This is a genomic window from Streptosporangium sp. NBC_01810 (assembly GCF_035917355.1).
Classification (GTDB): Bacteria; Actinomycetota; Actinomycetes; order Streptosporangiales; family Streptosporangiaceae; genus Streptosporangium.
Genome location: NZ_CP109070.1, coordinates 6111820 through 6168404 on the forward strand (window position 1 = coordinate 6111820; position 56585 = coordinate 6168404).

Here is a 56585-nt window from a genome sequence, read left to right on the forward strand (position 1 = left end):
CGTCGTCAAGTCGGTCACGCCCCTCGAGGACGGGACCTGGAAGTAGTGACAGCGCCGGGAGGTCCGGCCCCGTCATGGTCGGGCCTCCCCCAGCGTCGCGGCACGAGCCAGGTCGGCCACAGCAAGCTCAGCGCGCCGGGGAGACGACGACGGCCGGAAGCGGTATGACCCGGCTCACGTAATGCCCCTCATAACGACGCAACGGAACTTTGAGCAGTTGGAAACATCTGAGGTTGCCATTGAACAGGGAGCGCGCCATGCCCCACATTTCTGTCCTAGGCCCGCTCGCAACGAGGTGGGCGACATGTTGACCATTTGGCATGGTATCTCGACCGGGGCGGTCCTGGCCTTGGTGGCGATCGGGTTCAACATCGTCTACGTCGCGTCGGGGACGCTGAACTTCGCCCAGCCTGAGTTCCTGGTGGCGGGCGCGTTCGTATCGTACCTGACCACCTCGACCCTCAACTGGCCCGTGGTGATGGCGATCCCCATCGGCCTCGCGGTCGGTGCGGTCATCGGAATACTTGAGGAACGGATAGCCATCCGGCCGCTGCGCGCCGGTGGCCACGGTGAGCTGGTCACGACGCTCGGCTGGTCGGTGGTCATGGTCAGCGTCATCCTGCTGATCTGGGGTCCGGACCCACTGGAACTGGAAGGGTTCGGCTCTCGCACCGTCATCGACTTCATCGGTGGCCGGGCCTCGATCAACGAGTTCGTGATCGTGGCGCTCGCCGTCGCGACCGCCATCGGCTTCCACGTCTGGCTGCGAGCCACCCTCGCCGGTCTGGCGAACCTCGCGACGGCAGAGGACAGGGAGGCCGCGACGCTGCGCGGCATCAACGTCAAGCTCCTGTCCACCGTCGCCTTCGCCATGGGCGGAGGGCTGCTCGGGGCGCTGGGCCCCGTCGTCGGCCCGCAGACCTACGCCATCTTCAACCTCGGAGCGCTGCTCGTCATGCACGCCTTCGTTGTCTTGACCATCGGCGGATACGGCAGCAACCTGGGCGTCCTGGTCGGCGCGCTCGCCGTGGGTGTGACGGAGTCCCTGAGCGCCCGGTACCTGGGCGCGTCGTACGCCAACCTGTCCCTGTTCGTCCTGCTGATGGGCGTGCTGCTGCTGCGGCCCCAGGGGCTGTTCGGGATGCGATCGGAGCGAGTGGTATGAGTGTGCTGAAGTCCTCGTTCCAGACCGCCGAGCGGCTACCACTGTGGCTCATCCCGCTCGGTCTGGGCGTGCTGCTGTTGTTCGGCCCGCTGCTGGGGATGAACCAGTCATGGACGCGCCAGTTCATGCTGATCGCGATCTTCACGTTGGTCGTGAGCGGTCTGAACCTGAGCTTCGGCTACGCCGGAGAGCTCTCACTCGGTCAGGTCGCGATCTACGCCGCTGCCGCCTACACCAGCGGCATCATGGCGATCCGAGGGTGGGACCTGGCGCTGGAACTGCTCGCGGGTGTGGTCGTCGCCGCTGTGCTCGGTTTCGTGTCGGGCATACCTGGAGCTCGGCTGGCCGGCTGGGGACTGGCCATGTCGTCGTTCTTCCTGGTGATCATGATTCCGGACGCCGTCAGCCTCTTCAGGGAGTACACCGGCGGCTACTCGGGCCTGGCCGGCATCCCTCCGGCCACCCTGTTCGGAGTCCCGTTGGAACCGGACGCCTTCTACATGGTCGTGATCGCGGTGATGATCTTGTGGCTCGCGGTCATGCGAAACATCGTCAAGTCACGTCACGGCGGAGCCCTTCAGGTGCTGCGCCAGAGCACCGTCCTGGCCTCGTCGCTCGGTATCAACGTCTACCGGACCAAGATGACCGCCTACGTGCTCGGCGCCGTACCTGCGGGGCTCGCGGGCGTGCTGTTCGCCCACGTGGATCTCTACCTCGCGCCCGAGTCCTTCACCTTCCAGCTCTCCATCGCCTTCATCGCGGCCAGTGTCCTTGGCGGGTCGGCCAGCATCTACGGTGCGTTCATCGGCGCCTTCCTGCTGCAGATCGGCCCGATGCAGACGGCCGGGTTCGCCCAGTACGCGCTGGTGGCGTACGGCGCGTTCCTGCTGCTCGGCGGGGTGTTCCTCCCCGGCGGAGCCGCTGGGCTCGCGCGGCAGGTCCTCGGCTTCGCGAAGTCCCGCCTCACCGACCCGGAGCCGACCCGCCGAACAGCCGCCGCCGAAGCGACCATCGACCCCATCCAGGGCAAGGCGCTGGAGGTCGAGGGCGTCGTGAAGGAATTCGGTGGGGTCAAGGCCGTGTCCGGGGTGTCCCTCGCCGCGTTGCCGGGACAGGTCACCGGTCTGATCGGCGGCAACGGATCGGGGAAGACCACGATCTTGAACATCGTCTCCGGCTTCTACCGCGCCGACCACGGCACAGTCTCGCTGGCCGGCAAGGTGATCGGCGCCCAGGCGCCTCACCACGTCGCCCGTCGCGGCGTGGCTCGCACCTTCCAGACACCCGTGATCCCCCGGTCGCTCACCACGCTCGAAGTGCTGGCCACAGCGCGGTACGCCGGCCACTACGCGGGCATAGCGGCCGCGGTCCTCAGACTCCCGCCGTACCGACGGCAGCGGGCGCTCGACCATGAGAAGTCGTTGAACGTCCTGCGGATGCTGGGCATCGAGCACCTGCAGCACGTCGCCGCGGCGTCGTTGCCCCTGGGGAGCCGTCGCATGGTCGAAGTCGCCCGCGCCCTGGTGGCCGAGCCGGCCGTACTGCTCCTGGACGAGCCGGCCTCAGGTCTGGACGAGGGAGAGGTCGAGGACCTTGGCCGCCTGATCCGCCGGGTCGCCGACCTCGGCACGACGGTCCTGCTGGTCGAGCACAACTTCGGGCTGATCTGCGAGGTGTCCGATGTCGTGCACGTGCTGGAGTTCGGTCGCCTGATCGCCTCGGGCACTCCCGACCAGATCCAGCAGAATCCGGTCGTGGTTCGCAGCTACCTGGGCGACGACGTCGAAGCCGTGCTCGAACCGACTGATGCGGCGGCCACCGTTGCTCTCGAAATGGGAGGTCATCATGACTGAGCCCGCGCTGGACCTGAAGGGGATCACCGCCGGCTATGGGGACATCAGGGTCCTGTGGGACGTCTCGCTGTCGGTGTGGGCCGGCGCCTGCACGCTCCTTCTCGGGAGGAACGGCGCCGGCAAGTCGACCGCCCTCCTCACCGCGTCGGGTGTCATCCGGCCCTCATCGGGAGGGGTGCGCTTCCAAGGCGAGGACCTGACCTCGATGCCCGCTCATCGCCGGACCCGGGCTGGTCTGGCCCTCGTGCAGGAGAACAAACGCGTCTTCAAGCGGCGGACCGTCGAGCAGAACCTCGTGCTCGGCGGGTACTCCATGAACAAGAACGACCGCAGACAAGCGATGGAGGAGGCGTACTCCCGGTTCCCGATCCTCGCGGACAAGCGGAAGGCCCTGGCGGGCTCCCTCAGCGGAGGGCAGCAGCAGATGCTGGCCATCGCACAGGCGCTGATGCCCTCCCCGACCGTGCTGATGCTCGACGAGCCGTCGGCAGGACTGGCGCCCTCGATCGTCAAGGAGGTCCTGCACATCGTCGATCGGCTCAAGAGCGAAGGGATCGGGATCCTGCTCGTCGAGCAGCTCGTGGACAAGGCGATGCCGGTGGCCGACCATGTCGTGCTCCTGGATCACGGCCGCGTGACCCTGTCGACGCCGGCCAAGGACATCGAAGATCTTTCGGGACTTCGCGAGGCGTACATGGGACACAGGCGTCCAGAGACCGGCTCGGAGCCGGCCCTGACCGAATGACCGTCTCGGGCCACGCACACACCATCGCCGATTGCCCGACCCGGGCAATCGGCGTCCCCCGCTCGCGTCAGCGCAGGTAGCGGATGTGAACGTCGGCTACGCAGACCGGCCGGTCGCCGCCTTCGACCTCGGCTGTGACGCGGGCCGCGACCTGGAGTCCGCGCGGGACCTCGCTCACCTCGGTGATCGTGGCATGCGTGCGGATCCGGGAACCGGACAGGACGGGGGCGGGGAACCGGACCCGGTCCAGGCCGTAGTTGATGATGCTCGACGCGCCGTCGACCTTGAGCAGTTCGCCCAGGCGGGTGCCGGCCGCGGCCAGCGTGAGGTAGCCATGGGCGATGGTCTGGCCGAACGGGGTGTCCTTCGCGCGGACGGGGTCGAGGTGGATCCACTGGTGGTCCTCGATCGCGTCGGCGAAGGTGTCGATGCGGGACTGATCGACGACCATCCAGTCGCTGTACCCGAGGTCGCGACCGGCGGCGCCGCGCAGCTCGTCGAAGCTGATCGTGACGGTCACGCGATCAGCTCCAGGATCGTCGCGTTGGCCTGCCCGCCGCCTTCGCACATGGTCTGCAGGCCGTAGCGGATGCCGTTGTCGCGCATGTGGTGGACGAGGGTGGTGGCCAGCCGGGCGCCCGACCCGCCCAGCGGGTGCCCCAGCGCGATCGCGCCGCCGTTGGGGTTGAGCAGCTTCTGGTCCGCGCCGATCTCGGCGAGCCAGGCCAGCGTGACGGTGGCGAACGCCTCGTTGACCTCGAACGCGCCGATATCGGCCAGCGCGAGACCGCTGCGCCGCAACGCCTTGTGCGTGGCCGGGATCGGCCCCGTCAGCATGATTCCCGGTTCCGACCCGACCACGACGGCGGTGTGCACCCGCACGATCGGGGTCAGCCCGAGTTCACGCGCCCGCTGCGAGGTCGTGACCAGCAGCGCTGCCGCGCCGTCGCTGATCTGCGAGCTGTTTCCTGCGGTCACTACGCCGTCGGGCCGGAACGCCGGTTTGATCCCGCCGAGCGTCTCGAGCGTGCCCCCGCGGCGGATCCCCTCGTCGGCGTCGACCACCGTGCCGTCAGGAGTCGTGACCGGAATGATCTGGCCGGCGAACAGCCCGCCGTCGGCTGCGGCGGCGGCACGTTCGTGGGACTGCAGCGCGTACGTGTCCACGGCTTCCCGCGTGATCGACCAACGCCGGGCGATCTCCTCCGCGCCCAGCCCCTGGTTCGGGAAGTCCGCCCCGTAGCGGGCGACGTAGCCCAGCCCCAGCGGGGACTGGCCGTCGCTCATGGCCGAACCCATCGGGACCCGCGACATCGACTCCACGCCGCCGGCGACGGCGAGGTCGTAATGCCCGGCGATCACCGAGGCCGCGGCGAAGCTCAGCGCCTGCTGGGATGAGCCGCACTGCCGGTCGACGGTCGTGCCGGGCACCGACTCGGGCCAGCCCGCGCCGAGCACCGCGGTCCGCGCGATGTCGAAGGTCTGCTCGCCGATCTGGCTCACACAGCCCCACACCACGTCATCGACGAGCGCCGGGGCGATCCCCGCGCGGTCGGCCAGGGCGCGGAGCACGGTGGCGGACAGGTCGGCCGGGTGCACGCCGGACAGGCCGCCGTTGCGTTTACCGACGGGCGTACGGACGGCCTCGACGATGACGGCGTCACGCATGAGGGTTTCCTCTCGGGGATTGATGTATGGCGTCGGTCGGCGGGACCGGCGAATCGGGCGTCCTGGCATGCGATCGAAGGACGGCCGCGGTCATGACCCGCGAGCGGCCTGCTGCTGGTCGGCACCCGTCACCGGGGTGCCATTCTGAGCGCGCCGTCCAGCCGCAGCGTCTCGCCGTTGATCATGGGGTTGCCGACGATGAAGGAGACACAGTCGGCGAACTCGACCGGTCGTCCCATCCGGCTGGGGTGCGGCACCTGCGCGGCCAGCGAGCGCTGGGCCTTCTCCGGAAGTCCGAGGAACAGCGGGGTCTCGAACATGCCGGGGGCGATGGAAACGACCCGGATCGCGTGCTCGGCGAGTTCCCGGGCGATTGGCAGCGTCATACCCGCGACGCCGGCTTTCGACGCGCTGTAGGCGGCCTGGCCCACGGTGCCGTCGAAGGCGGCCACCGAGGAGGTGCAGACCACGACGCCGCGGTCGCCGTCGACGGGTTCGTTGCCGATCATGGCCTCGGCGGCGAGCCGGATCACGTTGAAGGTGCCGATCAGGTTGACCGACACCGTTCGGCGGAACCGCTCGAGGTCGGAGGCCTGCCCGGACCGGTCAAGGACCTTGAGCGACTCCGGGACGCCGGCGCAGTTCACCAGGACACGCAGCGGGCCGAGCCCGGTCGCGGCGGCGACCGCCGCGCGCGTGTCGGCCTCGGAGGTGACGTCGGCCGGGGCGAAGACGGCGCCGATCCGCGCCGCGACCGCCTCACCGCCGGAGGCGGGCAGGTCGGCGATGACCACCCGGGCGCCATCGCCCCGCAGGCGTTCTGCGGTGGCCCGGCCGAGACCGGAGGCGCCGCCGGTGACCAGGGCGACGGAATCAGTGATCTTCACATCGACATCCCGCCGTCGACCGGGAGGACGGTCCCGGTGATGTATCCCGCCTGTTCGGAGGCCAGGAAGCCGACCGCGGGCGCGATCTCCGCGGGATCGGCGAAGCGCCCGAGCGGGATCGCGGCGGTGAGCTCGGCGAGCTTGCCCGCCGGAACGCCGGCGACCATCGCGGTGGCGGCGTTGGGGGAGATCGCGTTCACGGTGATGCCGAACCGGGCGACCTCCTTGGCGACGGCCTTGGTGAATCCGATGATCCCGGCCTTGGCGGCCGCGTAGTTGGACTGGCCGATGTTGCCGTGCAGGCCGGTGTAGGAGGTGACGTTGATGATCCGGCCGAAGGCGGCCGCGCGCATGTGCCCCACGACCGCCCGGGTGAGGTGGAAGGTGCCGCCCAGGTGCACGTCCAGGACCTGCTGCCAGTGCGCCGACGACAGCTTCCAGACCACCGCGTCGCGGGTGATGCCGGCGTTGTTCACCGCGATGTCGATGCCGCCGCCCCAGCCCGCGACGTCCTCGACGGCCGCCGCGACCGCGTCCGCGTCCGCCACGTCGACGGCGACCGGAGCGATGGTGTCACCGCGCTCGCCCCAGGCCACCTTGAGCGCGGCGGGGTCGAGGTCGAACGGCGCGACGCGCGCGCCGGCATCCGCGAACAGGGCGGCGATGCCCCGCCCGATGCCCTGGGCCGCGCCGGTGACGATCACGGTACGGCCGGTGAAGTCGAAGGAGATGGTCACGAGCGTCGGGTGTCCTTCCAGGGGATGTCGCGATCGATCCGGGGTTCGCCGGGCAGGCCCAGCACCCTCTCCCCGAGAATGGTGCGCAGCACCTCCGAGGTGCCGCCCTCGATCGAGTTGGCCAGCGAACGCAGATAGGCCTTGCGCACATCGGAACCGCCGTGCACGGCGGTGGTGTCGGGCGTGGTCTCGGTGTAGTCGTCGATCAGCAGGCCGGCGTCCCCGGACAGGTCGACGCACAGCTCGTAGATCGCTTTGTTCAGCTCGGCCATCTGCAGCTTGGCGATCGACCCCTCCGGCCCCGGCTCGCGGCCGATCTGCGCCGCGGCCCGGGCGTTGGTGAGCCGGGCGGCCTCGGCCCGGGTCCACAGCAGCATGAGCCGCTCGGTGGTCGCGGCGTCGACGCGCCCCTCGGCCAGCGCGGTGCGGTAGATCTCGACGGCCTGGGCGATCGGGCCGGCGCCGCGCTCGGCCGTACGGCCGCCGAGCGACACCCGCTCGTTCGCGAGGGTCGTCATCGCGACCCGCCAGCCCTGCCCGACCTCACCGAGCACGTTCGCCACGGGGATCCGCACGTCGGTCAGGTAGACCTCGTTGAACTCGGCCTCGCCGGTCAGCTGGCGCAGCGGGCGGACCTCGACACCGGGTGAGCGCATGTCCAGCAGGAAGTAGGTCAGCCCCTGGTGCTTGGGCACGTCGGGATCGGTGCGGGCCAGCAGGATGCCCCAATCGGAGACGTGCCCGAGCGAGGTCCAGATCTTCTGCCCGTTGACCACGAAGTCGTCACCGTCGCGCACGGCCCGGGTGGCAAGGGCGGCGAGGTCGGAACCCGCGCCCGGCTCGGAGAAAAGCTGGCACCAGATGTGCTCGCCGGAGAAGCAGGGGCGCAGGTGGCGTCGTTTCTGCTCGTCGGTGCCGTGGGCGTGGATCGTGGGCATGGCCATGCCGAGCCCGATGACATTGCGCCCGCTATGGTCCGCGGCTCCGGCCCGGGCGAACCGTTCCTCGACCGCCGGCTGCAGGGACGGGTCGAGTCCCCGCCCGCCGAAACCGGCGGCGAAGTTCACCACCGCGAGCCCGGAGTCGAACCGGGCTTCGCGGAACGCCCGGTCGGCCGCCCGGTCGGCCGGATCGGGAACCGGGTGCGTCCGGAGGAACTCCGAGACGGCCTCCTCCAGCGGCGTGGGTTCGAGAGCCGGTTCAAGGGCGGCGGCTCTCGTGCCAGCCGCTCCGGTGCCGGCGATGTCGACGAGTTCGGCGAGCCGGGCACGGTGGCGGGCAGGAGGGCCGAGCAGCAGCTGGCTGCTCTTGGCCCGCTTGAGATACAGGTGCGCCGAGTGTTCCCAGGTGAATCCGATGCCGCCGTGGATCTGCACGTTGTGCGCCGCGACGCGCTGGTAGGCGTCGGAGGCGATCGCGCGGGCCAGCGCCGCGGCGGCCGGCAGGTTGACCGGGTCGTGCACCGCGGTCCACAGGCCGTGGTAGACCACCGAACGCGCGGACTCCACGTCGATCAGCATGTCCGCGCAGCGGTGCTTGATGGCCTGGAACGAGCCGATCGCCCGGCCGAACTGCACGCGGGTGCCGGCGTAGTCCACCGAGGTCGAGAGCACCCGAGCCGCCCCGCCCAGCTGCTCCGCGGCCAGATACAGGGTGGCGAGGTCGCCGGTGCGGCGGAGCACGCCTTCCGCCCTGCCGAGCAGGCGGGCGGGGACGCGGTGGAACTTAAGCTCAGCGAGCTTGCGGGTGGAATCCAGCGTCGTGAGCGGGGTGCGCCGCAGGCCCGACGCCGTGCCGTCGACGGCGAACAGGCCCACGCCGGCGGCGGTGTCGGCCGCGGCCAGGACGAGATCGGCGGCGGCGCCGTCGATGACGATGCCGGCCGTCCCCGACACCGTCCACCCACCGTCGGTTTCCAGGGCCCTCAACGCACCGCCGCCGGTGCCGGTACCCGGCCAGGCCAGCGTCGCGATCGTGTCGCCCGCGGCGATGCCCGGCAGGTACTCGGCGGCGCCGTCCCCGCCGAACTCGGTCAGCGCGGTCGCGGCCAGGCCCACGGTGGCGAAGAACGGGCCGCAGTAGAGCGCGGCGCCCATCTCCTCGAACACCACCCCGAGTTCGACCGGGCCCGCCCCGCTGCCACCGTGACGTTCGGGGATCGCGATCCCGTGCAGCCCGAGCTCCTCGGCCGCCTTCCGCCAGACCGTGGGATCGACGCCGCTACCGGTCTCCATGAGGCGGCGAACCTCGTCCTCGGGCGACTGCTTGTCCAGGAAGTCGCGGACCACCGCGCGCAAGGCCTCGGCTTCCTCGTCCGGGCTGAAGCTCACCTGTTACCTCCTCATCGCGTCCGGCTGTCGAGCCTGGGCGTTCTACACCGGTCTATCCAGGGGGCGTTACGCCGCCCACCACTCATAACGCGGGCGGTAATATGCCGTGCCGACAGTGATGGCATGCAGCTACATGGACGTCGAGCCCTGGTTACCGGGGCGAGCCGGGGAATCGGCGAAGCCATCGCCCGGCGGCTCGCCGAGGACGGCGCCGAGGTGGTGCTCGTCGCCCGCAGCGAGGGCCCAATCACCGCACTCGCGAAGGAACTGCGGACCTCTGGTGCGCGGGCGGCGGCGATCGCCGCCGACATGGCGGACCGATCGTCGTTGAGCGCGCTGATGGACCGCGTCGAGGACGAGTTCGGTTCCCTGGACATCCTGGTCAACAATGCCGGCGTGCTGCCGACCGCGACCCGGGCCGAGCGCACCGACCAGGACGTCTGGGATCACACCCTCGAGGTCAATCTGTCGGCGCCCTGGTACCTGGCCTGCCGCGCGAAGGGGCTGATGGGTGAGCGCGGCGGTGTGATCGTCAACAACGCCAGCACTGCCGCCTACTATCCTTCGCGCGGGCTGGTCGCCTACAACGTCAGCAAGTCCGCTCTGGTCATGCTCACCCGGGTGCTCGCTCTCGAATGGGCCTCTTCGCAGGTCCGGGTCATCGGCGTGGCGCCGGGCAAGGTCGAGACCGATCTGGTCGGGCCCATCGTTCAATGGGCGCGCAAACGCGATCAGCCGCTCAATCCGCAGGGCCGCCTCGGCACCCCTCGAGAGGTGGCGGATCTCGTCGCGTTCCTGGTGGGAGACCACGCGGCCTACCTCACCGGGGTGACGATCCCCATCGACGGCGGCGAACTGCTGACGGCGGGCTCCGGACTCACGCCTTGACGATCGCGGCGAGCCGGGTGAACTGCTCGATCGCCGCGTCCGCGCCGGGCACCGCCCCGATCGGCTGAAGCACCACGTGGTCGGCCCCGGCGCCGAGGTGTTCCTCGATCCGGGCCCGGATGGCGTCGTCATCGCCCCAGGCGACCAGCGCGTCGACCACGCCGTCACTTCCGTCGTGGTCCAGTTCCTCCGCGGGCATGCCCAGCGAGCGCAGGTTCTCCCGGTAGTTCTCCCTGGCGAGGTAGTGCCCGGTGTGCGTCCGTGCCACCGCCCGGGCGGTCGCCGGGTCGCGTTCCAGCACAACGGCCTGCTCGGGCACCAGGAGCGCGTCCGGGCCGATCGCCGCGCGGGCGCGGCGGGTGTGCTCGACGGGGACGAAATAGCTGTGCACACCGTCGGTTCGCTGCGCGGCGAGCTCGAGCATGCGCGGGCGCAGCGCGGCGAGCACCCGGGTGGGTCCGGGCTCGGGCACCGGGCTGTGCAGGGTGGCCGAGTCCATGGCGTCGAGGTACTCGCGCATCCGGGTGAGTGGCCGGGCGGTGTACTCGTGGCCCCGGCGCCCGACCGCGCCGGCGTGGCTCACTCCCATGCCGAGTACGAACCGGCCAGGGAACGCGTCCGCCAAGGTCCGCCACCCCGCGGCCATCGCGGCGGGATCCCGCGCCCAGATGCTGGCGATCCCGGTACCCACCACGAGCCGGGAGGTCGCGCCGAGCAGGACGGCGGCATGTGAAAGCGCCTCCCGGCTCGCGGCGCCCTCGGCGATCCACAGCGATCCGAAACCGAGGTCTTCCACAGCGCGGGCGACCCGGATCGCCTCGGCGACGGGCAGCCCGTCGAGGCCGAAACTCCAGGCGCCGACCCGGCCGAGGCGATCGGCGGTCAAGCGAGCGACGGATGTCTTCTCAGTGGTCACATCAGCGAGCGTGCTTGCGACGGATTACCGGCAACGTTACGGGCTTGCCGGTTAACGAGGTCGATAACGTCCCCGGGGGCAAGGTGGGCCTCAGCTTTTCCCAGCGCGAGGAGGCGCCATGGTGGACTCGATCGGCCTGATCATCCCGCAGCGAAGCGCGCTGTTTGGCGTCGCCGACCTGCCCGAACTGCTCAGGATGGCTCCGGTGGCCGAGGAGTCCGGCCTGTTCGACACGGTCTGGGTGGGCGACAGCCTCACCTCCAAGGCGCGCGCGGACTCGATCGCGTGCCTCGGAGCGCTCGCCGGGGTGACCAGCCGGATTCGGCTGGCCGTCGGCTGCATGGCGAGCTTCCCCATCCGCGACCCGGCCCTGTTCGCCTACCAGTGGGCCTCACTCGATGAGATCTCGGGCGGCCGGATGTTGCTGGCGGTGTGCAACGGCCTGCAGAAGCGGGGCGGGGCGTCGGAGCTCGAAGGCGCGCATTTCGGCGGAGTGCCCGACAAGCTGCGAGCGGCGCGGCTTGAGGAGAACATCGACCTGGTCCGCCGGCTGTGGACCGGCGACGCGGTGACCTTCCACGGGCGCTTCTCGCAGTACGACGCCATCCGCATCCAGCCCATCCCGGTGCAGCGGCCCTGCCCCATCTGGATCAGCGCGAACCCCCCGGCAGGCCCGGCCGCCGAGCGGGTGATCAAACGGGTGGCCACGAAGGCCGACGGCCTGCTGACGGTTCGCGTGCGGCCGGGCTACATCGCCGACACCAGGGTCCAGCTCGACGAGCAGTTGGTGGCCGCGGGCCGGGACCCGGGCACGTTCCCGGTCGCGGCATACCACAGCGTCAACATCGGACCCGATCGCGAGGCCTGCCTCGACGAGGCACAGCGCTTCTTCGACCAGTACTACGGCGAGGGCATGTTCGACCGTGACGCCGCGGCCGCCATGACGGCGGCGGGCTCACCCGAGCAGTGCGTCGAGCAGCTCCGCGCGGTAATCGCGGAGGGCACTACGCACCTAGCCCTGCGGATCGCGTCGTGGCACCAGCGCGAGCAGCTCGACCTGGTGATCGACAAGGTCCTGCCGGCTCTGGGCGGGTGATCGAGTTGACCGAGATCGATCTCGCGGCGGCCCTGTTGCGGGCGGTGATCGGCGTGACCATGATCGCGCACGGCCACAACCATCTGTTCGGGCCGGGCGGAGTGGCCGGCACGGCGCGCTGGTTCGGCGGGCTTGGCCTGCGGCCGCCCGCGCTGCATGCCTGGACGAGCGGGCTGCTCGAGATGGCCGCCGGGGTCGGCCTGCTGCTCGGCCTGGCGACTCCACTGTGGACTGCCGCCACGGTGGGGGTGGCCACGGTGGCGGGGATCGCGGCCCACCGGCCGAACGGATTCTTCGTGTTCAAGGACGGATACGAATACGTGCTGGTGCTCGCGGTGGCATCGGCCGCGCTCGCCGCGCTCGGTCCCGGCGCGTGGTCGCTCGACCACCTGGTGGGCATCGACTTCGCGGGCGGCTGGCCGGCCCTCGGCGTGCTCGCGGCCGGGGTTTTGGGCGCACTCGGACTACTGGCCGCGTGCTGGCGGCCCTCGGCGTCCGCGGATGGATGAAGGTGGCGGCGTAGCGCGACACGTGCGAGCAGGTCCCCATCCGGTGCTCGGACACCGGATCCGTAGCGTTGGCCATTCGTGACATCCCGGCCGAGCCGGTCGAAGGCGGCGGGCGCGCGGTAACGCGGCCGGTAACCCGCAGCCGGTCACGCTCGCAGCCGAAACACAGACCTGTGGCAATGGCGCGCACATGCGGCGGTTTCGACCGCCCGACCAAAAGGGAGGTAGGAAATGGCACCCGACGGGCTGACCATGACCATCGATGGGACCGCAGTGCGTGGGAGCGCGACCTTCTCGGTCGAGGACCCGGCGACCGGCAAGGTCCTCGCCGTGGCTCCGGATGCCACCTCGGCCCAGCTCGACGACGCCTTCCGGGCGGCCGCCCGTGCGTTGCCGGGGTGGGCCGCCGACGCGGACGGTCGGGAATCCGCCCTGAACGCGGCGGCCGACGCGGTCGTCGCCGCGGCTGACGAGCTGACCGAGCTCGTCACCAGTGAACAGGGCAAGCCGCTCGCCGAGGCGCGGGCGGAGGTGCTCGGCACGGTCGCCGCGTTGCGGCACTTCGCCGGTGTGCGGCTCGAACCGATGGTGTTGCAGGACGGCCCGGAGGCGCGGGTCGTCGTCCGGCGCCGCCCGGTGGGTGTGGTCGCGGCGATCACACCGTGGAACGCGCCGCTGCTGGTCGCCGGCGGGATGAAGATCGCGCCGGCGTTGGCGGCCGGGAACACGGTTGTGCTCAAGCCGTCCCCGTTCACGCCGCTGGCCACGTTGCGCCTCGGTGAGGTGTTGCGCCCGGTGCTGCCCGCAGGTGTGGTCAACGTGCTGAGCGGGGGGGCAACCGACCTGGGCCGGTGGATGACGAGCCACCCGGTGCCACGGCTGATCACCTTCACGGGGTCTCCCCGCACCGGGCGGCTCGTCGCCGAATCGGCGGCACGGGACCTGAAGCGGACCGTGCTGGAACTGGGCGGCAACGACCCGGCCATCGTCCTGGACGATGCCGTCGTGTCCGATGTCGCGGAGGCGCTCTTCTGGGGTGCGTTCGGCAACGCCGGGCAGACCTGTGTGGCGGTCAAGCGGGTATACGTGCCCGAATCGCTGCGCGATGAACTCGTCGCCGCGCTCGCCGCCATCGCGGACACCGTCGTGGTGGGCGACGGCCATGACCCGGCCACCCGGATGGGGCCGCTGACCTACGACGCCCAGCGGTCGATCGTCGGGGAACTGGTGACCGACGCGGTTCGACGCGGCGGGCGGGTGGCCGCCGGCGGCGCGCCCATCGAGGGCCCCGGCTACTTCTACCGGCCGACCATCCTCGATTCGGTCGCCGACGGGTTCCGGATCGTCGACGAGGAGCAGTTCGGCCCCGCCCTGCCGGTCGTCGCCTACCGCGACGTCGAACAGGTGCTGGCCACGGTGAACGCGTCGGAATACGGTCTCGGTAGCTCGGTGTGGAGCGCGGATCCGGCGCGTGGCCGGGTCGTCGCCGATCGGATCGAAGCCGGGACGACGTGGGTCAACACCCACAAGAACGTGCTGTGGCCGGTGCAGCCCATCGCGGGTGTCAAGCAGAGCGGCCTCGGCGCCGAACTGGGCGCCTGGGGCATGGAGAGCTTCACCGAACTGTCCGTCCAGCATGACGTGGGCGGTCCGAGCGCGCGCCCGGTCGGCGTGGTCCCCGTCGCGAAGTGAGCCTGTGCCCGCGGTGCCGGAGAAATCGCGGCACCGCGGGCGCGCCGCGCGCCTCAGAGGCGCAGGGTCTTGAACCCGTCGACGATGGTGACCTGGCCGCTGACCCAGCCGGCCTCGTCGCTGCAGAAGAAGCGCAGCGCGGCGACCAGGTCGGCGGGCTGACCCTCCTTCTTCACCGCCTGTTGGGCCAGCATCGCGGCGCGGGCTTCGGCTGAGACGGTCACCATGGTGGCTTCGGTGTGGATCAGGCCGGGGGCGATCGTGTTGACTGTGATGCCGTGCTTGCCGAGTTCCCGGGCGAATCCTTGTGAGAGGCCGATGAGGGCCAGCTTCGAGACAGAGTACGCGCCGCCGAGTCCCGCATACGCCCCGGTGGAGGTCTGGTTGACGATGCGGCCCCACCCGGCTTCGATCATCAACGGCGCCAACGCCTGCGTCATCAGCAGCGCGCCATCGAGGTTGACCGAGAAGACCTTGCGCCAGTAATCGATGTCGACATCCATTTGAGCGTCCATGCGCATCGAGTGATAGATCGCGGCGTTGTTCACCAAGATGTGCGCCGCACCGAACTCTCTGCGCACCCAGTCACCGAGTTCGGCGGTCGACTCCTTGGCCGCGACATCGACGTGCCTCGCGACCGCCTTGCCGCCCTTGTCGGTGATGAGCTGGACGGTCTCCGCGGCGAGCCGGTCGTCCACATCCGCGATGACCACAGTCGCACCGTCCGACGCCAACGCGGCGGCGTACTCCTGACCGATGCCGCGACCGGCACCTGTGACAACAGCTATTCGTCCGTCGTGTGGCCCTGACATGACTTCTCCTCACCTCGTCGGCTGATCGTGCGAGCATCGGCGGCGTTCCATTACGGTCCGCGTTACCAGTCACGGCCTGGCGGATTACACCCCCGTTAACGGGTTTGATAACGAGTCGGACGAGAGCCTTGCCGCATGTTGGACAAGCTCGTTCTGCTGGACTTCTCCAGCATGGGTCCGGGACCGCGATGCACTCGGCTGCTGGCGGACTACGGTGTGCGGGTGATCAAGGTGCGGCCGCCGGACCGGGGCAACCGGGTCATGGCGGCGCCGTGGTACGCCTACAGCGCGAACCGGGGCATCCCGCAGCTGACCGTCGACCTCAAGCACGACAGCGGTCGCGCGCTCGTCCATCGGCTGCTCGGCACCGCCGACGCGATGGTGGAGAGCTTCCGGCCCGGCGTCGCGGCCCGTCTGGGCATCGGCTACGAAGACGTCCGCCGCACCAACGAGTCCATCGTGTACTGCTCGGTGAGCGGTTACGGCCAGCACGGACCCTATGCGCAATGGCCCGCCCATGACCTCAACTGGCTCGCGCTCGGCGGTTTCCTCGATGCGGGGACGCGTCGCGCCGACGGAGGACCGGCGCTGCCAGGAGGAACGGTCGCCGACGCCGTCGGCGGCTATTCCACCGCCGTGGCCTTGCTCAGCGCTCTGCTGCGCAGGGTGCAGACCGGCGAAGGCGCCCGGCTGGACGTGTCCGTGATGGACAGTGTGCTTCGGGTGATGCAATTCGTCCTCGACGGCCACCTCGCCGGCGAGGAGCATTCGGGGCCGGGCCTGCTGACCGGTGGTTCGGCCTGCTACGACGTGTACCGGACGGCCGATGGCCGATGGCTCAGCGTCGGTGCGATCGAACCCCACTTCTGGGCGGCGCTGTGCCGGGGGCTTGGTCTGGAACACCGGATACCAGATCAGCACCATCCGGGTTCGCAGGAGGAGATCCGCGCTGAGGTGGCCGCGGTGTTCGCCACCCGTACCCGTGCGGAATGGATCACCGAGCTGGGGCCGCACGCCTGCGTCGCCCCGGTCAACTCGCCCGCCGAAGCCCTCGCCGATCCCCACCTGCGCAGCCGCGCGCTCACGATCGAGGTGGAGCACGAAGGCCGCTCGATCCGCCAACTCGCCCCCCGGCTGGCCGTCCCCGATCCCCCGGACCTGAACCAGCAGCCCGTAGGACCGACCAGCACGGCGGACGTCGACGAACTCCTGCGCGGATTCAGCCTGACCGACGAGGAGATCACCGGGCTGCGCGGCAGCGGTGCGTTCGGTTGACCAGCGTTTTCACTGTTGAGCAGAGAGGGTCGACGTGCGACTCGAAACCGTATACGGCGAGGACCGGGCGGAGTGGGGCAAGCCCTTGGCCGGCCTGCGGATCCTGGCCGCCGAGCACATGCTGTCACTGCCGTACGGCACCCAGTTGCTGGCAGTCCTCGGCGCCGAGGTGATCAAGGTGGAACCGCCGGCCGGCGAAGGTGGCCGTGCGGCGCGCCCGATCGTGCCCGAACCTGGCGGCACCACGGTCGGCGGCACCTTCGCCCGGAGCAACCTCAACAAGTCGAGCATCGTGCTCGACCTCAAGAATCCCGAGGGCCGCGCGCTCTTTCTGCGCCTGGCCGGGGAGGTCGACGTCGTCGCCGAGAACATGCGGCCCGGCGTGATGGACCGGCTCGGGCTCGGGTACGCCGACGTCGCCAAGGTCGCCCCGCGCGCGATCTACCTGTCGGTGTCGGGGTTCGGCAACCACACGCCCTCGCCGTACCGTTCATGGCCTGCGTATGCGCCGGTGGTCGAAGCCATGGCCGGGCTGCCCGAGATCGCCCGGGAGCCCGGCGACCCCCCGCGCACCGGGGTCGCCGGAGCGCTCGGTGACCTCTCGGCGGGCCTGTTCGCCGTCATCGGCCTGCTCGCGGCGGTCCGGCATCGGGAGGTGACGGGGCTGGGGCAGCAGGTGGACGTGTCGATGTTCGACGCCATGATCGCGATGAACGACATGTACCCGCAGTTGTGGTCGCTGGGGCTGCCGGCCAGGATGGCCACCGGCCATGGTGTCGGGATCATGACGACGTTCGAGGCGGCCGACGGGTACTTCCTGATGGCGGTGATCCGTGAGCACCAATTGGCCGGCCTCGCGGAGTTGCTCGGCCGGCCGGAGTGGCTCGACGATCCGCGCCTGTCCGATCGTCTGGCCTGGACGGCTCACATCGAGGACATCTTCCGGCCGGCGATCGAAGAGTGGGCGCGGCGGCGCACCAGGCTTCAGGCCGTCGAGGAAATGGCGGCGGCAGGCATTCCGGCCGGGCCGTGCTTCACGATGGACGATCTGGCGGCCGACGAGCACGTGCGCGAGCACAATATGCTTGTCGAGATCCCGACCGGCACCGAGCGGCCCGTGCTCATGCCGGGAAACCCGATCAAGATGTCCCGCGTCAGCGAGGGACCGCTGCATCGCCACCCGGACGTGGGCCAGGACACGGAGCAGGTCCTGACCCGGCTGCTGGGGTTCACTGAACCGGATATCGCCAAGCTCAGGGAATCCGGCGCGCTCGGCTAGGCGCGGTCTCATGCACGGGTTCACGCTGACCACGCCTACTGGGACTGCCCGTGCTGTGCCGGCTTCGCGCGTCCGGGATCCCGGACGCGCCGGATGCGGACGCGGAATTCCTCATCGGCCGCGATCCCGCCTGATGTGAACATGCGACGGCCCCGGACAGATCCAGGAGATCTTTTCCGGGGCCGCTCCACGTTCGACGGGCTCATTCGGTGGAGATGGCTCGCTCTGGGCAGTTGCGTCCGGCGTTCCGGACCTCAGTCAGCCGCCAGCTCGTCCCCGACCGAGGAGGTCAGCACAAGACGAAACCCTCCTCGTCGAAAGCGAAGACATCGGGGCAGGTGGTGTTGCAACGGCCGTGCCTCTGACAGCGGCCGACGTCGACGGTTACCTTCATCTTTGGTCCGCCTTCCCTTGTGGTGGTGGGTGGGGGCCAGTCGCGCTCGGCCCGCTGCGGTTCAGCGGGACGTCGCACGGAGCGGACGGAAGAATCGGCGGATGTCGGCAGCGAGTAGATCGGGTTGCTCGAGCGCCGCGAAATGCCCGCCCCGTGGCATATCCGTCCACTGGCGTACGTCGAGGAACCGCTCGACCCAGCTCCGCACCGGCGGCGAGGTCTCGGCCGGGAACACCGCGCAGCCCGCGGGCACCGGCACCCGCTGATTCCACGGCCGGCGACCGTGCTCGTGATAGAGCCGCATCGACGGGCCGATCGTGTTGGTCACCCAGTAGATCGTGATGATGGTGAGCAGGTCGTCGCGCCCGACCGCGCGATCCACCTCGCCGTGGCAGTCGGTCCACTCCCGGTACTTTTCGGCAATCCAGGCGGCCAGGCCGGCCGGTGAGTCCGACAGCCCGAACGCGGGCGTCTGCGGGCGGGTGGACTGCAAGTGGAGATAGGCGGCGGCGTCCCTGCCGAAGGCTCGGGCGGCCGCCAGCGCCGCGCGGTCGGCGGCGTCCAGGCCGGAGCCGTCGAAGTCGGGTGGCGGGGTGATGAAGCTCGGGAAGTTGAGATGCACGCCGGCGACGTGGTCGGCGTCGCTCACCCCCAGTTGGGCCGAGATCCGCGCTCCCCAGTCACCTCCCTGCGCGCCATAGGTGGAGTAGCCCAGGTTCGCCATCAACGCGGCGAACGCGCGAGCGATGGCGGCAGGGTCACAGCCGGGCTGGTCCGGGATGGCCGACCAGCCGTAGCCGGGAAGCGAGGGTGCGACGACGTGGAAGGCGTCGCGTGGGTCCCCGCCATGTGCGGCCGGGTCGGTCAGCAGCGGAATGATCCGGTGGAACTCCCAGAACGATCCGGGCCACCCGTGCGTCATCAGGAGGGGGAACGCACCCGGTTCCGCCGAGCGGGCGTGCACGAAATGCAGTTCCCGTCCGTCGACCTCGGCCTGGAACTGCGGGAGGGCGTTGATGCGTTCCTCCTGCGCGCGCCAATCGAATCCATCCCGCCAGTACTCCAGCAGCTCACGCAGGTACGCCTCGGATGTCCCGTCCGACCACGGCTCACCCGGAGAGGGCGGCGGAAATCTCGTGGCGGCGATGCGGCGACCCAGCTCCGCCAACGCGTCCTCGGCGACGTGCACCCGGAACGGCTTCATCGGACCAGCCGGAACCGGGGCAGTGTCACGGCTTCGTGGTCGTCGAAGAACACCTCGACGGGCGCCCCGATGCGGACCGCCTCGGTGTCCTCGGGTGGCAGGTCACTGACCATTCGAACTCCCTCGGGCAACTCGACGGTCGCCACCACATAGGGCGTCTGCCCGGCCCACGCCGGATGGAACGGCCGGTGCGTCACGGTGTAGGTGTAGATGGCGCCCTTGCCGCTGACCGGTACCCAGCTCCAGTCGCCGCCGTAGCACTCCGGGCACAACGGTTGGGGGTAGTGCCGGAACCGGCCGCACGCGCAGCGCTGGAGCACCAGCTCGTGACGGCGGGCAGCTTCCCAGAACCCGGCTGTCAGCGGATTGGGTGGCGGCATCGGTCGGCTGCTCATCACTGTCCCTTCTCCAGGACCAGAACGGTGCCGTCGAAGAAGTTCCCCTCGTTGACGACCACGACGGTGGCGCAGTCGGGAACCTGCCGGGCCGGCTCAACGGTTCGGCGGAGCTGGCGGACGCCCTCGATCACATGATTGACGCCGGACACGTGTCCTTCGGAGAGGGCACCGCCGTGCGGGTTCACCGGGAGCGGCCCGCCGAGCCGGATGTTGCCGTCGGCGACGAACGGACCGCCCTCACCGGGTTTGACGACACCGAGGGCCTCCAGCGCGGCGATGACGTACCAGCTGAAACCCTCGTGGATCAGGACGGTGTCGGCCTCGGCCACCGTGATGCCGGCCATGGCGAACGCCCGTGCCGCGGCTACCTGGAGACTCCGTACGACGGCGACGTCGGGCTTCTGGGTGATCGAGGTCGGCGCGCTGCTGTGCGCCTCGCCGACTCCGGCGATCAGCGCGTCGCCACGTCCAAGCGACCGTGCCCGGTCGGCGCTGGTGATCACCAGGGCTCCCGCGCCGTCGGACTCCAGCGAACAGTCCAGCAGCCGGAACGGGGTGGTGATCATCCGTGAGGCCTGGTGGTCGGCCAGCGTCATCGGCTTTCCGTACATGAGGGCCTGCGGATTGAGGTTCGCGTGGGCACGGCAGGTCACCGCGACGTGGCCGAGTTGCTCGCTCGTGGTGCCGTATTCGTGCATATGCCGCTGGGCTGCCTGCGCGAACCACTGGGCGGCACCGACGTTGCCGTAGGGCGCCTCGAACTCGACGAGAGTCGACATGATCGGCTCCATCACGCCACGACCTGCCGAAATCCGCTCTCCCGAGTAGCCGCGCCGCCCCGCCGGCACGAGGACGCACGACGCGACGCCCGCGTCGATGGCCAGGCAGGCGTTCTGGATGGAGGAGATCAGGCTCGCGCCGCCCATATGCGCGGTCGGGGCGAACGCCAGATCGCGCAGGCCGAGATTGAGGATGAAGTCCTCGGCGGTGCGGCCCGCGCTCGCGCTGGGCAGCACGCCGTCGACGTCGGCCGGGGTCAGCCCGGCGTCGGCCAGCGCGGCGAGCGAGGCCTCCAGATGAAGGTCCAAGGTGGACTTGTCGGTGCCCCGCGTATACGGCGTGTTGGCGATTCCCGCGATGGCGCAGGTTCCCGCCCTGCTCATCGGTCGGCTCCCGCGGCCGCGGACAGGCCGGCGATCCGGCCGAACACGAGCGCATTGCCGATCGCGTTGCCCCCACCGAGGTACTGGGGCCCGAGGACGTTGCCGGTCAGCTCGCCGGCGGCGTAGAGGTTCGGCACCGGGTCTCCGTCCACGGCCCGCAACACCCGCGCGTCCGGATCGATGCGCGGCCCGTACCCGGTGAGCGCCACCACGGCCGGCCACAGCCGGACCGCGTAGTAGGGCGCTTGGTCGACGGCGACGAGCCCGGCCGGCTTCTTGAGATACTCAGTGTCCGCCCCGGCCGCGCACGACTCGTTGTAGCGGCGGATCGTCGCGGCCAGCGCCGGTCCCGGCGTGCCGATGGCGGCCGCCAACTCCTCGACGGTGTCGGCTCGCAGCACGTGGCCGTCGGCGACCGCGGGCAGCAAGGTGTCGGCGGTCCATGTTCCCGCGCCCCAGGCGCTGGCCGGATCGGCCTTCGCCGATCGCAGCATCCGGTCGTCGAGGACCACCCAACAGGGCCCGTGCTCCAGGGCGAGCGGGGTCACCACGGCGTAGGGGGCGCTCTCGTCGACGAACCGGCGGCCGTGTCTGCCGACCATGAGCAGCCAGGGTGGCACGAAGGGCTCGATGTCCCGTACGAAACCGGCCGTGAGCAGCAGGTCGCCGTGGTTGACACCGCTGGTCGCGGCGCCCGCGGCGGTGGCCAGTTCGAGGCCGTCGCCCCGGCAGGTCTGCGGCGCGGGAGACCACACCTCGCCCTGTGCGTCCGGGAAATGCCGCCGCACCAGGTCCGAGTTGGCCCCGAACCCCCCGGTGGCCAGCACGACGGAGCGTGCGGTCATCTCGTCACCGCCCGCGCCGATGGTGTACCCGGTCCCCTCGCCGCCGGGCACGAGGCTGTCCACCCGCCGTCTCAGCGCGATGTCCACCCCGTGCGAGCGAACGGCCCGGTGCAGCGCATCGACATAGGCCTGGCCTCCGCCGACGGGCCGGTGACTGCGCGGCACCGGCTCGCGGGTCGCGCGATACAAGCCTTCCGGCGTGAACCGCACCCCGAGGCCGACCAGCCACTCGAAGGTCGGTAACGCCGCGTCGCAGAAACGGCGCGCGATCGCCGGGTCGACGGCCCAGCGATTGAAGGTGAGATAGTGGTCGAAAAAGGCGTCGGCCGTGTCACCGGGGTAACCTGCGGCGGCCTGCACCGGCGTACCGGCGGCCATGTAACTCCCGCCGGCCAGTGTCGTCGCGCCGCCCACCGTGTCGGCGGCCTCGACGATCAGCACGCTCGCTCCGGCGTCCGCGGCGCTCACCGCCGCCGCCAGTCCGGCGCCGCCGGCACCGATGACGGCGACGTCGAAATCCGGTTCCGTGGTCATGCCGACCACCCTGTGCCCGAACCCGTTACGGGGCCCGTCACCCCGGGAGCCAGTCGGACCAGCGCATCCAGCCCGAGCACACCGCCTGGTCGCGCGAGAATCGGGTTGACGTCCAGCTCGACCACCTGGCCGGTCTCGGCGATGCTCGCGAGCTTCAACAGCAGGTCGACCACCGCGTCGCGGTCCGCCGCGGGCGCGCCGCGCCAGCCGTCGAGCAGCGGTGAAATGCGCAGGCCAGCGAGCATCTCCATGGCCCGTTCGCGGGTCAGCGGCAACACCGAGCGGGCGACGTCACGCTGAGCCTCGGCGGTCACCCCGCCCGCGCCGACCAGCACCACCGGGCCCAGGACGGGGTCAGCGGTGATGCCCACCAGCAGTTCGATGCCCCCGCTGACCTGCTCGGCGACGAGGAATCCGGCCGCTCCCCGGTCGCGAAGCAGCTCGGCGGCCGCCCGCACGGCAGCCGCGTCGGCGAGCCCGGTGACGACGAACCCGCGCTCGCTCTTGTGTGCCGCGCCGCGGCCCTTGAGCACGACGGGACAGCCGATGGTCTCCGCCGCCTCGACAGCCTCCTCGACCGTGCCGGCCAAGGCGTGCCGGGCGAACGGAATCCCGTGGCTCTCGAGCCAGCGGGTCGACTCGCTCTCCTCCAGCACCCACCCCTCGCCGCTGGGCACCGCCGGCGAGGGATGCTCCCGGGCCAGCCGGGCGATCTCCTTCAGCCGGGGCGTACGCGCCGGATGGCCGATCAGCGCACGGGCCGCGGCGACGGCATTGCTGACATTGCGGAACACGGGCAGCCCGGCATCCCACAATGCCTGATAACCGGGATGCCGCACGGATGGGCCGCTCCAGATCGGCAGGATCGGCTTGGTCGCCGTAGCCGCGACCTGCAGCACGATCTCGATCATCGCGTCGGTGAGCTGGGGGGCCGACGCCGGGATCGGGCAGAGCATCACGCCGATGTGCTCGTCACGCAGGCACAGCTCCCAGATCCGCCGCCCGGCCTCGCGATCGCCGATCACCACCGCGCCGCCGTTGTCGACCGGGTTGTCGAGGCGGAAGCCCGCAGGGATGACTTCGGCGAGATCCGCCTGCGTCCGCGCGGACAGCGAAGGCATCGACAGGCCGCCGAGCGTGGCCAGATCCGCGACGTGCGCCGCGGTGCCGCCGGAGGCGCTGCAGATCACCACGCCTTCGGCGGTCGGTATCGGACATCGGGCCAGCGCCACCCCGACCTCGACGAGCTGGTCGACGTCGGGCACCCGGACCATGCCGAACTGCTCGAAGAACGCGTCGTAGACTTCGTCGGCGCCGGCGAGGTGGCCCGTGTGGGACTGCGCCATCGAGCTGCCGAGGCTGCTGCGGCCGACCTTCACCAGCACGATCGGGGTGTCGTTCTCGATCGCGGCGATGGCGGCCGAGCGCAGCTTCTCGCCGGAATTGAAACCCTCGATGTAGCCGCAGACGGCCGCGGTCTCCGGGTCGCGCACGAAGAACTCGGCGAAGTCCGCCGCTTCCAGGTCGGCCTCGTTGCCCGTCGGCGCCCAGTAGCTCAGTGCGACCCCCAGTTCCTGGGCCTGCGTCAACGGCCGCCCTTGCACGCCGCTCTGCGACACCACCGCGAGCCGGCGGCCGGGCAGGTCGGCGAGCGGGTCCCAGGCGTTGACGTTGGTGTTCGGACCGACCAGCCGGGCTCCGGCCCGGCGCACAGCCTCGAGCAGGCTGCGCTCCCGGGCGACCCCCTCGGGGGTGCCGAGTTCGGAGAACCCGTTGGAGAAGACCAGATAGAACCCGACCTTCAGCCCGGCGTCGGCCGCCGCGTCGATCACGCCGACCGGGTCGCCGACCTGGACGACCACCACATCGATGGGCCCTTGGAGATCGGTCAGGCTCGCGACGCAGGGAATCCCGAACACGGATTCTCGCTTCGGATTCACCGGGTGAAACGCCGCCCCGACGGCTTTGGCGTGCGTGATCGCCTTCTCCGTCAGCCCGGCCAGACCCGCTCGTGTGTCGTGTGCGCCGACGACCGCGATCGACCGCGGTCGATAAAAACGCTCGATCTCCACAGGCTGTACCTCGGTCATCCGGGCGCTCCTTCCCCGCAAGCCCTTACCTGCGGCCATCGCGAAGCAGCGTGCGCCCGGTCCGATTACCGCGGGCGTTACCCATCGCCCTCGTAATGACGGCGGTAATAGGCCGCGGCGCAGACTCGGCCCCACACGAAAACCGGGATACAGGCCTGGGCTCCGACACGCGTCAGAAGGGATCTGGCATGACCGAAAGCAAAGCCACCTCGCCGACCGGCGGTGAGCTGCCCTGGTTCATCAGCGTCGACGACCACGTCGTCGAACCGCCGAACGTCTGGACGGATCGGCTGCCGCAGAAGTTCATGGACCGGGCACCGCACTACGAGCGCCGCTCGGTCGGCAAGACCCGGTGGAATGCCGGGTCCTTCGTCACAGAAAAGGACGAAAACGGCCCGGAGACCGACGTCTGGGTCTTCGATGAGGTCGTCAAGCCGATCCGCCGCAACATCGCCTCCGTGGGTCTGGCCCGCGAGGAGATGGACCTCAACCCGATCAGCTTCGACGAGATGCGCAGGGGCTGCTTCGATCCGGTGGCGCGGCTGGAGGACATGGACCTCAACCACGTCGAGGCGTCGTTGTGCTTCCCGCAGATGATCCGGTTCTGCGGGCAGGAGTTCAGCGAGACCAAGGATCGTGAACTGGGTCTCGCCTGCATCAAGGCCTACAACGACTGGATGCACGAGGAGTGGTGCGCCACCAACCCGGACCGGCTCATCCCGCTCGGTGTCGTGCCGCTCTGGGACGCCGACCTCGCGGCCACCGAAGTGCGACGCAACGCCGAACGCGGCTTCCACGCCGTGACGTTCAGCGAGAATCCGTGGGTCCTCGGTTTCCCGAGCATCCACTCCGGATTCTGGAACCCGTTCTTCGAGGCCTGCGCCGAGACCGACACGACGATCTGCATGCACATCGGCTCCTCTTCGAAGATGGAGACCGTCTCGCCCGACGCGCCGCCGGCGGTCGGTATCAGCCTGGCCGCCAGCAACGCGATCGCCTCGCTGACGGAGTACCTGTTCTCCGGAATCCTCGCGCGGTGGCCGTCGCTGCAGCTGGGCTACTCGGAAAGCCAGATCGGCTGGATGCCCTACCAGCTCGAACGGGCCGACACCGTGTGGCAGGAGCACCGAGGGTGGAACGGCGTGCTCGCCGAAGCGATGCCCGAGCCGCCGTCCTACTACTACTACCGCCAGGTCTACGGCTGCTTCTTCCGCGATTTCTACGGCGTCAAGAACCTGCACGATGTGGGCGTGGACAACGCCACCTTCGAGGTCGACTACCCGCACACCGACTCCACCTGGCCGCACACCGCGGTGCTGGCCAAGGAGATGTTCGCGGAGCTCAGCGAGGAGGAGATCTACAAGGTCTGCCGGGGCAACGCGATCAAGATGCTGCACCTGGACAAGGACCGCGACCGCTGAGGCAGCGATTGGCCTAGACCACCTGTTCCAAGGGCTGGTTTGGCGAGAACCCCTGGACTTCGGCGATGCCGCATGCTTCGCACACGTGCATCGCCGAGTCCGAAGGCCTGTTCGTGGAATGCGCGAAGGAGAGACATGGGACCGCAGGGACTGGTTTTCGACGTGACCGACGCGGTGGGGACGGGAGAGCGGCTGACCCAGACCGCCTGGCTGTTCACTCCGGCCGGAGCACCGAAAGCGGCCTTGCTGTGCCTGGCCGGCGGCACCTATGACAAGCGCTACTGGCACCTGGAGGTGCCCGGGCATCCCGGCTACAGCTTCGCCGAGCACCTGGCCGCGAACGGCTACCTTGTCGTCGCCCTCGACCATCTCGGGGTCGGCGGCAGCAGCGACCCACGGCACTCGGGCGAGCGGGGAGTGCGGCTGCTCGCCCGCGGAGACGCCGCGGTCGCGGCGCAGCTCGGCGAGCGGCTGCGCGACGGCACGCTGGCATCGGGCCTGCCCGCGCAGGAGCTGCCGCTCGTCGGCGTGGGGCATTCGTTGGGTGCCTGCCTGACCGCGGTCGTACAGGCCGAGGCCCGGCCGTTCGACGCGGTGGTTCTGCTGGGCTACGGCGTGCAGTTCGTCAGCGCCTACGACAAGGACAACAGCGCGGACGACCTGGCCGAGCGCGTCGCCCGAAGCGAGGCGATCTTCCGGCAGGTCAACGGCACCGCGCCGGACGCGACCTCGTGCGTCGTACCGCGGAGCGGCCTGCACCCGATCTTCCACGCACCCGGCGTGCCCGAGGAGGTCGTCGCGGCTGACGACGCCGCCGAATCGCGGGTGTCGGTCCGAGCCGTGTCGGAGGCCATCACGCCCGGCTTCGCCGCGAAGTACGTCCCGGAGATCAAGGTGCCGGTGTTCCTGGGGTTCGGCGCGGTGCGCGACAACTCACCCGACCCGCACGCCGAGCCGGGCAACTACCCCGCCTCCCGCGACGTGACCCTTTACGTCGTGACAAGGTCCGGGCACTGCCACAACCTGGCCGACGACCGCGCCACGCTGTGGGACCGGATCGCCGCCTGGATCCCCGCCGCCGTGGCCATGTCCGGGGACGCGATAGTGGGCTGAGGGGTCAGGTGAGGACATCCTCGGCCGCGCCGAGCAGCTCCGGCAGCGGCCGGGATCGGTAAGACCGAGTGGTCGAGGCCGACGAGGCCGACGAGGCCACGGCCCACGGGCCGGCCGCGTTCACCCCTCCTGGACGCCGGGGTGAACGCGGCCGGCTCACCAGTCGACCGCGATGTACTTGGTCTCGGTGAACTCGAGCAGCCCGTCGTGCGCGCCCTCACGGCCGAGACCACTCTGCTTGACTCCCCCGAACGGAGCCGCCGGGTCGGATACGAGGCCGCGGTTGATCGCGACCATGCCGCTCTCCAGGCGCCCCGCGACGCGCAGTCCCCGGCTCAGGTCCCCGGTGTAGACGTAGGCCGACAGGCCGAACTCGGTGGAGTTGGCCGCCTCGACGGCCGCGTCCTCGGAGGTGAATGCCTGGAAACCGACCACCGGCCCGAAGATCTCCTCCGAGGCCAGGGCCGAGGTCGGTGCCACGTCGGTCAGCACGGTGGGCAGGTAGAACGACCCGGGGCCGTCGGGTGCGACCGCTCCGGTCAGCACCCGAGCGCCGGCACTGATGGCCTGGTCGACCAGATCGGACACCCTCGCGACGGCTGCCGCGTTGATCAGCGGGCCGCACTCGGTGTCCTCGGCCGTGCCGGGACCGACCCGCAGCGCACCCATCCGGGCCGCGAGCCGTTCGGCGAACTCGGTCAGCACCGGCTGTTCCACGTAGATCCGGTTCGCGGCGGTGCAGGCCTGCCCGCCGTTGCGCATCTTCGCGATCATCAGGCCGTCGACAGCGGCATCGAGGTCGGCATCGGCGAACACCAGGAACGGCGCGTTGCCGCCCAGTTCCATCGAGCATTTCAGCACCTGGTCGGCCGACTCGTGGAGCAGCCGCCTGCCCACCTCCGTCGAGCCGGTGAAGGACAGCGCGCGCACCCGAGGATCGTGCAGCATCGCGGCCACAGCGGGCCCCGAGCGCCGGGTGGTGAGCACCGTGACCACGCCGTCGGGCACCCCGGCTTCGCGGCAGATCTCGGCGATCGCGAAGGCTGTCAGCGGGGTCTCGGTTGCGGGTTTGAGCACCATGGTGCAGCCCGCCGCGAGCGCGGGGGCGATCTTGCGGGTGGCCATCGCGGCCGGGAAGTTCCACGGCGTGACGAGCACCGCCACACCGATCGGCTCCTGCTGGGTGAGGATGTGGTTGGCGCCTGAGGGAGAGCGGCCCAGCGTACCGGTGGCCCGGACGGCCTCTTCGGAATACCAGCGGAAGAACTCCGCCGCGTAGCCCACTTCACCCCGGGAGTCCGCCAGTGGCTTGCCGTTCTCGGTGGAGATCAGCACAGCGATCGCTTCGGCGCGTTCGGACATGAGGTCGTAGCAGCGCCGCAGCACCTCGGCCCGCCGCCGCGGCGCCCACGTACGCCACGCCGCGAAGGCCGCCGAGGCCGCGTCCACCGCACGCAGCGCGTCGTCCTCGGTCGCGTCCGGCACCGACGCCACGAAGTCACCGGTTGACGGGTCGTACACCGGGATCGGATCCGCTCCGGTGGAGCGCTCACCGATCAGGCTCAGCGTCTCGGTGCTCACGCGTCCGCCGCCGATGGTTCGGGGGCCCCGCTCGCGGCCGCCCCGGCCGCGGTGCCGCCACCCCGCCCTGTTCCCACGGCAGCCTGCTTGTCCAGCGAATCCATCGGTGGCCGCACGGGGAAACCGGCCGCCCATGCGTTCACCGTGGTCGGCCCAGCCTTGATCAACCGGCCCGGGTAACTCTCGTCGGCGATCGCATCGTGGCCGTTGCAGTACTCGACGCCGATGCCCTCGACCACGTCGCGCAGGTAAACCGAGACGGAGTTGGACGCCACATGCTTGACCACGTCACCGGCGAGGGTGTCGGTGACCACGCCGTGGGCGCGGAACGCCAGCACGTCATCCATCTCGTCGACGAGCATCGCGATGTGGTCCAGCTTGCCGGCCTCGCCCCGGGCGAGTGCGAGCGAGTGGTGGTACTGGTTTCCGCATCGCAGGAAGGTGATGACCTCCTCGATGCGGTCGGAGACCAGCATGCCGAGCGCGTCGGTGTAGAACTGCCGCGCCTTCGCGACGTCAGTCACGAAGATCACCGCGTGCAGCAGGCACGCGATGCCGCGCGCCGGGGCGGGCGACGCCGGCAGGCTCAGCATCTGCTCGTAGACCTCGTATTCGAAACCGTCCGGCGCGGTGAAACGCAGCGCCCCGGTGACCCGGTTGTGTACGAAGTCCTCGACCCGCTGGTACGCCACCCCGAGCCGGTCCAGCCTGCGCGCCACCTCGTCGATCGCGGCGGCGTCCACGGCCCGGTAGCCCAGCCGGATCAGACCGGGTTCCGCGCGCTGCTCCAGGCGCACCCAGTGGTGGCGCTTGTCGCCGCTGAGGAACACCACGCCGTCGCCCCGCTCGGTTACCTCCAACTGGCAGACGTTGCGGAAGAACTCGACCGCATGGTCGAGATCGCGGACGCCGTAGGCCGCGTAGCCCATCTCCTGAATCAGACTCATGTGCCGAACTTCCTCCTCATTTGTTGAAGCAGAATGGCGGCCGACCGGTTACCGGCCTCGTTACCGCACGCTCACGGGCCTTCGACCGGCTTGGCCCGCCAGTACCGCGCGAGCGAACCGGCGTCGACCGGCAGATCAATACCGGTGATCATGCGAGCGGCGTCCGAGCACAGGAACACCGCTGCGCGGCCGTAGTCCGACGGCGACGGCAGTGCCCCCAGCGGCAGTTGCCTCTCGGCCAGCGCCAGCGCCGCACGGGTCGCCTCGTCCGGACCCGGCACGCCCCACCGCTGCGCACGAGCCATGGCCTCGGCCGGGTCGGTCGCGGTCGGGGTGAGGCTGTTGACCCGGATTCCGTGCGGCGCGAGTTCGGTCGCGGCCGATCGCGTCATGTTGAGCAGGCCGCCCTTGGCCGTCGCGTAGCCGATGTTCCCCGGCTCGCCCTGGTGTCCCGCAGTCGAGATGAGGTTCACGATCGCGCCGCTGCGGCCGTCGGCGACCAGCCTCTTCGCGATGAGTGAGGAGAACAGGAACGCGCTGTCGAGCATGACCGCCAGTTGCCGCCGCCACTGGGTGAACTCCATCTCGAGCAGCCCCTTGACCGCATAGACGACGGCACCGTTGACGAGCAGGTCGATCGGGCCGAGGGACTCGGTCACCTCGTCGACGGCACGGGTCACCGCCGCCGGATCGGTGGCATCGCAGCCGACGGCATGGGCGGCACCGCCCCCCTCGGCGATGTCCTTGGCCGTCAGCGCGGCCAGGTGCGGATCGCGGTCCACGCAGCCCACGCGGGCGCCGGCCCGGGCGAGCTCGATGGCGATGCCGGCGCCGATGTTGGGGCTGGTGCCCACCATCAACGCCGTCCGGCCGCTGAGTACTCCTTCGATGATCATGCTGGAAACTCCTCAGAACGCCTTGGGTTCGGCCAGTTCAGGCACAACGAGTCCGACGCCGCGAGCGCTGGCGCTCCGGTACAGGGCAAGCGCGCCGATCAGGTCCTGCGCCGCCGTGCCCACGGACTTGAACAGGGTGATCTGTCCCGGATCGGTACGCGCGAGGCGTCCGGCCAGCACGTCGTCGAGAATGCCGTGCGGTTCCCAGCCCGGGTGCTCGGCGATCAAGGCCACGACGTCCCCCGACTCGGCCCCGACCTGTGCCGGCGCGGCATCGAAAACCACCACTTCCGGGCGCAGGAAGGTGTTCTCGTCGATCTCCCGCAGGAACGTCGCCGTCGATCCGATCGACACGACATGTTGCCCGGCCGTGAGCCATTCACCGCGGAAGGCGACATCCCCGCCGCGGCCGGTGTTGGTGGCCACCACCACCACATCGGTTCCGGCGACCGCCTGCTCCGGCGTATCGACCGGCTCGATCGCGATTCCGAACCTCGCCGACATCCGCCGGGCGAAATCGGACCGCCGCGCCGGGTTCCTGCTGTAGACCCGCACCGTCTCGATCGGGCGAACCGCGCAGACCGCCGCCAAATTCGTCTCGGCTTCCATGCCCGATCCGATCAGCCCGACCGTACGCGCGTCCGGGCTGGCCAGATACCGGGTCGCGACGCCGCTGGTCGCGCCGGTCCGCAGAGCCGTGAGGTAGGCGGCGTCGACCACCGCGAGCACCTCGCCGCCATCGATCGCCGAGACCATGACCGAATACCGGACCCCCTCGGACAGGGTGCCGTAGAAGAACTTCAGGCCGAGCACCCCGGAGGCCGGAAGGATCGCCGGCATCACACGGAACAACGTCAAGCCCAGCGCGAGGTTCATGCGCTCCGGCAAGATCGCGCCAGGCCCGGTCGCCTCCTCCCGGAGGCCGTGTTCGAGCGCATCGACAAGGGTGGGCATGTCCGCGAGGCCGCGGACATCCTTGTCGCTCAGGATCAAGGTCACAAATTCCCCTTGCGCGGGTGGACTGGAAGGACATACCAAGGCTCGGACCCGCTCGTTATCCGCTCCGTTAACGACGGTCGCCCGGCCAGCGGTGTCGGATCCTTGCATTACTTGCGCAAATGACTAAGATTCGGACAGTCGGGTGCAAATGGGCACCACAACTCGCTCAGAGAGGAGTAGGGCCCTGGTGACCAGCGACGACGCCTCCGACGGCAGACCTCAGGGACCGGGCACTGTGGCGGCCAAGCAACCCGGGCTGCTCCCCCACCGCCTGCGCCAGCCCGGGATGCCCCGTGAGGTGCTGCGGCGCGCCCGACTCGACCATCTGTTCGACGAGCTGTTCGCTGAATGCAACGTGCTGCTCGTGTCGGCGGCACCGGGATCGGGCAAGACCGTTCAGGCACAGCTGTACGGCGCGCTGACCCCCCTGCCGATCTCCTGGATCACCCTGGACAGCTCGCACAGCTCGCCACGCCGACTGCTGTCCGGGCTCGAAGAGGCGCTGATGACGCCGCGCGGTTCCGGGCAGGAAAGCGGGCGCCACACGGCCTTCCATCTGGAAACGACACTGGAAGAGGCGGCGTCGCTCATCGCCGGTTCGGTGCCGCCGGAGCCCGTGCTGCTGGTCATCGACGAATGCGAACACCTCGAGTACTCCGAGGACGCGCAGTCGGCGCTGGGAACCTTTCTGGAGTACTGCCCCGAACCCCTGCGGATCCTGTTGCTCAGCCGGACCGATCTCACCGGCCCGCTTCGGCATCGGATGCTCGACGGCCGGATCCGGCTGGTGACCGACACTCAGCTTCGGCTGACGTCCAAGGAGAACGAGCACCTGGGCGAGCTGCTCGGAGGGCCGCCGGAACAACGGGCACGTGTCCACGAGGCGACCGGCGGCTGGACCGCGGGCGCGGCGTTCAGCTACCGCTACGGCCTCCACGAGCAGCGCCTGTCGCACGACCTGCCGTCGGTGATCATGAACGACGTGCTGTCCGAGCTGACACCCGCCGAACAGCAGTTCCTGCTGGACAGCTCGGTGCCCGACGTACTCACCCGGCAGACGGCGGCGGCGCTGTGCGGCGACGACGCGCATGCGCTCTGGGACACGCTCCGCACGCTGCACCTGCCGGCCACCACGATGACCGAGACCACGGTCGTCTATCACTCGTTGTTCCGCTCGTTCCTGCACCGCCAGCTGCTCGCCCGCGACCCGCAGCGGCGAGTCGAGCTGGTGCGACGGTACGCCCGCTTCCTGCTCGCCCACCGGCACGCCGAAGAGGCGACCGAGCTGTACCTGTCCATCGACGAGCTCGGTCAGGCACAGACGACCGCCGAGATGGCCGCGGCGGCCCTGTGCGATCGCTCCGACTGGGACACCTTCCTGCGCTGGGCGAACCGGCTCGGTCGCGAGCGGCTGCACAGCAGCCCCCAGCTGCTCGCCGCGCTGATCCGGTCGCTGTTCGGCCAGCGCTGCTTTCAGGAGACGATCGAGCTGATCCGCAACCTCGACCGCAACGGCCTGCTGCGGGCGGCGATGGAGGCCGACCACGCCCTGCTGGCCACCGCGGCGTGGGCGCTACAGTCCGACCCCGCTGAAGCCCGCCGGCTGCTCGACCGCTATCAGGGCGACTACCGGGCCGACGTCATGCGTTTCATGCTTTCGGTGTGCACCGACCTCACTCCCGCCATGCCGCCGCTCGGATCCGACTGGGGCGACGTGGAGCGGATCATGAGTTGGGGTCTGCTGCTGCAGGGCAGGGTCGCCGAACTCCGCGCGCTCATCCCGGCCGATCCCAAAGCTCCCGTGGTCAACCCCAATGTGATTCTGGCGTCGATCTTCGCCGGCAAGGTCGAAGAGGCGCAGGGTCTGTGGAACCGCGTCCCGGAAGAGATCCGGGAACGCCCGCAGTCACACTTCATCGAGGCCCTGCTGCTGCTGAGTGAGGGTGAGCGGGAGCTCGCGCTGTCGGCGATCAGGGTCGCGCTCACCGACAGCCGCAAGACCACCTTCTTCCTGTTCCCCGCCTACGAGCTGTTGTCCGGCTACATCCTGCTCCAACTCGGCCGGCGGGAGGATGCGGTCGCCGCGCTCCAGGACGGCATCGAGCGCACCGCGACCACGGGTCAGACGGCGCTGCTGGAGTGGGGTCAGACATACCTCGGGCTCGCGCTGCTCGTCGACGACCGTGCCGAAACCGCGCGACCGTTGCTGAACGAGTGCGTGCGGTCGATGAACAAGGCACATCGGCGGCTCTACCTGCCGTTCGCGGCCGCATGCCTGTCCGAAGCCGAAGCACGCTGCGGCGACCTTGACGCCGCGCACGAGGCCGCCGACCTCGCCTACCACACGGCGGCCCTGATGGGCAGCTTCACCACCTTACTGCCTGCCCTTCGGGCATTCCCGGACATCGCCAAGCGGGAGGACGCCCGCGACCCGATCGGCATGCGCTGGCGGAGGCTCGTCATCGCCCCGTCGGCCCGGCCGCTCCGCCTGCCCACCGCGGTGGGCAACGTCCGGCTGGGGCTGCAACCGTTCGGACCGGAACGCGACATCTGGATCAACGGCGTGCCCCAGAAGATCGGCCGCATGAAGATCATCGAGCTGATGGCGCTGCTGGTTCTGCATCCCAATGGGATCGACCGCACCCGATTGCAGAGCGTCCTGTTCCCGGACGTCCCTCTGCGCAACGGCGGCAACCACTTCCGCCAGATCTCGTTCCAGTTCCGGCGGATCACGGGGCTGTCGCTGGACCGGCGCAACGGGAACCTGGTGGGCCTGCCGACCGACACCGTCGTCGACGCTGCGGACGTGCGGTTCGAGGACCTTCTGCGGACCGCCAGCTGGGCGAGCGGCGACGGGCGAGTTCTCCGGCTTCGCGCCGCCCTTGAGATCGTCCAGGGCCCCTATTTGGGTGGCAGCAACCTGAGCTGGGCCGAGGAGCGACGCCATCACCTCGACGTCGTTCAAGAGGAGGCGCGCCTGGAACTGGCCCGGCTGCTGGTCGAGCTCGGCCAACCCGAGCAGGCCCGCGAGGAGTGCGAACAGCTGCTGGCGCTCAACCGGTACAGCGACCCGGGATACCGGCTGCTCGTCCAGATCGAGCATACGATCGGCAGCGAGAGCTCCGTCCTGGCCGCCTATCGCCGGGCGGTGGCCGCGTTGCAGGAGCTCGGCCTTGGACCCGGCGACGCCCGCCGGCTGCTCGAGGCCAAACCCGCCGCACCCCGACGCGAGATCCGACCCCAACCCGGTGCGCGCGCCGTTAGAACCAACGGAACCTGACTCGCGATAATGACGCCGGTAATGTCCGGAGAGCCACGATGCTGGGGTGAATCAAGGACCACTGTCCGGCATCCGGGTGATCGAGGCCGGCCGCTTCGCCTCCGCACCGTCCTGCGCGACCATTCTCGCCGACTGGGGCGCCGAGGTGATCAAGCTTGAGCCGCCGCACGGTGACCCGGCACGAGGGCCAGGTTCGCTCCCCGGCACTAATGGCGCCGCCGGGGTCAATCCGCGATTCGACGTGCACAACCGGACACGCCGCAGTGTCGCGCTCGACCTGACCACCCTGGCAGGCCAAACCGTGGCGCGACGGCTGATCGGGACCGCGGACGTCTTCGTCACCAACATGCGTCCGGTCGCGCTGACACGGTTGGGCCTGGACAGCGCGACGCTTCGCGCCGCGGACCCGCGACTGATCTACGCACAGGTCACCGGCTACGGGCAGGGCGACGCCCAAGATCGGCGCAGCTACGACCACGGCGCGTTCTGGTCGTATTCCGGCATGGCCGCTCTGTTCCGTGACAGCGCGGGTACGCCACCCCAACCCGCCGGCGGCATGGGCGACCGGGCCACCGGCTCGGCGCTCGCCGGGGCGGTCTGCGCCGCCCTGTTCGCGCGGCAGCGCACCGGGCATGGTGACCACGTCTCGGTTTCCCTGCTCCGCACCGCGATGTGGCTGATGGCCTCTGATGTCGCGGACGCGCTGCGTGACCCGGGTGTGCCGCGCAGCATCGACCGCCTCACCGCGCCGATCCCCACCGTCAACTGCTTCCGATGCCGCGACGGCCGCTGGCTCTGGCTGCAGTCGATGCTCCCGGAACGGGACTGGGATGTTCTGCTGACGGCGCTGGACGCGCGCTGGCTCGACGACGACCCGCGCTTTCGTGGAGGCGATCCCAGGTTGCTCGCCGAGTCCGGCGCCGCCCTGGTCGAGACGCTCGACGAGATCTTCCGCCAGCGCCCGCGCGACGAATGGTGCCGGCGTCTTTCCGCGGCCGGCCTTACCGTGGCCCCGGTACAGGATCTGGCCGATGCCGTGCGCGACCCGGTCGTCCTCGGCAGCGGCGCGGTCCGGCAGGTCCGGTACGCGGGAGGGCACTACGCCACGGTCGATTCACCCTGTACCTTCGCCGGCGCCCCGTCGGCCCCCGGGTACCCGGCCCCCGCGGTCGGTGCGCACACCGAGGAGGTTGTCGCCGCACTGGGCTTCACCGGCACCGAACTGGCTGAACTGCGGGCCGGCGGCGCGTGTGGCGCCGCGCCGCTTCCGGGCTGACCGTTTCTGGTTCCGCGATTTCGCCGACGTCGTTACCGGCGTCATTACGACTACGTGCGCCGATCGGTCACCGAGAGGCACCCTCGACCGGAAATCCCGAGACGAGGCGGAGCACGAGAGAAAGGGGGCACCGTGCCGGGCTTGACCGCCGTCGACGACGGCCCACACATCCCGCCGGCGGGCAAAGGTCCTGCCTGGCAGGAGAGCTGGTCACTGGATTGGTACGACCCCGAGTCCGGCGCCGCGGGCGCGTACCGCCTCCGGACGGACTGGGCACGGAGAACCGCGGAGGTCCGTACGTGGACGGCCATCGGGGCCGAGGTGGCCAAGGACGTTCAGACCATCGTCCGGCCCGGCGACACGCCGGGGGGCGGCCACGTGGGCACCCTGCGGTTCGGAGACCTGCTGGTGCGCACGGTCATGCCATTGCGCTCGTATGTCGTGGCGGCCGGGCGCCCAGGTTCCGAAGTCCAGTACACCGCCTTCACCGAACCTTTCCGGTTCTCGATGAGCGGGCAACGCGCCGACCCCGGCGGCGAGTACTACGAGTCGTTCGGGAGGGTCACCGGGACGGTCCAGGCCGGCGGCCGGGCACTGGAACTGTCGACGTACGCTTTCTACCGGCACATCTGGGGCGTGCCGGCCACAGACACGCATCCGGTGCAGTCAGTGCGCGGCGTGTTCGGCGAGGACCTGTTCTTCTCGATCGTCGAATACCGGACTCCCACCGGCCGCGCCCCGCTGGGCTACCTGTTCGAGGGCGGGGAGTTCCACGGCGTGGAGAAGGTCCGATTCCGCACCGAGACCGACGACGGGGGGACGCCGCGCGGATGTGACCTGCTGATCGCGACCGCGGACCGGCGGGACTTCCGGATCCCGGGCGTGGTGGCCGTGAGCACCGGCGACGGGCCCGGCTTCGCCACCTTCGATCTCGGCCGCCGCCGCGGCGGCGGCATCCTCGAAGTGCATGACCATCGCGGTTGAGCCATCTTCACCGAATGTGCCCCATCGAGCGTGCGGCGGCCCCGGAAAGATCTCCTGGATCTGTCCGGGTCCGTCGCGTGTTCACATCAGGCGGGATTGCGACCGATGAAGAATTCCGCGTCCGCCTCCGGCGCGTCCAGGATCCCGGCGGCGGCGGCGCCGGCGCGGTAGCCGTTCATCTGCGCCGCCACGAGCCGCTGGGTGGGCATCCGCAGGGGGCCGCCGTTGAAGCCGGTCAGCCACGCCTGGTACTTCCAGGCCATGCGGTGCACGCTGTTCGTGCCCGCGACCCCGATCCGCTCGTTCGCCCGCCGGGCCGGGTCGACCTTCCAGTACAGCTCCATCGCCTCGGCGTGACGGCCCTGCTGGCACAGTGACAACATCCGCGGCACCGCGCCGCCGAGGCACTCGGTGTTCGAGGTCGCGATGAGCTGCAATGGCAGGATGGTGGCCAGCGGGATGGCCTGCTGCTCCAACGGCATCGTGACGACCACCCGGTCGCCGAGGGCGTTCCATGCCTCGGTGAACCCGGCGATGGCGGGCATGCCGCCCTCGGCCTTGATGGCGGCCACGTTCGGAATGTTGTCGACCATCTCGGTGAGCATCTCGATCGGGATGGACGCCGGGTGCAGGCGCTCGAAACCCCACAGCGGCACCGGGAACAGCAGCACCGCCATGTCGGTCTCCGCGCAGAAGGCCTCGGTGTAGTCGTAGATCTCGCGCAGCGAGGCCGGGTAGAAGCTGGGCGGGTAGGACAGCAGAACCATGTCGGTGCCGGCCTCCTGGCACCGCTTCGCCATCTCGATGTTCTCCGCGAGTGTGTTGAAGCTCGCCTGGAAAAGCAGCACCAGGTCGTCGCCCGCCTCGTCGGCGGCCCATTCGACCATCTGCACGTACTCGTCCGGGGTCGTCGCGGTCTCGGCCACGACCAGTGCGCCCTTGAAGCCGAGCTCGATCTCCCGGCGGACGTCGTGCCGGATCGCCGCCTCGTTCAGTCCCCGCAGGTCGCTGGTGAAGGAGGGGATGATCACATTGCACACCCCCCGCATCTCGGCGCGGGCCCATTCGCGAGCCTCCAGGCGTCCGAAACGGGCCATCGCCCACCGTCCTTTCCCCCGCGCGTCGGCGCGGCGGTACCCCGGCGGCCCGGATGACCGCCTCGATGACTTCAGGCTCGCGCGACGCGATTACCACGCGCGTTACCGGTTCACGCCCGGGGCCGGGTGCTCCCCCGCCGCCTTGAGCCTTTCCTGGACGTGCTCGCGGAGCCGGAACTTCTGGACCTTGCCGGACTGGGTCTTCGGCAACTCCGCGACGATCTCGAGCCGTTCCGGCAGCTTCTGCTTGGCCAGTTGCTTGCCCAGCAGAAACGCGACCAGCTCGTCGAGAGTCGGCGTCGCGCCCGGCACGGGGACGACGAACGCACAGGCCCGTTCGACCATCACCGGATCAGGCATCGCGACAATCGCGACCTCCCGCACCGCCGGGTGCTCGAACAGCAGGTTCTCGACCTCGATGACGCTGATGTTCTCCCCGCCGCGCAGCACGATGTCCTTCTTGCGCCCGCGGATCGCGATGTATCCCCCGGCGTCGGCCGCCGCGAGGTCTCCGGTACGGAACCAGCCGTCAGCGGTAAAGGCACCGTCGTTGTCGGCATCGCGCAGGTAGTGCGGAAAAAGCTCGGGTCCACGTACGAGCAGCTCGCCGACCTCGCCGACCGGGACATCCTTATCGGCCTCATCGACGATGCGGAACTCGGCGGGCGCGATGGCCCTCCCATCGGTCTCGGCGCGCCTGTCCTCGGGTGCGTGCGGCGGCGAGGTGGACAAGGTCGGAAACTCGGTCGAGCCGTACACCCGGGTCGCGGTGCAACCGAGCAGGTCGCCGGCTTGCCGGATCAGTGCCGGTGGCACATCGGCACCCCCGCACGCGAACACGCGCAGCGAGGTCACGTCGAACGACGCGAGCTCGGGATGGTGGACGAGTCCGTGCAGAAACGGCGTGGCCGCGACGGTGAACGAGCAGCCCTCCGTCTCGATCAGCCGCAGCGCCGCTGTGGGCTCCCAGATGTCCTGCAGCACGACCCGCGTACCGAGCATGGCCGGCAGCTGGAGGCCGTAGAGCAGCCCGGTGATGTGGGTGATCGGTGAGGGCATGAACACCACGTCGTCCGCGCCGAGGTCATAGACCTCGATGATGCTGCGATTCTCGTAGTCGAGTGTGTTGTGGGTGTGCAGCACGCCCTTCGGGTCCGCGGTCGTGCCGGAGGTGAACATGAGCAGGATCGCGTCGTCCGCGCCGCGGGTGACCGGTGGGAGGCTGCCGGGGTCACCGCCGAGCAGGTCCTCGAACGGCAGCGCCGCCTCGTCCGTGGACCGGGCGACGACGACATGCCGCAGGTCCGGCAGTTGCGGGCGCAGCTGCGCGACCATGTCCGGGTAGTCGAAGCCCCGGAAGGTCCCGGGCACCACGACGACCCGGCTTTCCGCCTGCGCCAGGATGTAGCGGACCTCGCGCTGGCGGTAAATCGGGATGATCGGGTTGCTGACCGCACCCAGCCGGAGCACCGCATGGTGCAGCACGACGGCCTCGTACCAGTTCGGCAGCTGCCAGGAGACGACCTCGCCGCGCCGCACGCCGAGTTCCGCCAGGCCCGCCGCCACCGCCTGCACCGAGTGCTCGAGCTCGCGATAGGTCAGGGTCCTCGCCCCGTCCACCACCGCCACCGTGTCGGGCCGGACGCGGGCGGCCTCAGCGACGAAGCCGTCGACGAACCGATCCCGCCAGTGACCGGCGCGCCGGTGGCGGTCGCGCCGGTCAGCGGGGATGCGGAGCCGGATCACCTACGAGAACTCCTGGATGCGGCTGCCGATGGTGGGCAGCTCCGCCAGATGTGTGGAGAACCACGAGCCCGCCGCCCGAGCCGCGAGATCCAGCGCGGTCAGGTTGCTGTACAGCGTCATGTGACTGGTGCCGGGCAGCACGACCAGCTTCTTGTCCGCGGTCGGAAGCGAGTCGAAGACCGCGGTCTCCAGGTCCCACAGCGTGATGTCGTCGCTGTGCGCCACGATCATCATTACCGGCTTGTTGACCAGCCGCCTGGCGTACGGCGTGACGTCGTACTCCATGAGCTTTTCCACCGACTCGATGGTGTTGCGGTGCTCGTGGCTGGGCGCCTGGGTGGCCTTCAGCTCCTCGAAGACCGTCTTGACCTCGTCGAAGGGCCAGGTCACCAGCTCGTCGTGCGGGCCGGAGGGGGTGCCCGACATGGGGATGTAGGTGTGCCGGCCGCTCTCGAAGCGCTGGCGGCGGTCCTCGACGATCGCGTCCTGCAGCTTGCGGAAGCGCTCCGAGCCGTGCACGCGCCACATGTTCTCGTAACCGTCGATCACCGGCACGGTGCTGACCACGACCTTCACCCGTGGGTCCACGGCGCCGAGGATCAGCACGTGCCCACCGCTGTAGGAGATGCCCCAGGCCCCGATCCGGTCGGCGTCGATGTCGGTGCGACCCTCCAGGTAGGTGATGGCGTTCTTGTAGTCCTCGATCTGGTCCCAGGGCAGCAAATGCTGGCGCGGCTCACCGTCGCTGGCGCCCAGCCGGCGGTAGTCGAAGACCAGCGCGGCGAATCCGCGCGCGACGAACTCCTTCGCGTACTGCGGCTGACGGAGCTCCTTGACGTAGCACCAGCCGCCGGCCATCACGACGACGGGAAACGGGCCCTCACCCTCGGGTAGATAGAGGTCACCGCGGACCGTCTCTCCCCCGCTGTTGAAGGCGACCTCTTGCACGGTCATGGCGAACGGCTCCTCTCGTTTGCGGGCTGAACACCGCTAGCGTCAGCGGTCCGCGTTATCAGCCGCGTTATCGAGGTCACGCTCGCTCACGAGAAAAGAAGCCCCACGTCCGGAAACGGTTAACGCGAGCCGTAATGACGGCTGCCGGACACTACGGCTGTCCTGAACGACAATCAGGAGGACCTCGCATGGCCTACCGAAACGAGCTGGTCATCGACGACCGGTCGCAGGGTGTCTTCCGCGTGCACCGGTCATCGATGACTTCCGAGCAGGTTTTCGCCGACGAACAGGCACGCATCTTCCAGCGGTGCTGGCTCTATGTCGGACACGAGTCGGAAGTCGCCAAGCCCGGTGACTACGTCCGGCGCTGGGTCGCCGGCCGGCCGGTGATCTTCCTCCGGGACAGCGCGGGCACCGTCCGGGTGCACTTCAACACCTGCACCCACCGCGGCGCGACCCTGTGCCGGGAGGAATCCGGGAACACGCGCGTGTTCCAGTGCTTCTACCACGCATGGAGCTTCGACACGAGGGGGCGGCTCGTGGTCACCCCGGGCGCGGACGCCTACGGCCCCGGGTTCGACAAGGCCGACTACGGTCTGCGCGGCCCGGCCCGGGTCGAGGAATACCGGGGACTGTACTTCCTCAACTACGACGAGCACGCCGTGGACCTGCGTACCTACCTGGGCGCCACGCTGGAGTACCTCGATCTCGTGCTGGACCAGGCGGACGAGGGCATGCGCGTGGTGGGCGGTACCCACCGCTACAGCGTCGGCTCGAACTGGAAGCTGATGGTGGAGAACAGCATCGACGGCTACCACGCCCCGACGGTGCACGCGACCTACATCGACTTCGTCAAGGACAGCGGCGGTGGCCAGAACCCGGCCGCCCTGGGCACCGGCGGCGGACTCGACCTCGGCAACGGGCACGCCGTCATCGAGAGCCAGGCGGCCTGGGCCAGGCCGATCGCCTACTGGGAGCCGTTCTTCGGTGAGCAGGCCCGCCCGGAGATCGAGGCCAAACGGGCCGACCTGATCAACCGCTACGGGGCGGAACGCGGTCGGCGGATGGCCGAGACCTTCCGCAACCTGCTGATCTTCCCCAATCTGATCATCAATGACGTGGCCGCCATCACCATCCGCCGCGTCGAGCCCGTGGCCCCGGACCGGGTCTCAGTGGAGGCGTGGGCTCTGGCTCCCGCCGAGGAGACCGAAGGAAGCGCCGCGCTGCAGCGCCGCCTGGACAGCTTCCTGACCTTTCTGGGCCCCGGCGGGTTCGCCAGTCCGGACGATGTCGAGGCCCTGGAGTCCTGCCAGCAGGGCTACGCCGCGCAGCCCGACGTGGAGTGGAGCGACATCTCGCGCGGCATGACGAGGGTCCCCAAGCCCGATGACGAGTTGCAGATCCGCACGTTCTGGCGGGCCTGGGCGTCGCAACTGGACGGTGCCGGGTTTCCAGAACAGATCGTCGACGTCGAGGCACCGCAGGTCAGCACCCCGGCGGCGCGGTCATGACCGCCACAGTGCCGACCGGCACCGCCCTGCGCGCCCAGATCGAGGACTTCCTCTACGCTGAAGCCGCCCTGCTCGATGAGTGGCGGCTCGACGACTGGCTGGCCCTGCTCACCCCGGACGCGCGCTACGAGGTGCCCAGCACCGACCGGCCCGACGGCCGCCCGGACACCACCCTGATGCTCATCTCGGACACCAGGTCGATGATCGGCGCGCGGGTCAAGCGGCTCAACAGCCGCAAGGCGCACCGCGAGTTCCCGTGGTCGCGCACCCGGCGCATCGTCGGGAACGTGCGGGTGCTCGCCGTCCTGCCCTCCGGCGAGCTCCAGGTCGGGGCAAATTTCGCGGTCTATCGTACGCGCGGCGCCCAGACCCATTGCTACGTCGGGCAGTACCGCTACCGCCTGCTCCCGGACGGGGACTCCTTCCTGATCGCGTTCCGCCGCGCCGAACTCGATCAGGAGACCCTCGACGAGCACGGCTCGTTGAGCATCATCCTCTAGCGACGAACGGACGAACGTTATGGACCGCCGCCTGGCCGAAAGCCGCGAGTCGCTACGTTTCAGGATCGACGCGACCCGCTGTGACGGCCAGGGCGTCTGCGTGCTCATCGCCCCCGAGTTGTTCGCCCTAGACCGGTACGGGATCGCCTATGTGGTCCCAGGATCGGAGCGCCTGGCCGCCGAGGACCCGGACGTCCGGGCGCGGGGCCTCGAAGCCGACGCGATGTGCCCGCGCAACGCGATCTTCGAGGCACCCCTGCCGCCAGCGCGACCGGCACCGGTGGCCGCACCTCCCACCTCCGTCGCGGCGCCGTCGCGACTGCTGCTCGACGCACCGGAGTCGGTGCCGGACTGGCAGCGACGCGGCGGCTGGGCCCACCACGACCGCGATGCTCTGCTCGACCTGGTCGAACGAGCCGGGATCCGCGGGCACGGCGGCGCGGCGTTCTCCACCGCGGCCAAATGGCGGCGAGTGGCCGGAGCCGAGCGATCGATCGTCGTGGTCAACGGGGCCGAACGCGAACCCGGCACGATGAAGGACCGGCACCTTCTCACCCACCGGCCCGGGCTCGTACTCGACGGGATACGGCTCGCGATGCGGGCCGTCGGCGCGACCGAAGCCATCGCCGCCGTCGATGAGGACGCGATCGCCGAGCACGACGCGCTGACGGCGGCGATCACCGAGGCGACCGAACTCGGTCTCCTCGACGGCTACGAGATCCGCACCCACAAGGTGCCCACCAGCTACGTCGCGGGTGAGGAGACCGCGCTGATCAGCCTCCTCAGCGGTGGACCCGCCGTGCCCCGGCTGCGGCCGCCGTTCCCCAGCGACTCGGGCGTGTTCGGCCGCCCGACCCTCGTGCAGAACGTGGAGACCCTGGCCCAGGTCGCGCTGGCCGCGGCACTGGGCGCCGACGAGTTCCGCGCCGCCGGCACCGAGGAGGCACCGGGCACCGGCCTGTTCTCCGTTGGCCCGTTCGGCGGGCCCTATCACGTCGTCGAGCGCCCCTACGGCTACGCCCTACGTGATCTGCTCGCCGAGACCGGGCTGGCCGAGGGCGCCCGTGCGGTGCTCGTCGGCGGCTACGCGGGCGGTCTCCTCACCCCGGATGCCCTCGACATCGCGCTGACCCCGGCCGCGCTCGCCGCCGCCGGAGCATCGCTGGGCACCAAGTCGGTCCAGGTGATCGGCGCGGACCGCTGCCCGGTGGGGGTGGCGGCCGAGATCGTCGGCTATTTCGCGGCCGAGACGGCCGACCAGTGCCCGCCCTGCTCCCGCGGGCTGCCGGACATGGCCGGGTTGCTGCGCGGCCTGGAGACCGGGACCGGCGGGCCCGAGGCGGTAGCCGAACTTGACCTGTTCATGAGCACGCTGTTCGACCGTGGGGTGTGCCGCTTGCCCGACGGGGCCGCGCGGCTGGCGCTGTCGCTGCTCAGGAATTTCGCCGAGGTGACCCGGGCGCACACCACCGACGGCTGCCCAATCCGATGACCGGCGTGCCACCTCCGCGCTGACTGATTCCCCGATTTGAGGAGTTCCGTGGCCACCATCGCCCCTGAAGTCGACGTCCTGCTCGTGGTCGACATGCAGAACAGCTTCTGCCATCCCAAAGGCGCCATGTACGACGTGCTGGGCGCGCCGCTGTACGACATCGCCCGCGTCGTCGACGCCAATGCCGCGGTCGTCTCCGCCGCACGGACGGCCGGTATCCCCGTCGTCTTCACCCGCCAGCAGTACTATCGCGGTTTCGCCGATTTCGGCCCGCTGTTCCCCCACGGACCACTCCTCAACGATCGGTCCGTCGAGGCTCCCAAAAGAAAAAACTCAACGAGGGCCGGGTGCCTACTTCTCCCTGTAGGTCCCGAACTCATCGATCCTCCGAAAGGTCCGATTGCCTTCACCCCTTGGGATCAAGGTCCCGTACCAAGATGACTCATTGGAAAGTGGAAATGGCGGCGAAAACCACCTTGCCCCTCCATCTCCAGGCTGTCGCCCCTCCGGCTGGAACGAGGGAGGCGGGAAGACCTGTTGGCCACGGACCCACCGCCGTATCCTTTCCGGGCATGACCTTCCGTGGCACGCCCCGGCCGCACCCACGCTGGCACCATGCGCAGACCGAGCTGGACGACTTCGCGATTGTCAGCTACCGGGTGCCCACCGATGCGCTCGCCCGGCACCTGCCCACCGGGTTCACCCCAATGAGATTGGCCTTCGATGACGGCCAAGGCGCTCTTGTCTCTGCCGTCGTCTTCCGGGACCGGGACTTTCATTTCCGGTTCTGCCCACCGGCGGCTATCACATGTGGACAAATCAACTACCGCGCCTATGTCACCGCGTACGGCGAGCCAGGTGTGTGGTTCTTCGGTACCAGCCTGGATCACCCCGTGGTCGCGATCCCGCGGCACCTGTGGGGCATGCCCTGGAGTCGCGACCGCATCCGCATCGAGGCCGAGTGGAACGGCACCCCGGCGCGCTGGCGGCTGAACGCCGGGGGCGCCGCCTGCGAGGCGGCCGAGCTCCCCGAGCCTCCCACGTGGCTGGACGGTTTCACCGGCGAGTCGCACTGGATGGAACTGCTCACCCATCCCACTAAGGGCTGGTACCGGCGCCGAAACGAGCGGGTGGGCACCTACAGCATCTGGCACCCGCCGATGCGCCCGCGGCATTTCGCGGCCGTCTCCGCGAGTTTCCCGGTTTTCGAGCGCCTTGGCTTGATCACTTCGGAGATGCCGCCGCACTCGGTCCTGATCCAGCCCCGGCTGCATTTCGACATCCACACCCCGCCCCGCCGCTTCCGCCCGTCCAGTTGAGGTATGAGAGGACCGGCGGTTCCACCTTCACGTGCGGATAGTTGCTGCGCCGAGCGCCCTCCCCCTGTCCCCATCCCCTCGGCGGATAGCTATCCCGGTGATCAGGCTGCCCACCGCTTGCACCCCGGCTCCCAGGCGTTGATACCTGGCGGATACACGGCTGAGCGCGCACGGATACCCAGCGGATGCGGAGCGGAGGAAAGCGGCCTCCAGAGTGGCCACGGCGCCGCGAGGGCGGCGCGATTCCACCGTGGAGGAGTCCTCGATCTTCGTCGGGCCGCGCCCTCGCCGCTTTCGCGGGTCGAGTCCTACCTGCCCTCCACAGGCGTTTTACCTCTCCGCCAGCCCGGCGGCGAGGATGTTCTTCGCAGCGTTGACGTCGCGGTCGTGGACGGCGCCGCAGGCGCACTCCCACGACCGGACGTTCAACGGCATGGACCGCTGAACGGCGCCGCAGGCGGAACAGAGCTTCGAGGAGGGGAACCACCGGTCCGCGACCCGCAGTTCCCGCCCGTACCACCGCGCTTTGTACTCCAGCATGCTGCGCAGTTCCCGCCAGGAGGCGTCGGAGACGGCTCTGCGCCCCTGTTCCCCCAGCTCATTCCGCCAAAGTCGACAGCGCGGGTTCGCTTATCTCGGATGGGTACGGCATGGGCGATGGCCATGGATCGGGTTTCAGGCTTTCGGGTCATTCTGGTGGCTCTTCGAAGCCAATGGAACGCATCGTCCCGCGAGCCACGTACCGACGGCATCGACGTAACCGCTGGGCGTCTCCAAGCGCACGACCGACCTCCCAGGCGTTGTGGCTGTGACACTACTACTCGGGACGATCGATCGCGTGCCGGAACAGGCGGGAACCACGGTCACTCAGGGGGCATCACCGGGACTCGACCCGCCCTGACCCGCCCCCTGTTTTCCCGGCTCAGAGAGGACGCGGCGCGGGCTGTGCCTCTTTCAGCGTCTGCGTACCGCTCGAAGTCGACCAGACCCAACTCCCCGTTCATCGGCCGAGGTCCGGTGCCACGATTTGGCAATACCTACCAAAAACCCCCAAGAGGGCATCCAGCCGGCCCCGCGCGGAGCGGCCGATCGCTGAGCACGGCGGCACCGGAACGGTCCCGTCGATGGGACCTATGGACCGGCCAACGAAGGACGTAAGTCCCTGTGCCGCGAGTATCGGCCCCGGCAAGGGTGGAAAGGAGAACACTTCCTGGGAGGTGGGTCTGATGTCTCAGGCCAAACCCAGTACGGTTCCGGCATCCGGGGAAACGCATCCGCTTGAGGTCGAACTGAACCTTCTCAAGGCCCGGGTCAGCAGGATCGAGAAGCAGATCCAAGTGTTGGCCGAGGCCAATCTGGCCCTCGCGCGGGGCATGGAGGCAGGCCCCATGGAGGAGTCCGGGCAGACGCATCCCGAGCAGGCCGCGCGGCTCGCTCACGAACTGTTACTCGCCGCCGGCCTCGTCAAGGGCGGGGGGTGACACGCCTCCACCGCGACGGGCTCACGGCGGCCACCCCGATGCGTCAGGTGGAGACATGACGCGATACGACACGTCCACGAGACTCATCCAGGAGACGCCCTTCCGGTTCCGGATCGACCGGCACGAGCACATGACGGTCCCCGGGATCGTGTTCGCCTCCGGCGGCCTGCTTCCCGAAGAGGGGTGATTCGTTTCCGCGCCGGATACGTGCCGGAAGGCGCTGATCGGAACTGTCGGCGGTGTGGTCACACGGTGCGCAGGAAGCCTTCGAGGATCTCGTGGAAGATGTCCGGGCGCTCCATGTTGGGGTAGTGGGCGGTCCCGTCGACCGAGATCGCGCGGCCGTTGGCAACGGTGCGGACGAGGCGTTCGAGGCGTTCGGCCATGCCGATGTGGTCGGGCGAGTCGATGGCGCCGTTGATGGCCAGCACGGGAACGTCGATCTTGGCGGCGCGGTCCCAGGTGTCGCGCACCGGGACGAGCCGGTTGGGTTCGTCGCCGGTGTGCTTGGACATGGTGCCCCGGGCCATCCTGCGCAGGCGGCTCACAACCTCGGGGTCGAGATCGTCGAGGGTGCGGTGCGGGCCCGCGGCGAAGAGCGTGACCGCCTCGACCGAGGCATCAAGATCACCAGCGGCCATCGCCGAGTGCCACACGGCCATGGCCCGGGTGGTCCAGGGGTCGGTGAAATACGGCTCGCTGGTCCCGGCGCCGCTGACGACCACGGCGCTGACCAGTTCCGGGTGCTCAAGCGCCGTGTCGACCGCGACGCTTGCCCCCATCAGTTCCTCCCGAGGGGACTGTCGCCTTCAGACGACGGGGGAATCGGGAGCGGGAGGACCGCCAAGGCCCGAGCGTGCAGTGACCCGTCTGGCTTACGCATCAGCGTTCTCCGTTCGTCGCCACAGTAGATGCGCGGAACTATTGCAATGATCGTGTGACTCGTCAGGTGCGCACCTCCCCCGGCGCGGCGTACGACCTCGGATACCACGTGGTGTGGTGCCCAAAGTACCGCCGCCCCGTTCTGGGCGGCCGGGTGAAGACCCGCACGGTGCGGCGCTACATCGAGACTCAGTACGAGCGCACCCCCACAAGCGGGGGTGCGCGTGCGTAGGTCGTTTAAGTTCCCGCTGCGCCCCACCGCCCACCAGGTCATCGCGCTCACCGCGTGCCTGGACGATCACCGCGCCCTCTACAACGCCGCGTTGGAACACCGCCGCACCGCCTACGCCAAAGCGGTGGTGAGCATCAAGTACGGCGACCAGTCGGCCGACCTCAAGCACATCCGCGCCGATGACGCCGACGGTCAGGGTCGGTGGTCGTTCTCCTCCCAGCAGGCCACCCTGCGCCGCCTGGACAAGGCGTTCGCCGCATTCTTCGCCCGCCTCAAGGCCGGGCGCACCCCGGGCTTTCCCCGCTTCAAGGGCAAGGGGCGCTTCGACACCGTCGAGTGGCCCAAAGACGGCGACGGCTGCCGCTGGGACTCCCAGCCCGAACACCCGTCCGCGACGTTCGTACGTCTCCGGGGCATCGGACACCTCCGCGTCCACCGGCACCGTGCCGTTCGCGGCATGGTGAAAACGGTCGGCGTGAAACGGGAGGGTTCCCGCTGGTACGTGATCTTGTCGTGTGACGACGTGCCCGCCGAACCGCTGCCCGCGACCGGCGCGGTCGTCGGCATCGACCTGGGCGTGGCGTCGCCGGTGACGACCTCCGACGGTGAGCACCTGGACAACCCGCGCCATCTGGCCGCGTCCGCTGACCGGCTCGCCGCCGCCCAGCAAGACTTGGCGCGTAAGAAGCGGGGCTCTATGCGGCGCCGTAAGGCGGTGGCCCGGGTCGCCGCCCCGCATGATCAACGACGCTGCCGCGCGACACCTGGTCGAGTTCGTCCCCAACCCGGCGCACAAGAGGTCCTCCCTCATCCAGTTAACCGAGGAGGGCCAGGCCGCCATCACCGCCGTGATCGACCGCGAGCGCGCGGTGCTGCGCCAGGTCGGCGGCGACCTGACCGACACCGAGGTCGCCGCCTGCGTCCAGGTGCTCTCGCGCCTCCTCCAACTCCTCGACAACGTCGACATGGATTAAGCCCGGGCCGGTGCGAACGTTGGAATTCGAGTTGGCCGCTGTCAACTGTGCGGTCGAACTCCGCGAAACCGGCCCGGCGGAGGTCGGCGGGTGGGGGTGATCCCGCGAGGACGGGTCACATCTCGGTGGTCCGGGCGGCTTGTTCGGCGGTCTGCCGGATTCGTTCGATCTGCGCCTCGGTGACGTTGAGGGTGCCGAATTCCCTGACCGCCTGGTAGTAGGTCCAGGCGAGGCCGTTGCAGGTGTTTCTGGGGATGCTGGAATATCCCGCGCAGACCTGCTTCATATCGAAGTAGAACGCGTCGTCGATGCGCGCCTTGTTCGCCGGGAACCGGCTCACCGCCTTGTAGTTGCGGTAGCCGAAGTCATGCCGTCGGCACGGCGTTCTGAAGTCGAAGCCGAGCGGCTGATCGGGGCTGCCCGAACAGAGGTCGGTCGACCAGTTGAAGGCGTAGTCCGCCCAGCCCGCCTGGTTCTGCCACGCAGCGCGCCAACCGGCGGCGCTGGACGCGGTGGGCTGAGTGAAACCGGAAAGTGCGGCGAGCTTTTGCTCCAGTGTCACCGCGTAGGCGGGCAGCGTTAATCCGAGTAATGCAACGAGGGAGAGGGCGGCGGCTGCGAGGGATCGTTTGACCATGGGGCTCTGCCTTTGTCTGGGGGATGCCTCTCACGGCAGGTTTCTGCCACCGCCTAACAATGAAACGAAATAACCTGATGCGCCGGAACGGATCTTCGTCAAGATCGGCATGGGTGTTCGTAAACGATCGCTCTTTACAGGAATTACAACATCTTGTAATGGCGCGTTTTGAAAGGCCGAATCACGAGAGTGGGCCCCTGTTCGCGGTGGTCCGGGGGTAGTCGGCGACCCGCTCCCCCAGGTCACCGAGACTCGGCACCGGAGCGGACGGCCATCACAGCCGTCCCCACCGGCCCGTCCATTTCGGCAGGGAGGGTTCGCGTCCCGGAGGAGACGCTGCCGGTGAGTGTGTTACCGCCCGGGTATCGCAACCCGGTCCAGCGCCCCTCCGCGTCAGTAGATCTTGCCCGGTCCGGCCGCGGTGGCCGTCAGCAGATCCCGTACGAGGCCGAGATCGATCTTTTCCGGCTTGCGGAAGCGCAGGCAGCCCTTGCCCATGTCCTGCCCGGCCAGACGCTGTTCGTAGGCCGCGCGGATGTCGCTGCGCATGAGATAGAAGGAGATGTACTGCTTCTGGCTTGCGAAGGCGATTTCAACGACGCCGTCCCGCTCGTATGCGGGCATTCCATACGCCATGACCTCGGTGAAGCCCTTGAGTTCCGTACGGCACAGTTCGCGTAGGTCGGTCAGGACCGCCCTACGCTCGTCGGGCACCTCGGCGAGGTAACCGTCCACGTTTTCCGCATTGCTTTGCACCATGGGCAAAGCGTATGTCGTTTTTAAGCACGATTTTGTGGTAATCGCGGATCGCACGGGCACAGCAGGCGACATCGACACGATGTGCCCTGTCCGAAGCGCGGACGTCGCCCGCTTCGACCTCGTCCGTGAGCCGCCTCAGATCCATGCCGGGAGGGTAGAGGCAGGTCCGACAACCACTTTCCGGCGGACCTCCCGGAAGATGGCCGCCGCCATCCCGCAACTCCACAAATATCAGCTGAATACCGTAGAAAGTCTCAACACCACCAGAATTCTTCGTGGCGGACCGGTGCCCGCGTGGCGCGCGGCATTTACCGCCCTGCCCTCCGCCGCTGAATTAAGGTGACATTGCCCGCATCACGTGATCAACCCGTGACAGGGGGCGATCACCCCCTCAGGCCATGAAAGCCAAGGTCGAGGAGGGATTCATGTCCCGCGGACACGCCGTCACCACGGGATGCGTTCCGGCGGTCACCGCGCTTGCCCCGGCAGCAAGGGTGACACGCTCGATGATCTTCATTGACGGACGGCACACCATCGGGAGCCGGAAAGCCGTGCGCCGGTGACCGCGGCGATCCTGGCCGTGCTCACCGCCGCATGCAACGCCCTCTCATCGGTGCTGCAGCGGCGCGCGGCGCGAACCGCGCCGCAGAGCCGCGTGTTCAAGCTGGCACTGATCGGATACCTGATCCGGCAACCCTCATGGCTGGGCGGCATCGGCGCGCTCATCGCCGGCTTCCTGCTGCAGGCGGCCGCGCTGAACTTCGGTGCCCTCGCTCTCGTACAGCCGATTCTCGTCACCGAGCTGCCCTTCACGATGATCCTCGTCTCGTGGATGTTCCGGGTCCGGCTGGGCCGGGAGTCGTGGCTGGCCATCGGCATCCTGACCATCGGGCTGGCCGTCTTCCTCGTCTCCGCCGATCCGGGACAGAGCGGAACCCGGTCCCCGACCATGGACCTCTGGCTGATCACCGTGGTCGTGACGGTCGGCGTCGCCGCCGGTCTGATCTCGATGGCGAAGACCCACAGCGGCGCGTCCCGGGGGGCGCTACTGGGGATCACCTCCGCCCTGGGATTCGCCTTCACCGCCGCTCTGATCAAGGAGAACACCAAGATCTTCGCCGCGGAGGACGCCGGCATCCTGACCAGCTGGGCGTTCTACGCCATGATCGTGGCCGGCCTGTTCAGCGTCTTCGTGCTGCAGAGCGCGCTGAGCAGCGCGCCCCTGGTGGTCGTGCAGCCGACGCTCAACATCGCCGATCCCGTGGCCAGCATCGTGTACGGCGTCGCGCTGTTCGGCGAGAGCATCCGGCTGGGCTGGTGGGTCGTCCCGGAGCTCATCGGCGTGGGGTTGATCTTCTACGGCAGCATCCTGCTGAGCCGGTCGCCGCTCATCAAGTAAGAACCTCGCGGAGATGAGAAAGGACTCCGCGGGTGGGAAGGCGAACAGGGCGGCTCCCCTGGCGATCTGCCGCTCCCGTTCCGCGCCGGGTCCGAACCGGTCCAGCGCGGCGAGCAGTTCCCCCGCGTCACCCGCGTACACGCTCAGCCCGGCTCGCGCCATGGCCCGCGCACCGTCCCTGCCGTGGCCGGGAATCGGCCGATAGGAGATGACCGGCACTCCGGCGGCCATCGCCTCCCGGCAGGTCAGGCCCGCCGCGTTGTCCACCAGCGCGTACGCGGCGGCCATCAGGTCCGGCATGTCATCGCACCAGCCGAGGGCGACACCGGCATGCCGCAGCAGACGGCGCAGCTCGCGGTTGTGCCCGCAGAGGATGACGGGCAGATATCGTCCCGAACGCGCCAGGACGCGAGCCGTCTCCCTGACCCCTCCCACCCCCCAGGCACCGGCCGAGACGAGGACCAGCCGATCCCCGGCACGGGCACCGATCCGGGAACGCACCGGCGCCGTGCCGACCCCCGACCACCGGACCCCGGACCACCGGAACTCCGACCGCCTGCCCCCCGCCCGCCGAAACTCCGGGCGTACGAGGGGGGCGTGGCAGAACGCCGGGCGGCCGGTCGCGGCGTGGACGGCGCGAGCGGTCGCCTGATCCGAGCAGAGATACCGGTCGTTGCCAGGATGCAACCAGAGCCGATGCGCCGCGAAGTCGGTCAGCAGGACGGTGCTGGGAACCGGCAGGCGGCCACGCCGCCTCAGGTGGCCGGCCGCCTGCGCGGCCAGGTGGAAGGTCGAGACGACCTCGGCCGGCGTCCGGCGGCGGATGAGCCCGCGCAGCCGGGCCGCGGCCAGGACCGTCAGCGGCGAGGTCGGCAGCGCCAGGTCCGACACGAAGAAGACCCGGTAGATCAGCGCGTACAGCCAGGGCGCGGAGCGCATCATCCAGCCGTACCACCCGCGCAGCGCCGCTCCGAGCCGGAACGGAAGCAGCCTCAGGACATCGACGATCTCCGCTTCGACGCCCTCGGCGGCGAGCCGCCTGGCCAGCTCCACCGCGACCGCGTCGTGCCCGGCTCCCATACCGGCGCTGACGATCAGCACAGTGCGTCGCGTTGGCATCACGACCCCCGTGACGCAGACTTGACACGGTGAACCGTGCCGCGCTGACCCTCGCCGGTCTGGCCGTTCTGCACGTGGGGCCCGCGGCGACCTGGCTGCCCTCCGTGCGCCGCCTGCTGCCCGGCCTCGCCGGGGTTGGCCTCGCCGACCACGTCGCGCTGACCTTCGACGACGGGCCCGACCCGCGATCCACACCGCGTTTCCTTGAGGAGCTGGAGCGGCTCGGCTGCCGGGCCACGTTCTTCGTCCTCGGCGAGATGCTCGAACGTCATCCCTCGCTGGGCCGCCGTATCGTCGCGGACGGCCATGAGATCGCGGTGCACGGCTGGTCGCACGAGAACGCCCTGCTGACCCGCCCCGGCCGGATGGCCGCCGAGATGGGCAGGGCGGCCGACCTGGTCACCGCCGTCACCGGCGTCGGCCCCGCATGGTACCGGCCGCCCTACGGCGTCCTCAGCGCCGAGACGCTGCTCGCCGCCAGGATGCGGGGGCTGCGGCCCGTCCTGTGGACCGCCTGGGGCAGGGACTGGACACGCTCGGCGAACCCGGCCTCCGTGCTGGCCACGCTGGCCCCCGGCGTGCGCGGCGGAGCGACGCTCCTGCTGCACGACTCCGACCACACCTCGGCCCCCGGCTCCTGGCGGTCGGGGCTCGGCGCCCTGCCCGAACTGGTGGCTCGCTGCCGCTCCGCGGGTCTGCGGATCGGACCGCTGCGGGAGCACGGCGTCTCCGGCGGCCGCGCGGTCCTTCATGACGTTCGTGAGATCACCGCTCCTCAGATCACCGCTCCTCAGATCACCGCTCCTCAAAAAAGCGCGCTGGAAAAACCGCACCGTGTTTTGTGACTTCTTTTACCCGGACCCGACCCGGATCACCTCCCGGCAAAGCATTCATCTTTTTTCCAAAAGCAGGGATATAACGCGATACTAAATATTTTCCCAGCTCCCACCGATAAAAACCAGTAGATCGTTCATCCGCGTTTATAACAGCCCGCCGGGGACAACCTCAATTTATGAATTGGAGGGGAGCCGATACGCGGGACGTCATGCTCAAAGCGCGCAGGGAGAACTTCCCGGTCGCTTCATGTTTACTGCCGCGTACCCGTCGCCGTCACCTCCTGGCGGTGTACGGCTTCGCGCGGGCCGTCGACGACATCGGGGACGAGGCGCAGACCGAGGATCCGCTCCGGCTGCTCGACACCGTCGACGACGACCTCGCCCGCCTGTACGCCGGGCGGGTGCCCCGCCTGCCGGTCGTCCGCGCTCTCGCGCGGACCGTCGAGACCTGCTCCGTCCCGGCCGAGCCCTTTCGCCGGCTGATCGAGGCCAACCGGCGCGACCAGACGGTCAGCCGATACGACACCTTCGACGACCTGCTCTCCTACTGCGAGCTGTCCGCGAACCCCGTCGGGCACATCGTGCTGCACGTGTTCGACATGGTCACTCCCTCGCACCTGGCCCTGTCCGACCGGGTGTGCACGGCGCTGCAGATCATCGAGCACTGCCAGGACATCGCGGAGGACTACGCCCGAGGCCGGGTCTACCTGCCGGGAGAGGATCTGCGCCGGTTCGGCTGCGGCGAGGACGATCTCGCCGAGACCACCGCCTCGGCGCGGCTGCGCGATGTCGTCGCGCTTCAGACGCGGCGGGCCGATCGGCTGCTCGACGAGGGAGACCGGCTCGCCCGATCGGCGACGGGGTTCGCCCGCCTCGCCATCGCGGGCTACGTCGCGGGCGGCCGGGCCACCACCGCGGCACTGGCCCGGGCCGGTCACGACGTGCTCGGCAGCGCCGTGCGCCCGCGCGGCACGCGGTTCCTGACGGCGTGGCTGCGGATCCTCACGAGCAGGGGGTACGACCGTGGACACCGCTGACGCCTACCGGCACTGCGAACAGATCGTCCGCGGTCAGGCTCGGAACTTCTCCTACGGACTCCGGCTGCTGCCGACTCCCAAGCGCCGCGCGCTCAGCGCCGTCTACGCGTTCGCCCGCCGGATCGACGACATCGCCGACGGGGACGGCCCCGACGGGCGGCGCCTGACCGATCTGGCCGGCGCGCGCGCCGCGCTCGGCAGGGCACGGCCCGACCCCGAGGACCCGGTGCTGGTCGCGCTGCACGACACCGCCCTCCGCTACCCACTGCCGCTCTCCGCGTTCGAGGAGTTGATCGACGGTTGCGCCGCGGACGTACGCGGGGAGACCTACGAGCACTTTGACGAACTGCTCTGCTACTGCCGATGCGTCGCCGGGTCGATCGGGCGGCTCTCCCTCGGGGTCTTCGGCACCGAGGACCCCAAAGGCAGCGGGGACGGCGAGAACGCGGCGGGAGTGGCGCAGCTGGCGGACGCGCTGGGAGTGGCCCTGCAGATCACGAACATCCTGCGGGACGTGCGCGAGGACCGGCTGGCCGGGCGGACCTACCTCCCCGCCGAGGACCTCAGGAGATTCGGCTGCACCCTGAACATCGACTCCTCCGGCAGGTTCACCGACCCTCCTGACCGGCTCACCGAGCTGATGCGGTTCGAGGCCGGCCGGGCGCGCGACTGGTTCGACGACGGCATGCGCCTGCTGACCGCGCTCGACGTGCGCAGCGCGGCGTGCACCGCGGCGATGGCCGGCATCTACCGGTGCCTGCTCGGCCGCATCGCCGCCGATCCCGCCGAGGCACTGGCCTCGCGGCTGTCACTGCCTCCGTGGCAGAAGGCGATGGTGGCGGCGCGAGCCCTGGCCGGGGCGACCCGATGAGCCCCGCTCCGGTCGCGATCGTCGGCGGCGGGCTGGCGGGCATCGCCGCCGCCGTCGCGCTCGGGGAGGCCGGTCACCGCGTGACGTTGTACGAGGCCCGGCCGAGGCTGGGTGGCGCCACCTGCTCCTTCGTCAGGAACGGGCTGAGCGTCGACAACGGCCAGCACGTGTTCCTCCGCTGCTGCACGGCCTATCGCGGCCTGCTCGACCGGCTCGGCGTCGCCGGACGCGTACACCTGCAGGACCGGTTCGACGTGCGGGTGCTCACCCCGGCGGGGCGATGCGGGCGGCTGAGGCGCGGGGTGCTGCCCGGGCCGTTCCACCTGCTGCCCGCGCTGGCCGGATACCAGCTGCTCAAGCCCGCCGACCGGCTGCGCGCGATGCGGGTCTCACTCGCCCTTCGCCGCCTCGACCCGGCCGACCCCGCGCTGGACCTGACCGATCTCGGGAGCTGGCTGACCGCCCACGGGCAACGCGAGCGCGCACGACACGCCCTCTGGGAGCTGTTCGCGATGGCGGCCCTGAACGTCGGGGTCGAGGGCGCGGCCCTGGGACCCGCGGCGATGGTCTTCAAGACCGCGCTGCTCGGCCGGGCGGGAGCCGCCGACATCGGTGTTCCCGCCGTGCCCCTCGGCGAGCTGCACGGCACCGCGGCCCGGGCCGCCATCGAACGGCGCGGCGGTGCCGTACGCCTGTCGGCGAAGGTCACCGCCATCGAGCCGGACTCGGTGATCGTGGACGGCAGCCGGGTCGAGGCGTCCG

At 69.6% G+C, this 56585-nt stretch carries 53 protein-coding genes and 3 pseudogenes (2 of these 56 only partly in view); 31 read left to right on the forward strand and 25 right to left on the reverse strand.

Features of this window, described 5'->3' with window-relative positions; genetic code table 11:
- From OIE13_RS27150 to OIE13_RS27165, 4 genes are all read left to right on the forward strand, one after another.
- A protein-coding gene (locus OIE13_RS27150) for an ABC transporter substrate-binding protein (RefSeq protein WP_326828891.1) crosses the window boundary here: on the forward strand, positions 1 to 46 show its final stretch. 1151 nt of this gene lie to the left of the window's left edge; the window shows 46 of its 1197 coding nt (coding positions 1152-1197); the start codon falls outside the window, past its left edge; it ends in the stop codon at positions 44 to 46.
- A gap of 258 nt (positions 47 to 304) precedes the next feature.
- Positions 305 to 1165, forward strand: coding sequence for a branched-chain amino acid ABC transporter permease (locus OIE13_RS27155; protein ID WP_326635276.1), 861 nt, complete (start codon positions 305 to 307; stop codon positions 1163 to 1165).
- The gene (locus tag OIE13_RS27160) at positions 1162 to 3018 is read left to right on the forward strand and encodes a branched-chain amino acid ABC transporter ATP-binding protein/permease (RefSeq protein ID WP_326828892.1); all 1857 of its coding nucleotides are present in this window, start codon (positions 1162 to 1164) and stop codon (positions 3016 to 3018) included. The genes OIE13_RS27155 and OIE13_RS27160 overlap by 4 nt, the downstream gene beginning before the upstream one ends.
- On the forward strand, positions 3011 to 3763 hold the full coding sequence (locus tag OIE13_RS27165; RefSeq protein ID WP_326635274.1) for an ABC transporter ATP-binding protein: 753 nt from the start codon (positions 3011 to 3013) through the stop codon (positions 3761 to 3763). Before OIE13_RS27160 ends, OIE13_RS27165 begins: the two co-directional genes overlap by 8 nt.
- Before the next feature lie 67 nt (positions 3764 to 3830).
- On the opposite strand, the gene OIE13_RS27170 is transcribed toward OIE13_RS27165, so the two are convergent.
- The 5 genes from OIE13_RS27170 to OIE13_RS27190 form a co-directional block, all read right to left on the reverse strand.
- Positions 3831 to 4283 (reverse strand): MaoC family dehydratase, encoded by a 453-nt coding sequence (locus OIE13_RS27170; RefSeq protein ID WP_326635273.1) that lies wholly within the window; start codon positions 4281 to 4283, stop codon positions 3831 to 3833.
- A complete protein-coding gene (locus OIE13_RS27175) occupies positions 4280 to 5431 on the reverse strand; it encodes a thiolase family protein (protein WP_326635272.1) in 1152 nt (383 codons plus the stop codon). Before OIE13_RS27175 ends, OIE13_RS27170 begins: the two co-directional genes overlap by 4 nt.
- Positions 5432 to 5559: 128 nt before the next feature.
- Positions 5560 to 6318 carry an SDR family NAD(P)-dependent oxidoreductase gene (locus tag OIE13_RS27180; protein ID WP_326635271.1) on the reverse strand — a complete coding sequence of 253 codons (759 nt, stop codon included), beginning with the start codon at positions 6316 to 6318 and terminating at the stop codon, positions 5560 to 5562.
- On the reverse strand, positions 6315 to 7055 hold the full coding sequence (locus tag OIE13_RS27185; protein ID WP_326828893.1) for an SDR family oxidoreductase: 741 nt from the start codon (positions 7053 to 7055) through the stop codon (positions 6315 to 6317). Before OIE13_RS27185 ends, OIE13_RS27180 begins: the two co-directional genes overlap by 4 nt.
- Positions 7052 to 9385 (reverse strand): acyl-CoA dehydrogenase, encoded by a 2334-nt coding sequence (locus OIE13_RS27190; RefSeq protein WP_326635269.1) that lies wholly within the window; start codon positions 9383 to 9385, stop codon positions 7052 to 7054. Before OIE13_RS27190 ends, OIE13_RS27185 begins: the two co-directional genes overlap by 4 nt.
- Before the next feature lie 123 nt (positions 9386 to 9508).
- Between OIE13_RS27190 and OIE13_RS27195 the strand changes: the two genes are divergently transcribed.
- A complete protein-coding gene (locus OIE13_RS27195; RefSeq protein ID WP_326635268.1) occupies positions 9509 to 10273 on the forward strand; it encodes an SDR family NAD(P)-dependent oxidoreductase in 765 nt (254 codons plus the stop codon).
- Here OIE13_RS27195 and OIE13_RS27200 read toward each other — a convergent pair.
- A complete protein-coding gene (locus tag OIE13_RS27200; protein WP_326635267.1) occupies positions 10263 to 11159 on the reverse strand; it encodes a TIGR03620 family F420-dependent LLM class oxidoreductase in 897 nt (298 codons plus the stop codon). The genes OIE13_RS27195 and OIE13_RS27200 overlap by 11 nt on opposite strands.
- Before the next feature lie 148 nt (positions 11160 to 11307).
- Here OIE13_RS27200 and OIE13_RS27205 point away from each other — a divergent pair, with 148 nt between their 5' ends.
- The 3 genes from OIE13_RS27205 to OIE13_RS27215 all read left to right on the forward strand — a co-directional run bounded on the left by OIE13_RS27205 (position 11308) and on the right by OIE13_RS27215 (position 14486).
- A complete protein-coding gene (locus OIE13_RS27205) occupies positions 11308 to 12285 on the forward strand; it encodes an LLM class flavin-dependent oxidoreductase (protein WP_326635266.1) in 978 nt (325 codons plus the stop codon).
- The gene (locus OIE13_RS27210; RefSeq protein ID WP_326828894.1) at positions 12282 to 12794 is read left to right on the forward strand and encodes a DoxX family protein; all 513 of its coding nucleotides are present in this window, start codon (positions 12282 to 12284) and stop codon (positions 12792 to 12794) included. Before OIE13_RS27205 ends, OIE13_RS27210 begins: the two co-directional genes overlap by 4 nt.
- A 231-nt stretch (positions 12795 to 13025) precedes the next feature.
- Positions 13026 to 14486 carry an aldehyde dehydrogenase family protein gene (locus OIE13_RS27215; protein ID WP_326635264.1) on the forward strand — a complete coding sequence of 487 codons (1461 nt, stop codon included), beginning with the start codon at positions 13026 to 13028 and terminating at the stop codon, positions 14484 to 14486.
- Positions 14487 to 14539: 53 nt separating this feature from the next.
- Here the strand turns inward: OIE13_RS27215 and OIE13_RS27220 are convergent, their stop codons facing one another.
- Positions 14540 to 15298: an SDR family oxidoreductase gene (locus OIE13_RS27220; RefSeq protein ID WP_326828895.1), complete on the reverse strand. Its 759-nt coding sequence runs from the start codon at positions 15296 to 15298 to the stop codon at positions 14540 to 14542.
- Between the two features lie 135 nt (positions 15299 to 15433).
- On the opposite strand from OIE13_RS27220, the gene OIE13_RS27225 reads away from it, so the two are divergent.
- A complete protein-coding gene (locus tag OIE13_RS27225; RefSeq protein ID WP_326635262.1) occupies positions 15434 to 16573 on the forward strand; it encodes a CaiB/BaiF CoA transferase family protein in 1140 nt (379 codons plus the stop codon).
- 34 nt (positions 16574 to 16607) lie between these two features.
- Positions 16608 to 17852, forward strand: a complete 1245-nt coding sequence (locus tag OIE13_RS27230) for a CaiB/BaiF CoA transferase family protein (protein WP_326635261.1) — start codon at positions 16608 to 16610, stop codon at positions 17850 to 17852.
- A 455-nt stretch (positions 17853 to 18307) separates the two neighbouring features.
- On the opposite strand, the gene OIE13_RS27235 is transcribed toward OIE13_RS27230, so the two are convergent.
- The 5 genes from OIE13_RS27235 to OIE13_RS27255 are packed head-to-tail and all read right to left on the reverse strand — an operon-like array spanning position 18308 to position 24480.
- Positions 18308 to 19450 (reverse strand): epoxide hydrolase family protein, encoded by a 1143-nt coding sequence (locus OIE13_RS27235; protein ID WP_326635259.1) that lies wholly within the window; start codon positions 19448 to 19450, stop codon positions 18308 to 18310.
- Entirely contained in the window at positions 19447 to 19845 is a 399-nt protein-coding gene (locus OIE13_RS27240) for a Zn-ribbon domain-containing OB-fold protein (RefSeq protein ID WP_326635257.1), read from the reverse strand. Before OIE13_RS27240 ends, OIE13_RS27235 begins: the two co-directional genes overlap by 4 nt.
- Positions 19845 to 21011: a thiolase C-terminal domain-containing protein gene (locus OIE13_RS27245; RefSeq protein WP_326635255.1), complete on the reverse strand. Its 1167-nt coding sequence runs from the start codon at positions 21009 to 21011 to the stop codon at positions 19845 to 19847. The genes OIE13_RS27240 and OIE13_RS27245 overlap by 1 nt, the downstream gene beginning before the upstream one ends.
- Positions 21008 to 22390: an FAD-dependent oxidoreductase gene (locus OIE13_RS27250; RefSeq protein WP_326635253.1), complete on the reverse strand. Its 1383-nt coding sequence runs from the start codon at positions 22388 to 22390 to the stop codon at positions 21008 to 21010. The genes OIE13_RS27245 and OIE13_RS27250 overlap by 4 nt, the downstream gene beginning before the upstream one ends.
- Positions 22387 to 24480, reverse strand: a complete 2094-nt coding sequence (locus tag OIE13_RS27255) for an acetate--CoA ligase family protein (RefSeq protein ID WP_326635251.1) — start codon at positions 24478 to 24480, stop codon at positions 22387 to 22389. Before OIE13_RS27255 ends, OIE13_RS27250 begins: the two co-directional genes overlap by 4 nt.
- Positions 24481 to 24668: 188 nt before the next feature.
- On the opposite strand from OIE13_RS27255, the gene OIE13_RS27260 reads away from it, so the two are divergent.
- Together OIE13_RS27260 and OIE13_RS27265 are read left to right on the forward strand one after the other, a co-directional pair.
- A complete protein-coding gene (locus OIE13_RS27260) occupies positions 24669 to 25901 on the forward strand; it encodes an amidohydrolase family protein (RefSeq protein ID WP_326635249.1) in 1233 nt (410 codons plus the stop codon).
- A 135-nt stretch (positions 25902 to 26036) separates the two neighbouring features.
- Positions 26037 to 27014 (forward strand): alpha/beta fold hydrolase, encoded by a 978-nt coding sequence (locus OIE13_RS27265; protein ID WP_326635247.1) that lies wholly within the window; start codon positions 26037 to 26039, stop codon positions 27012 to 27014.
- Positions 27015 to 27170: 156 nt separating this feature from the next.
- On the opposite strand, the gene OIE13_RS27270 is transcribed toward OIE13_RS27265, so the two are convergent.
- From OIE13_RS27270 to OIE13_RS27285, 4 genes are all read right to left on the reverse strand, one after another.
- Positions 27171 to 28595 (reverse strand): NAD-dependent succinate-semialdehyde dehydrogenase, encoded by a 1425-nt coding sequence (locus OIE13_RS27270; RefSeq protein ID WP_326635245.1) that lies wholly within the window; start codon positions 28593 to 28595, stop codon positions 27171 to 27173.
- Positions 28592 to 29542: a VOC family protein gene (locus tag OIE13_RS27275; protein WP_326635244.1), complete on the reverse strand. Its 951-nt coding sequence runs from the start codon at positions 29540 to 29542 to the stop codon at positions 28592 to 28594. The genes OIE13_RS27270 and OIE13_RS27275 overlap by 4 nt, the downstream gene beginning before the upstream one ends.
- Before the next feature lie 71 nt (positions 29543 to 29613).
- The gene (locus OIE13_RS27280; protein WP_326635243.1) at positions 29614 to 30438 is read right to left on the reverse strand and encodes an SDR family NAD(P)-dependent oxidoreductase; all 825 of its coding nucleotides are present in this window, start codon (positions 30436 to 30438) and stop codon (positions 29614 to 29616) included.
- Positions 30439 to 30450: 12 nt separating this feature from the next.
- On the reverse strand, positions 30451 to 31437 hold the full coding sequence (locus OIE13_RS27285) for an ornithine cyclodeaminase family protein (protein ID WP_326635242.1): 987 nt from the start codon (positions 31435 to 31437) through the stop codon (positions 30451 to 30453).
- Positions 31438 to 31624: 187 nt separating this feature from the next.
- On the opposite strand from OIE13_RS27285, the gene OIE13_RS27290 reads away from it, so the two are divergent.
- The 3 genes from OIE13_RS27290 (at position 31625) to OIE13_RS27300 (ending at position 36977) form a co-directional block, all read left to right on the forward strand.
- Positions 31625 to 34717, forward strand: coding sequence for an AAA family ATPase (locus OIE13_RS27290; RefSeq protein ID WP_326635240.1), 3093 nt, complete (start codon positions 31625 to 31627; stop codon positions 34715 to 34717).
- Between the two features lie 46 nt (positions 34718 to 34763).
- Complete coding sequence (locus tag OIE13_RS27295) at positions 34764 to 35993, forward strand: CaiB/BaiF CoA transferase family protein (RefSeq protein WP_326635239.1); 1230 nt, start codon at positions 34764 to 34766, stop codon at positions 35991 to 35993.
- Positions 35994 to 36125: 132 nt separating this feature from the next.
- Positions 36126 to 36977: a DUF7065 domain-containing protein gene (locus OIE13_RS27300; protein ID WP_326828896.1), complete on the forward strand. Its 852-nt coding sequence runs from the start codon at positions 36126 to 36128 to the stop codon at positions 36975 to 36977.
- Positions 36978 to 37063: 86 nt separating this feature from the next.
- Here the strand turns inward: OIE13_RS27300 and OIE13_RS27305 are convergent, their stop codons facing one another.
- The 3 genes from OIE13_RS27305 to OIE13_RS27315 all read right to left on the reverse strand — a co-directional run bounded on the left by OIE13_RS27305 (position 37064) and on the right by OIE13_RS27315 (position 40774).
- Entirely contained in the window at positions 37064 to 38074 is a 1011-nt protein-coding gene (locus OIE13_RS27305; protein ID WP_326635235.1) for a dihydrodipicolinate synthase family protein, read from the reverse strand.
- 102 nt (positions 38075 to 38176) lie between these two features.
- Positions 38177 to 39820, reverse strand: a complete 1644-nt coding sequence (locus OIE13_RS27310; RefSeq protein ID WP_326635233.1) for an AMP-binding protein — start codon at positions 39818 to 39820, stop codon at positions 38177 to 38179.
- Complete coding sequence (locus OIE13_RS27315) at positions 39821 to 40774, reverse strand: alpha/beta hydrolase (protein WP_326635231.1); 954 nt, start codon at positions 40772 to 40774, stop codon at positions 39821 to 39823.
- Positions 40775 to 40962: 188 nt separating this feature from the next.
- On the opposite strand from OIE13_RS27315, the gene OIE13_RS27320 reads away from it, so the two are divergent.
- From OIE13_RS27320 to OIE13_RS27340, 5 genes are all read left to right on the forward strand, one after another.
- A complete protein-coding gene (locus OIE13_RS27320; RefSeq protein ID WP_326635228.1) occupies positions 40963 to 42285 on the forward strand; it encodes an aromatic ring-hydroxylating oxygenase subunit alpha in 1323 nt (440 codons plus the stop codon).
- Complete coding sequence (locus OIE13_RS27325; protein WP_326635226.1) at positions 42282 to 42785, forward strand: aromatic-ring-hydroxylating dioxygenase subunit beta; 504 nt, start codon at positions 42282 to 42284, stop codon at positions 42783 to 42785. The genes OIE13_RS27320 and OIE13_RS27325 overlap by 4 nt, the downstream gene beginning before the upstream one ends.
- A gap of 19 nt (positions 42786 to 42804) precedes the next feature.
- The gene (locus OIE13_RS27330) at positions 42805 to 44277 is read left to right on the forward strand and encodes an NADH-ubiquinone oxidoreductase-F iron-sulfur binding region domain-containing protein (RefSeq protein ID WP_326635225.1); all 1473 of its coding nucleotides are present in this window, start codon (positions 42805 to 42807) and stop codon (positions 44275 to 44277) included.
- Positions 44278 to 44325: 48 nt separating this feature from the next.
- Entirely contained in the window at positions 44326 to 44718 is a 393-nt protein-coding gene (locus OIE13_RS27335) for an isochorismatase family protein (protein WP_326635224.1), read from the forward strand.
- A 131-nt stretch (positions 44719 to 44849) separates the two neighbouring features.
- Positions 44850 to 45596 (forward strand): DUF2071 domain-containing protein, encoded by a 747-nt coding sequence (locus OIE13_RS27340; RefSeq protein WP_326635222.1) that lies wholly within the window; start codon positions 44850 to 44852, stop codon positions 45594 to 45596.
- Between the two features lie 330 nt (positions 45597 to 45926).
- Here the strand turns inward: OIE13_RS27340 and OIE13_RS27345 are convergent, their stop codons facing one another.
- Complete coding sequence (locus tag OIE13_RS27345) at positions 45927 to 46193, reverse strand: RNA-guided endonuclease TnpB family protein (RefSeq protein WP_442811731.1); 267 nt, start codon at positions 46191 to 46193, stop codon at positions 45927 to 45929.
- A gap of 629 nt (positions 46194 to 46822) precedes the next feature.
- On the opposite strand from OIE13_RS27345, the gene OIE13_RS27350 reads away from it, so the two are divergent.
- A complete protein-coding gene (locus tag OIE13_RS27350; protein ID WP_326635220.1) occupies positions 46823 to 47077 on the forward strand; it encodes a hypothetical protein in 255 nt (84 codons plus the stop codon).
- Positions 47078 to 47132: 55 nt separating this feature from the next.
- Positions 47133 to 47264 carry a hypothetical protein gene (locus OIE13_RS27355; protein WP_326635218.1) on the forward strand — a complete coding sequence of 44 codons (132 nt, stop codon included), beginning with the start codon at positions 47133 to 47135 and terminating at the stop codon, positions 47262 to 47264.
- A gap of 58 nt (positions 47265 to 47322) precedes the next feature.
- Here the strand turns inward: OIE13_RS27355 and OIE13_RS27360 are convergent, their stop codons facing one another.
- Positions 47323 to 47859, reverse strand: a complete 537-nt coding sequence (locus OIE13_RS27360; RefSeq protein WP_326635216.1) for an alpha/beta fold hydrolase — start codon at positions 47857 to 47859, stop codon at positions 47323 to 47325.
- 167 nt (positions 47860 to 48026) lie between these two features.
- On the opposite strand from OIE13_RS27360, the pseudogene OIE13_RS36840 reads away from it, so the two are divergent.
- The 3 genes and pseudogenes from OIE13_RS36840 to OIE13_RS27375 form a co-directional block, all read left to right on the forward strand.
- A pseudogene (locus OIE13_RS36840) lies at positions 48027 to 48125 on the forward strand (transposase); the annotation flags it as partial.
- 58 nt (positions 48126 to 48183) lie between these two features.
- Positions 48184 to 48888 (forward strand): annotated as a pseudogene (locus OIE13_RS27370) (RNA-guided endonuclease InsQ/TnpB family protein); the annotation flags it as partial.
- A gap of 40 nt (positions 48889 to 48928) precedes the next feature.
- On the forward strand, positions 48929 to 49165 hold the full coding sequence (locus OIE13_RS27375) for a MarR family winged helix-turn-helix transcriptional regulator (RefSeq protein ID WP_326647114.1): 237 nt from the start codon (positions 48929 to 48931) through the stop codon (positions 49163 to 49165).
- 115 nt (positions 49166 to 49280) lie between these two features.
- Here the strand turns inward: OIE13_RS27375 and OIE13_RS27380 are convergent, their stop codons facing one another.
- The 3 genes from OIE13_RS27380 to OIE13_RS27390 form a co-directional block, all read right to left on the reverse strand.
- Positions 49281 to 49802 (reverse strand): phospholipase, encoded by a 522-nt coding sequence (locus tag OIE13_RS27380; protein WP_326635215.1) that lies wholly within the window; start codon positions 49800 to 49802, stop codon positions 49281 to 49283.
- A gap of 393 nt (positions 49803 to 50195) precedes the next feature.
- Entirely contained in the window at positions 50196 to 50561 is a 366-nt protein-coding gene (locus tag OIE13_RS27385; protein WP_326635213.1) for an iron chaperone, read from the reverse strand.
- Between the two features lie 391 nt (positions 50562 to 50952).
- The gene (locus OIE13_RS27390) at positions 50953 to 51078 is read right to left on the reverse strand and encodes a hypothetical protein (protein ID WP_326635211.1); all 126 of its coding nucleotides are present in this window, start codon (positions 51076 to 51078) and stop codon (positions 50953 to 50955) included.
- 42 nt (positions 51079 to 51120) lie between these two features.
- Here OIE13_RS27390 and OIE13_RS27395 point away from each other — a divergent pair, with 42 nt between their 5' ends.
- Positions 51121 to 51960, forward strand: a complete 840-nt coding sequence (locus tag OIE13_RS27395) for a DMT family transporter (protein ID WP_326635209.1) — start codon at positions 51121 to 51123, stop codon at positions 51958 to 51960.
- A 208-nt stretch (positions 51961 to 52168) separates the two neighbouring features.
- Positions 52169 to 52612: a hypothetical protein gene (locus OIE13_RS27400; RefSeq protein ID WP_326830339.1), complete on the forward strand. Its 444-nt coding sequence runs from the start codon at positions 52169 to 52171 to the stop codon at positions 52610 to 52612.
- A 38-nt stretch (positions 52613 to 52650) separates the two neighbouring features.
- Here the strand turns inward: OIE13_RS27400 and OIE13_RS27405 are convergent.
- Positions 52651 to 53079, reverse strand: a pseudogene (locus OIE13_RS27405) (MGDG synthase family glycosyltransferase); the annotation flags it as partial.
- A 29-nt stretch (positions 53080 to 53108) separates the two neighbouring features.
- Between OIE13_RS27405 and OIE13_RS27410 the strand changes: the two are divergent.
- The 4 genes from OIE13_RS27410 to hpnE form a co-directional block, all read left to right on the forward strand.
- Positions 53109 to 53924, forward strand: coding sequence for a polysaccharide deacetylase family protein (locus tag OIE13_RS27410; RefSeq protein WP_326635207.1), 816 nt, complete (start codon positions 53109 to 53111; stop codon positions 53922 to 53924).
- A gap of 200 nt (positions 53925 to 54124) precedes the next feature.
- Positions 54125 to 54952 carry a squalene synthase HpnC gene (gene hpnC, locus OIE13_RS27415; RefSeq protein WP_326828897.1) on the forward strand — a complete coding sequence of 276 codons (828 nt, stop codon included), beginning with the start codon at positions 54125 to 54127 and terminating at the stop codon, positions 54950 to 54952.
- Complete coding sequence (hpnD, locus tag OIE13_RS27420; RefSeq protein WP_326828898.1) at positions 54939 to 55823, forward strand: presqualene diphosphate synthase HpnD; 885 nt, start codon at positions 54939 to 54941, stop codon at positions 55821 to 55823. Before hpnC ends, hpnD begins: the two co-directional genes overlap by 14 nt.
- A protein-coding gene (hpnE, locus tag OIE13_RS27425; RefSeq protein ID WP_326635201.1) for a hydroxysqualene dehydroxylase HpnE crosses the window boundary here: on the forward strand, positions 55820 to 56585 show its 5' portion. 560 nt of this gene lie beyond the right edge of the window; the window shows 766 of its 1326 coding nt (coding positions 1-766); its start codon is at positions 55820 to 55822; its stop codon lies beyond the right edge, outside the window. Before hpnD ends, hpnE begins: the two co-directional genes overlap by 4 nt.

Bases quoted from the DNA above. Each gene is read 5' to 3' on its own strand.
- OIE13_RS27155 (WP_326635276.1), top strand. From the start codon at position 305: ATGTTGACCATTTGGCATGGTATCTCGACCGGGGCGGTCCTGGCCTTG.
- OIE13_RS27160 (WP_326828892.1), top strand. From the start codon at position 1,162: ATGAGTGTGCTGAAGTCCTCGTTCCAGACCGCCGAGCGGCTACCACTG.
- OIE13_RS27165 (WP_326635274.1), top strand. From the start codon at position 3,011: ATGACTGAGCCCGCGCTGGACCTGAAGGGGATCACCGCCGGCTATGGG.
- OIE13_RS27175 (WP_326635272.1), bottom strand. From the start codon at position 5,431: ATGCGTGACGCCGTCATCGTCGAGGCCGTCCGTACGCCCGTCGGTAAA.
- OIE13_RS27195 (WP_326635268.1), top strand. From the start codon at position 9,509: ATGCAGCTACATGGACGTCGAGCCCTGGTTACCGGGGCGAGCCGGGGA.
- OIE13_RS27205 (WP_326635266.1), top strand. From the start codon at position 11,308: ATGGTGGACTCGATCGGCCTGATCATCCCGCAGCGAAGCGCGCTGTTT.
- OIE13_RS27215 (WP_326635264.1), top strand. From the start codon at position 13,026: ATGGCACCCGACGGGCTGACCATGACCATCGATGGGACCGCAGTGCGT.
- OIE13_RS27220 (WP_326828895.1), bottom strand. From the start codon at position 15,298: ATGTCAGGGCCACACGACGGACGAATAGCTGTTGTCACAGGTGCCGGT.
- OIE13_RS27225 (WP_326635262.1), top strand. From the start codon at position 15,434: ATGTTGGACAAGCTCGTTCTGCTGGACTTCTCCAGCATGGGTCCGGGA.
- OIE13_RS27235 (WP_326635259.1), bottom strand. From the start codon at position 19,450: ATGAAGCCGTTCCGGGTGCACGTCGCCGAGGACGCGTTGGCGGAGCTG.
- OIE13_RS27240 (WP_326635257.1), bottom strand. From the start codon at position 19,845: ATGAGCAGCCGACCGATGCCGCCACCCAATCCGCTGACAGCCGGGTTC.
- OIE13_RS27245 (WP_326635255.1), bottom strand. From the start codon at position 21,011: ATGAGCAGGGCGGGAACCTGCGCCATCGCGGGAATCGCCAACACGCCG.
- OIE13_RS27250 (WP_326635253.1), bottom strand. From the start codon at position 22,390: ATGACCACGGAACCGGATTTCGACGTCGCCGTCATCGGTGCCGGCGGC.
- OIE13_RS27255 (WP_326635251.1), bottom strand. From the start codon at position 24,480: ATGACCGAGGTACAGCCTGTGGAGATCGAGCGTTTTTATCGACCGCGG.
- OIE13_RS27260 (WP_326635249.1), top strand. From the start codon at position 24,669: ATGACCGAAAGCAAAGCCACCTCGCCGACCGGCGGTGAGCTGCCCTGG.
- OIE13_RS27265 (WP_326635247.1), top strand. From the start codon at position 26,037: ATGGGACCGCAGGGACTGGTTTTCGACGTGACCGACGCGGTGGGGACG.
- OIE13_RS27275 (WP_326635244.1), bottom strand. From the start codon at position 29,542: ATGAGTCTGATTCAGGAGATGGGCTACGCGGCCTACGGCGTCCGCGAT.
- OIE13_RS27280 (WP_326635243.1), bottom strand. From the start codon at position 30,438: ATGATCATCGAAGGAGTACTCAGCGGCCGGACGGCGTTGATGGTGGGC.
- OIE13_RS27305 (WP_326635235.1), bottom strand. From the start codon at position 38,074: ATGGCCCGTTTCGGACGCCTGGAGGCTCGCGAATGGGCCCGCGCCGAG.
- OIE13_RS27315 (WP_326635231.1), bottom strand. From the start codon at position 40,774: ATGACCGTGCAAGAGGTCGCCTTCAACAGCGGGGGAGAGACGGTCCGC.
- OIE13_RS27320 (WP_326635228.1), top strand. From the start codon at position 40,963: ATGGCCTACCGAAACGAGCTGGTCATCGACGACCGGTCGCAGGGTGTC.
- OIE13_RS27325 (WP_326635226.1), top strand. From the start codon at position 42,282: ATGACCGCCACAGTGCCGACCGGCACCGCCCTGCGCGCCCAGATCGAG.
- OIE13_RS27330 (WP_326635225.1), top strand. From the start codon at position 42,805: ATGGACCGCCGCCTGGCCGAAAGCCGCGAGTCGCTACGTTTCAGGATC.
- OIE13_RS27340 (WP_326635222.1), top strand. From the start codon at position 44,850: ATGACCTTCCGTGGCACGCCCCGGCCGCACCCACGCTGGCACCATGCG.
- OIE13_RS27350 (WP_326635220.1), top strand. From the start codon at position 46,823: ATGTCTCAGGCCAAACCCAGTACGGTTCCGGCATCCGGGGAAACGCAT.
- OIE13_RS27355 (WP_326635218.1), top strand. From the start codon at position 47,133: ATGACGCGATACGACACGTCCACGAGACTCATCCAGGAGACGCCCTTC.
- OIE13_RS27360 (WP_326635216.1), bottom strand. From the start codon at position 47,859: ATGGGGGCAAGCGTCGCGGTCGACACGGCGCTTGAGCACCCGGAACTG.
- OIE13_RS27375 (WP_326647114.1), top strand. From the start codon at position 48,929: ATGATCAACGACGCTGCCGCGCGACACCTGGTCGAGTTCGTCCCCAAC.
- OIE13_RS27380 (WP_326635215.1), bottom strand. From the start codon at position 49,802: ATGGTCAAACGATCCCTCGCAGCCGCCGCCCTCTCCCTCGTTGCATTA.
- OIE13_RS27385 (WP_326635213.1), bottom strand. From the start codon at position 50,561: ATGGTGCAAAGCAATGCGGAAAACGTGGACGGTTACCTCGCCGAGGTG.
- OIE13_RS27390 (WP_326635211.1), bottom strand. From the start codon at position 51,078: ATGAAGATCATCGAGCGTGTCACCCTTGCTGCCGGGGCAAGCGCGGTG.
- OIE13_RS27400 (WP_326830339.1), top strand. From the start codon at position 52,169: ATGACCGGCACTCCGGCGGCCATCGCCTCCCGGCAGGTCAGGCCCGCC.
- hpnC (WP_326828897.1), top strand. From the start codon at position 54,125: ATGCTCAAAGCGCGCAGGGAGAACTTCCCGGTCGCTTCATGTTTACTG.